Raw genomic sequence first — 57,671 nt, 5'->3', positions numbered from 1 at the left:
AGCGTTCTTACGAATTTCTTACAAAAGAAAAAGCCGCAAGACAGGGAAGACGAACGCTTCCTTCTCGCGGCTGTAGCTTCCTGCCGATTTAATTAAATACGACCGTCTTATTCTCGTGCACGAGAATGCGATCCTCGAGATGCCACTTCACGGCGCGGGCGAGCACGGTGCGCTCGATCATGCGGCCGATGCGCTTCAGGTCCTCGACGTTGTCTCGATGCGTCACGCGCTGCACGTCCTGCTCGATGATCGGACCGCCGTCGAGCTCCTCCGTTACGTAGTGCGCGGTCGCGCCGATGATCTTCACGCCCCGGCCGTGCGCTTGACGATACGGATTGCCGCCGATGAACGCCGGCAAGAACGAATGATGGATATTGATAATTCGGTTGCGGTACACGTCGATGAACTTCGGCGAGACGATCTGCATGTACCGGGCGAGCACGATCATGTCGGCGCCGTAGCGCTCGACCGCCTCGACCTGGCGGCGTTCCGCCTCCGGCTTCGTGTCCGGCGTCACCGGAATGTGCACGTACGGAATGCCGAACGGATCGACGAGCCGCTTCATGTCGGGGTGGTTGCTGACGACGACGGCGATGTCGGCGTACAGGTCGCCCGACTGCCACGACCACAGCAGCTCGAGCAGGCAATGGTCTTCCTTCGAGACGAACACGGCGACCCGCTTCTTCACGGAAGCGAGGAAGAAGCGGCAATCCATCCGGAACTTCTCCGCGATCGGCGCGAAGTCGGATTCCAACTCGCTCAGCCGGCCGGCTAGACCTTCGAGGTCGAATTCGACGCGCATGAAAAACATGCCGCCTTCCGGATCGGCGGAATATTGGTCGGACTGCACGATATTCGCGCCGTGCTCGAACAGAAACTTCGAGACGGTGGCGACGATGCCCGGACCGTCGGGGCACGCGATCAGCATGCGCCCGCGGTCGGGACTGACGACTTTCTTCGGGGTTTGCAATGGGATCATCATAACGGCGTCTTGCTCCTTCTGTTTCTATCTGCTTCTTGTCGTCCGCGCGAGGCGGCGCATCGTTACGCCAGCTTCGCGACGTCGACGCCCGCGAGCCACGCCGTCAGGCGGTGGTTGATCTGCTCTTCGGTCAAATTCGCGAACAGCTTGTCCTCGAGAACCATATCGTACAACCGGTCCATCGGCTCGCGCGGGTCGGCTTTCTTCGCCTTCGCGTCGGACTTGAGCGTGTCCCACGTGCTGACGATGAAATTCCGATGATGCACGTCCTTCTCGCCGAAGAACGCGCCGAGCTTCTCGACGTGCTCGAGGAATTCGTCGCCGAACCGCTCGCGATGGTCGCCTCGCAAGAGCGCGATCTCGGCTTCGTACATCGGCCGCTGCGTCGCGTCGTCCTTGCCGATCCAAGGCGTCTCAAGAATCATCGGCAGATGCTGCAGCTTCTCGTGGTCGACGATTCGCTTCATCGCCTCGAAGCCGATCCAGCCCGCGCCGACCGGCGCGTGGCGGTCCTTGCCGGCGCCGCGCGGATTTTTGCTGTCGTTCAAGTGAAGGACCGCGAGCTTGTTCAGCCCGACCGTCTTGTCGAACTGCTCGAGCACGCCGTCCAGATCGTTCACGATGTCGTAGCCGGCGTCGTGCACGTGGCAGGTGTCGAAGCATACCGTCAGCCGGTCGTTATCCTCGACGGCCTCCATGATGCGCGCGATCTCCTCGAACGTGCGGCCGATTTCCGTTCCCTTGCCGGCCATCGTCTCGAGCGCGATCTTCACGTCCGTCTCGGAGGTACCCTTCAGCACCTCGTTCAGTCCTTCGGCGATGCGCGCGATGCCATAGTCAAGATCCTTTTCCGTATAAGCCCCTGGGTGTAACACGATGTTTTTCACGCCGAGCGTATGCGTGCGGCGAATTTCCTCCTGCAGGAAGTCTACCGCCAGGTCGAACGTATTCCCCTTGTAGGAGCCCAGGTTGATGATGTACGGCGCATGAACGACGATTTCGTCGATGCCGTGCGCTTGCATAATGCCTCGGCCCTCTTCGATGTGTTTCTCTTCCAGCGGCTTGCGTCGCGTGTTTTGCGGCGCCCCCGTGTAAATCATGAACGTGCTGGAGCCGTAGCTGACGGCTTCGTTCGCGGCATTGACCAACTGCTTGTCCGAAAAGGACACATGCGATCCGATCTTCTTCGCCATTTATAATAAACTCCTTTCGGCTGTTACTTCCGATAGATAGACAATCTCTACTATTGTACTTGATTTCGAGCCGCTTTGGAACCGCTTGGGAGCGGCTCCCTTGCCTCGGTTCGCGGGAGATGGTACCATTTTCGATAGAGGTGAGCGTGACATGCCCCAATGGATGGCGTGGATGATCTTTTTTTGGGTGTTTATTATGGTCGGGTTTATGGCCATTGGCGGTTTTTTTATGTTTCGAAAATTTTTGAAGGTGCTGCCGAAGCAGGACGGGAAGTCGACCCTCGACTGGCAAAACCATTGGGTCGAAGCGTCGCGCCACTTGTGGACGGAAGAGAGCAAGGCGTTCCTCTCGCAGCTCGTCGACCCGGTGCCGGCGGCGTTCCGCGACATCGCGAAGCATTCGATCGCGGCGCGCATCGGCCAGCTTGCGCTCGAGCGCGGCGCGCCGGAGGTCACGAAGGAGCTGTGCGTCGAGGGGTACATCCTCGCCACGCCGCGGCGGGACTATAAATTTCTGCGCAAGTTTCTGGACGACGCGGGAATCGATTACGAGCGCTACCTCCCGATGCTGGAGGGACAAGCGGAAGCGGAAAGCCGTGCCTGAGAGGCGCGGCTTTTTTTGTTGGGTTGCGCCGGTATGCCGCCCGCCGCCTCGCTTCCCCTCTCGAATTGCACAATGGCTCAGCACTCTCCGCACAACGTCGGTTCACATACTGCACACTCGTGGTGCACTCGCCCGTCGTCCGCCGCCTCACGCCACGCTTCCTTCGCCATTTTGCACCATCACTAAGCACATTCTGCACAAGGTCGGTGCACATTTAGCACACTCGTGGTGCATTTGCCCGTCATCCGCCGCCTTCCGCCACGCTTCCTTCGCCATTTTGCACCATCACTAAGCAACATTCTGCACAAGGTCGGTGCACATACTGCACACTCGTGGTGCACTCGCCAGTCGTCCGCCGCCTTCCGCCACGCTTCCTTCGCCATTTTGCACCATCAGTAAGCACATTCTGCACAAGGTCGGTGCACATTTAGCACACTCGTGGTGCATTGCCCGCGATATGCCGCCCGCCGCCTCGCTTCCCCTCTCGAATTGCACAATGGCTCAGCATTTTCTGCACAAGGTCGGTGCACATTCAGCACACTCGTGGTGCACTCGCCCGCCGTTCGCCACCCAACCGCCTCGCTTCCACCTCCCTACTGCGTACAACGCACCCGCTTTCTTAGTAGAGGTTACTCTCTATCCGCATACTTCCTCCCTACTTGTCCGCCGACCGCCGCTGCCGATACACTCTACATGCCTGCCCCGCCGCCATCCCCGACGGACTCCGCACATTTTCCTGACTCCCCCTTGACAATGTGCCTTAAGCATGATTAACTATTTAATAGTTAGATAATTATCTAAATGTCTTACGCCAAGGGGGCCGACACCGAATGTCGCTGAACGACGCGTTCAAAGCGCTGGCCGACCCGACCCGCCGCAAGATTCTCGATTTGTTGAAGAAAGGCGACCTCGCCGCGGGCGAGATCGCCGAACACTTCGATATGACCAAGCCGAGCATCTCCAACCACTTGAATCTGTTGAAGCAGGCGGAGCTCGTCCGGGACGAACGGAGAGGCCAGCATATCGTGTATTCGCTGAATACGACGGTATTCCAAGACGTAATGAAATGGATTCTAGACCTGCAGAACGCAGGAGAAAAGGATGATCGATCATGATGATGAAACGTTGGGGAATTCCCGCGGCGGCCGCGCTGCTCGCCGTCGCCGCAAGTCTGTACTTCTACGCCGAGCTGCCGGAGAGCATGGCGATCCACTTCGGCCCGTCGGACGACCCGGACCGATATGCCAGTAAATTCGTGGGCGCATTCCTGCTGCCCGCCATCATCTTCCTCGTGGCCGCCGTCACGAACCTGAGCGGCAAGCTCGAGCGCGACGAGAGCAAGCGCAAGCGGTTCGCCGACGTCAACGACACGGTGAACGTCGTCATCACCATGCTTCTGCTCGCCGTGCATCTGTTGACGCTCGCGTTCAACCTGGGCTACGAGATCAGCCCCTCGACGTTCGCGCCGTTAGCCGTCGGCATCGTGTTCATCGCCGTCGGCAACGTGCTGCCGCGGGCGCCGCAGGGCACGCTGAAGGCGTTCCGCATGAAGGAAGAAAACTACGCGAGATACGCCCGCTTCCACGGCCGGTTCATGGTCGCCGCCGGCTTCCTGATCGTCCTCTCCGCCTTGCTGCCGGGGATGTTCGGCATGTACTTCATGTTTCTGGTCATCGCGGCGCTCGTCGTATCGGTGATCGGCGGCGCCGCTTACTTCAACCGATAACGCGACTCGAACGGCTTGCCGTCCCAGACGATGCTGGAAGCCGTGCGCCGCGAACGAATCGCTTCTTCCTCGAGCATGAGGAAGAAGTTTTTCGTCGGCAAGTACCCGAGCCCGTGCTTCTCGCTCAGCTTATCAAGGTACGGACGCATCGCGTCCTGCTTGCTCGACTGGTTGTCCCCGCCCGCGGAGGCGAACGCGTAGAGGGTGCCGGCCCGCGGCACCTTCTTCACGCGATATCCCGCTTCCACGACGCGCAGGATCCAGTCCCAATCCCAATAGTTCCGCATCTCGGGATCGAACGGACCGAGCGTATCGTGCAGATCTCTCCGGTAGAGCGAACCGGAAGCTACATATGTATTGAAGTGGCGAAGCAGCTCCGGGTCATGCTCGTAGGCGAACAAGAATCGCGCCGTCGGCAGACGCGTCCCCGCTTTCGTCGCATAGTCGAAAATTTCCACGTCCCCGTACACGAGATCCGCGTCCCGCGCCTCTTGAAGCATCGTCTCCATATGATCCGGCACGATCAAGTCGTCGTCGTCGATCGGCATGATCCACTGCCCCTTCACGTGCGGCAGCGCCGCATTCCTCGCCCAAACATGATACGAGTTCACCGGCAAGTCGATGACCTGGATCCGAAGAGACGGATACAACGCGACGACGTCGTCGATCCGCTTCCCCGCGTCGTTGACGATCAGCACCTCGAAGTCCGCGAACGTCTGACGCGATAACGCTTCCAACAGCTCCGCGACGGTATGCGGTCGATTATAGGTCGGTGAAATGACGCTGATGGTCGGCATTCGGATACGCCCCCATTTTATATTTCTTTAGGAATATAGATTCATTCTATACAATTCGATGAGGGTTGCCAACTTTTTCTAAATACGAAAAAGAACCCGAGCCAAAAGACACGGGTCCCTCCTGTCTCTTCCGTTACGCCGTAGGTCCGAGAACCTCGTACAGCTTGACCGCGACCGTCTTCCCTTTCATCATTCGATCCCCGACGTAATTGAACTCGAACCGGTCCTTCGTCAGTTCGTACGTCGCTTCGGAGACGAGAATTTGCCCTGCCGTCGTCTGCGATTCGATCCGCGCCGCCGTGTTGACGTTGTCGCCGATACAGGTGTAGTCGACGCGAAGGTAAGAGCCGATGTTGCCGACGACGACCTCCCCCGTATGCACGCCGATGCCGCAATTGACGGTGACGCCGTGGCGCGCCTGGATGCGCTCGCGCACCTCGATCATCCCCTGTTGAATGTCCCAAGCCGTCTTCACCGCATAATACGGATGGTTCTCGACGTCGAGCGGCGCATTGTAGATGAGCATCGCGGCGTCGCCGATGAACTTGTCGATCGTGCCCTTGTTTTCGAGCGCCTTGTTCGTGATCAGGTCGAACATCTCGTTCAGGAAGTCGACGACCTCCTCCGGCTTCAGCTTCTCCGACAGCGTCGTAAAGCCGCGAATGTCGAGGAACAGGATCGACAGCTCCTTGTTGATGCCGCCGAGCTTGATTTCGTGGTTCGTCGTCGCGATCTCCTTGACGAGATCCGGCGAGATGTAGCGGCCGAACTGCTTCGTGATGAAGTTTTTTTGTTTATTTTCCAAATACGACTTGACCGCGATGTTCAGAATGTACGCCAGCAGGAGCACGAGCGCCGGATAGACGACGTCGACGTACAGGCTGATTTGCTTGTAAATCAGGGATTGCGCGCCGAACAAGCCGCCTAGCGCGAGGGCGAACAAGACGACGCTGTAGGTCGTCTTGAGGCGCCACGCGGCCCACCACGTCAGCGCCAGCAGCGCCGCCATGAGCGCCAGCGTCACGTACCATTCGGACTTCGTCGTGACGGTGCCTTCGATCAGCTGATTGATGATGTTGGCGTGGGCGTAGACGAGCCTCATGTCCCGCTCGACGGTCGTGTTGCTGTGGTCGAACTCGAAGCCGACCGCGTTGATGCCGATCAGCACGATCGCGTCCTGGAACATGACCGGATCGATTTCGCCGGCGACGACGTACAGGAACGGGACGGTGATGAACTCGTCGCTCATGGCGTCGAAGTCGATGAACACCTCGCCCTTCATGCTGTCGCCTGCCATGTAGTCGTTTTCCAAATATGTATTTACGTCGTACCCGGCCATCTGCACGGCGTTAAGGCCGAGCGACGGATAGACGGTGCCGTCCGGACCTTGAATCGCGAGCGCCGTGCGGCGGATCGCTCCGTCCTCGTCGACCAGCGCGTTAATATGCGCGGTCTTGACGTGTTCGGCGAAGGGCTCGTACGGCGTGCGCACGTCGTACGCTTCCAGGTAGCCGCCCTTCTTGACCGTCACCTCTCGTCGCACGTCTTCCGTGATGCCCGTAATCGGGAAGACGACGTTGTCGTACATGGCGAGCGCTTCGGCGAAGGCGGCGTCCGCTTCCGGATCCGACGCTTCGTCGAAGCTGATATCGAAGCTGATCGAGTTCGGCTCGTAGCCGGGCTGGTTCAGCACATGGAGCAAATCCGCGTACACGCGGCGGTCCCAGGGGAATCGTCCGATCGCTTCGAGCGACTCGTCGTCGATGCCGATGACCACGATGCGCTCGTTCGGCGCGTGGGTCATGTTTTCCGTCATGTGGTAATTGAAGAGCGTGCGGTTCAGCACCTCCAATTGTCCGAATACATAAAACGTCAAAGACAACAACAACACCGCCGCGTTCGCGACCGTCAACCAAATCTTCAGCTTCCGGTTCATCCGTTTCCCCCGCCCAAGAAAGTTGTTCCTATGTACAATTTATGACGTAAACGATCATATCACAAAACCAGGCGCATCGGGGGAAAAAAGTCGCAGTCGGCGGTCGGATTCCCTCTCCTTTAGCAGGGCAAAATACCGGGGAAAGGAGCGTGTCTTCCATTGCGAAACGACTATGCGTTCGCGAGCTTGCCGGATCGCGCGGTCCGCGAGTTGAAACGACTGGAATCGAGGCTGAACGAGGAGCTCGGGGAAGAAATTACGTTGATCGCTTATGAAAAAGATCCCCCCGGCGCGGACTCCACCGCCTGCCGGGCGGATCTGAAAGGAGAGTGAATTTCGGCTTATGACGAAACAGGAGAATGCCCCGCGCGGCGACGTTCGATTCGCGCAGCCGCCGGCCAAGCTCGTCGCGGCGCGGGCGGACGACAAGGACATCGACGCCGAAAACAAAAAGCTGCAAGCGGAGCATCCGTATCCGCATTCGTGCGGGGGCTTATAAAAGTACCTTAATGCCCTTGTACACGTTCCAAATCGCCACGGCGAGCGACACGAGCGCGGCCGCGCCGAACAACAGGAACATGCCGATCAAGGCGCCCATGCCCGCCGCCTCCGCGCTCCCGCCGATCCCGAAGGCGCCGACGCCGGTGGCGATCATGCCGACGAACGCGACGATGACGGCGACGACCGGAATGCAGTGGGAGAGGAACGCCGCCTTCGCGTGATCCTTCACGTATCGATCGTCCGAGATGAAATACAGCACGGCCGGCAAAATAAAGCCCATAAAGAAAATGCTGAAATATGCCAATGCGGCTAATAGTTTACGCGTATCCATGGGACTCCTCCTCGACGTTCATTACAGCTTTATACGCTCAGGGCCGGCGAAGGATGCAACAATTTCATCGTCGGCGCGAGTAAACCTTCCGGACGCTGCGCATACTAGGTTACGACGGCGACCAAGAGAAAGGTCGTGGTGGCGTTGGACGACGTAAGGAATTCAACGAAACAAGACAGTTCGGGAGGTTCTCACTCAATATAGAGGGCGAGGGATGTGTCGGACGCTAGTTAGCGGCTTTACACGTCATCGATAACGAAGAGCGTTGTCGAATTTGCTTTCTTTGAAGATGGGACATCAACCAGCGGCGCCGTCGGAAGACCCGGGAAACCGGGTCTTTTCCATGCAAAAAAGGAAGCTTCGAGGAAGCTTCCCTTGATTGATATGTATGGTGCGGTCGAGAGGATTTGAACCTCCACGAGCTTGCGCTCACTGCCGCCTGAAGACAGCGTGTCTGCCGTTCCACCACGACCGCGTTTTTGAAGACAAGAATGATAATATCACGCCCGCGGACAAAAGTAAAGCGGTTTTGCCCAAGCCATTATTTTCCTGCAGGTTCTCCTCGGGCAAACGTCCTCGCGACGAGCAGCAGCGCGAAGCCGATCGCCGCGATCGCGGCGCACCACGCCCATGCCCGGGCGTCGTCCCCGCTCTCGACGGCGAGGTAAATCGCGGTCGGCAGCGTCAGCGTCCGCCCCGGAATGGCGCCCGCGAACATGAGCGTCGCGCCGAATTCGCCGAGCGCCCGAGCGAAGCCGAGGATGAAGCCCGCGACCAAGGCGCGCGCGGCGAGCGGCGCGGCGACGTACTGGAGCAGCTGCCACTCGCCCGCGCCGATCGAGCGCGCCGCATCGGTCAGGTCGCGGTCCACGGAGGCGAAGCCCGCTTTCGCCGTCTGGTAGACGAGCGGGAACGCGACGACGGCGGAGGCGAGCGCGGCGGCGGCGGCGGAGAAGACGATCGGCTGGCCGAAGAGCCACTCGTAGGCGGCGCCCGCCCAGCTGCGCCGGCCGAAGACGACGAGCAGGACGAAGCCGACGACGGTCGGCGGAAGCACGAGCGGCAGCAGGAAGAGCGCCTCGAGCAGCGTTCGGCCGCGAAATCGAGCGAGCTGCATGCGCCACGCCGCGAGCGTGCCGAGGACGAAGGCGAGCGCGCTCGCGACGGCGGCCGTCGCGAGCGACAGCCGCACGGGCTCGAACCACGTCAGCTCGCTCATGGGGCCCGCGCGGCCGCGCCGAAGCCGTATTCCGCGAAGACGGCCATCGCTTCGTCGCTTCTTAAGAAGTTATAGAACGCTTCCGCTTCCTCCGGGTATTCGGTCGTCGCGACGACGCCGATCGGGTACACGATCGGCGAATGCCGCTCCGGCGGCACCTCGAAGGCGACGCGCACCTTGCCGGAGGACATCGCGTCCGTCGCGTACACGAAGCCCGCGTCCGCGTTGCCGGTTTCCACCGAGGTAAGCACCTGCCGCACGTCCTTGCCGAACACAGCTTTCGCGAACGCCTTGTCCCATATGCCGACGGCCTCGAGCGCTTCCTTGGCGTAGCCTCCCGCCGGCACCGTCTCCGGCACGCCGATCGCGAGCTTCCCCCAGGCGTCGTCCGCGAGCTCTTCGAGCGCATGGAGCGCGGACGTCCGATCGGCGGGCACGACGACGACGAGCCGATTCGTCAGCAGCGTATCGTTCGACTCCGGATCGATCCACCCTTGCTCGAGCAGCTGCTCCATCGGCTTCCGTCCCGCGCCTAAGAAGAGGTCCGCCGGCAGGCCCATCTCGATCTGCTTCTGCAATCCGCCGGTAGACCCGTAATTGATCAGCACCGTCGTCTCCGGCGCCCGGTCTTTGTACATCGCCTGAAGCTCGTCGAGCGGAAGCGCGAGGCTTGCCGCCGCCGAGACGGTGAGCTCGGGCGGCGCGGCTTCGTCCGGGCTCGGCGCGCAGCCCGCGACGCTCGCTGCGGCCAGCGCCGTCGCCGCGAGCGCGGCGAGTATGCTGTTCCTCATCCGACTCCCTCCTTCCGCTCCCCTTAATTTCTGTATTCTACCATGATATACTACCATTGTTTCACAAGCGAGACGAAGGAAGGAGCGGATCTTTCATGACCGCCGCGATCGAACATATATCGTACTTCGGCGAGCCCGCCGTTAAGGTAACGACGGAGAAGCTCGAGGGCATCGTCGTCCCCGGCTGGGGGAGCAACCTGATCGGCCTGACCTGGCGCCCGACCGGCACCGCGCTGCTGCGCTCGCCGGCTTCCGCCGAAGCGTACCATGCGCGCACGACGCTGCACGGCATCCCCGTGCTGTTCCCGCCGAGCCGCATCGAGGGCGGCGCGTTCACGTTCCGCGGGCGGGAGTATCGCTTCCCCGTCGATCCCGCGAGGGGCTATCACATTCACGGCGTGCTGATGCGCACGGCCTGGAAGCTGTCCGCGGCGGAGACGTCGGACGACGGCACGGCTTGGGTCGAGACGACCGTCGTCTCCGAGGAGACGCCCGCCGTCTTCGAGGCGCTGCCGCATCGGTTCACGGTTCGGCACGGCTTCCGCTTCGCCGCCGACAGCGTCGAGCTGCGCTTTACGCTCGAGAGCCGCGACGAGGCGGCGATGCCGTGGGGGCTCGGCTACCACACGACGTTCGTGCTGCCGCTCGGGAATCCGGAGGGCGATCTATCGAAGTGCACGCTTCGGCTGCGCGCCGAAAAGACGTGGGAGCTGAACGATCGGCTGCTGCCGACGGGCGCCCTGCTGGACAACCCGCTGCGCGGCGCGTTGGCCGAGGGGCTGCCGCTCGATCGCGTCGAGTTCGACGACTGCTTCCAGGCGTCCCCGGACGCGCCGGTCGAGGCGACGCTAGAGGACCGCGGCGCGGGACTGTCCATTCGCTACGAAGCCGACAAGACGTTCACGCAATGGGTGCTCTATAACGGCAAGGGCAAGCCGGATCGCGGCTTCTTCTGCCCCGAGCCGCTGACGTGGGTGCCGAACGCGCCGAACGTCGACGCGCCCGCGGCGCTGACCGGCCTTCAGGCGCTGGAGCCCGGCGCGACGGCCGAAGCGGTGACGCGGCTGACGATCAAGGCGCTGTAGGGGCGGCATTCCGCAATGATTAGGAAACCCGCCCAATGGATGTCGGTAACTCTTTCTCCGCATCGTAGATAATTTTCTAACTTAGATAAATTTCGACGATACGCCAAAAGAGACGCCGTCCTCCCCCCGACCAAAAAAACTCGCCCTCCCCATGACTCCGAAGGTCAAAGGGAGGGCGAGCTGCGTTACTACGTTTTCGCGGCGGCGGAAGAGGCGGCGGCTTCGGCGCGGCGCTCGTTCAACAGCGCTTCGATACGCCGGCAGGCGTCCTCCGGCGTCTCCATGTTCGCCCACAGCAGATTCAATTCCTTCTGCACGAGCTCCACCTCCGACTGACGCAGCGACAAGTCGCGGAGCGACGACGCATGCGGCAGCGCTTCGAGGAAGACGTTGTAGCATTCCGGATGAATGTCCGGATCGAGCAGCCGGTTGTCCTCGGCGACCTCGCGCAGCATCGGAATCGTGCAGCCCTGCTGCTTCAGCATCGTCTGCGCCGGCTTATCGGTCAAGAAGTCGATGAAGTGCTTCGCCATCTCCGGCAGGTTCGTCTGCCGATTGATCGCGAGCCCCCCGCCGAGCAGCAGCGTGCCCTGCTTCTTCCGCGAAGGCAACGGCAGCACGTCCCAGCGAAGATCGTGACCGCGGAATTCGTTCATGAAGTAGTACGTCGTCAGAATCATCGCGACGCGCTCCTTCTTGAACAAGCTCTCCGCCAAATACGAGCTTCCGTGCGAGTAGATCGGCGACACCTTGTACTTGTACATCAAGTCGGCGCAAAACTGCAGCGCTTCGACGTTGTTCGTCTCCGACAGAACGGAAGCGGTCCCGCCTTCTTCGATGAAGCGTCCGTCGTTCTGCAGCAGGAACACCGGCCAACGGTTCGGCGACGCCGAAAAGCAGAAGCCGTACCGGTCGATGATGTCGCTGCCTTCCCGCTTCACGGTGCTTCGCTCGGCCAGCGCGAGCAGATCGGACCAATCGTCCATCGACTCGAGACGATCCGCGGCCCCGTCCGAGAGCAGCCGTTCGTTGTAACAGATGACGACCGGGGAGAAGACGAACGGCGTCGCGACGACCTCGCCGCCGACGGCGAACATGTCGAACACCTTCCGGTAGCTGTCCCGCTCGACGTCGATCCGCTCGGGCACGTAAGGCATCAAGAGATCCAGACGATCCTTCTCGATCAAATGCCGAATATGGAGCTCCGAAAGGATGAATACGTCGGGTCCGAAGCCGTATTCGATCAGATTGACGATATTGTCCACGTATTCCGTCTCCGGAAGGAGCAGCAGCTCCACCCGGACGTACGGATGCGATTCCTCGTACATGGCGATCAGCTTGCGGATAATATCGATCTCGTATGAGGTGGAAAACCAAGCGACGGTCAACGTCTCCCGCCGAATATCCTCCCCGGGAATGCGCACCCGGTTGCCCTTGCCCGCGATCTTCTCGATCAAGCCTTCGTCGACGAGCGCGGCCAGCACCTTGCGCACCGAGACGCGGCTGATTTCGTATTTCTCGCTAAGCGTATTCTCGGGCAGGATGAACTCGCCCGGACGGAGGCCGCCTGTAAGAATCTCGTTCCGCAGCTCCTGCAGCAATCGGTTATACCGATCTTCAAAGCTATTGGTTCGTTTCAACAAGTCGATCGGCTCCCGTTCCGGATTTCATTGCAAATAGACCGCATGTATACAAGTCTAAATTTGTTCGTATTGTACCACAAATTCCCACGACGGTCACCTTCCTTCCGACAGCCGGTCAGCCAAGAAGTCGTACGCCGCCTCTCGGATCGACCTCGGAAAATCATGCCCCCCGCTGCCGAACCGATACGTCAGCCGTCCCTCCTCCGCGCCGAGCAGCCGGTACAGCCGCTCGAGCTGTTCCATGGCGTCTACGGCCGGCCGCCAATGCGGGAAGATCGGGTCCGACGTGCCGTTCCAATTGAACCAAGGCGTCGGGGCGGCGAGGCCGGCGATCTCGTGAAATTCGAAAGGAACCTCGTCGTTCTCCAAATCGTCGGTTAGACGCGGCAAATGCGAAAACCAATCCCGCAGCCCCCATCGGTTCCGCTCCGGATCGCCCGCGAACGTGGCGAAGCCGCAGCTGACCGCGATCGCTCGGACCCGTTCGTCGAAGCCCGCCAGGAAAAAGGCGTTGTAGCCGCCCAAGGAGTGGCCGATCGCGCCGATGCGCGAGCCGTCCGCTTCCGGGAGCGAAGCGAGCAAATCCACGGCGTGCATATGGTCGGAGAGCATCTTGCCGACGGCCGTCCGACGCGGGAACCGCTCATAATACGGCGCGGTCCGGAACGGCTCGGCGCCCGGGTACACCCGCTCCCCCGCGGTGATCGTGTCCGGCGCCAGCACGACGAAGCCCCGCTCCGCCAGCTCCAGGCCGTAGCGCCGGTTGTCCCGTCCCGAGCGCGTCGCGACGTCGGCCTTCCCTTCGGGCGCGGTCGGGTGCAGCGCGAGAACCGCGGGCCGGGGTCGATCCGAACCGCCGCGCGGAACGAGCAGATAGGCGGGAACCTCGTCCCCGTCGCCGACGCGATAGCGAAGGTGCACGCGGACATGCGCCCCTTCGTCGACCTCCGACAGCCGCTCCCACTGCGGCGCCGCGAGCCGCTCCGGCAGCTCGCCGACGTACGCCGCCCAGACGGAACGGATCTCTTCGCGGCGGCGCGCCCATTCCTCCGGCGTCGTAACGCCTTCAAGCAGCGGCGGCACGCCGTCCTTCATGAGACTGGATAAACGATAAGGCATATCGCCTCTCCCCCTCCGGAAAATGAAAGGCGGAAAAAGGGCCCGAAGGCCCCTTTTCCCCTGTTGCAGTTTATTACGGCGCTTGATAATACGACTTCGGGTCTTTGTTCTCGATGCCGGCGTTGTATTCGGCGATGATCTGCGCGCCGCCTTGATCGAGATACTCTTGCACGAGCTTATCCCAATCGGAGAGCGGACGCTGTCCCATGACCATCTTGATTTGTTCGTTCATCACGTACGTGTCGAGCTCCGTACCCTTCGTATTTTGCGTCTCCGACTCTTGGCCGATGATCGGGTTCGCATACAGGTTAATGCGAGTATACATCTCTTCGTATTGCGCGACCAGGTCGACGAGCTGCGGCGTCTGGTACGTGTCCGCGTAGACGATGTCCGAGTCCTTCGCCGGCCACTCGACGTTGTCGACGAAGTAAGTGGACGGAGACAAGCCGTCGGACGCCCAATTGTCCTTCATCACGATCTTGCCGTCGACGACGTCGTACGCGACGCCTTCCTTGCCCTTGTACCAGTCGAACGGCTCGTTGGCGCCGTTCTGCTCGCTTGCCGGGTAGAACGTGCGGCCGAAGTCGATCATCTCGAGAATGCGCGCGATCTTATCCGGGTCGCTGGCCAGCTTCGCGGACAGCACCGTCAGATGGCCGAAGCCCTTGCCCGCGGTGAAGCCTTGCGTGCCGTCCGGCGCCGGGAACGGATCGACCGCGACGAACGTCGCGTCCGGGTGGATCGCGAGCAAGCCGTCCATATATTCCTGCGACATGCCGCGCGGCGTGCCGATGAAGATGCCGGCCTTGCCGGAGTAGAACTCGGCGTTCGTCTCCGCCCAGTTGAGCACCGCGAGGTCGCTCGTGATCGCCTTTTCCTTATACAAATCCGCGAACATCGTAACGACTTCCTTGCGCCCTTCGCCGATCAAGCCCGGGACGAAGTTGCCGGCAGCGTCCTTATGGTACCACGCTTGAGGATCCCAGTAAGGCCCCATGTTGTAGTTCGGGTTCAGCGGGTTGCCGATCGCGATGCCGTACGTGTCGTCCTTGCCGTTGCCGTCCGGATCGTTCTTCGTGAAGGCGATCGCGACTTGCTTCAGCTCTTCGTAGCTCGTCGGCACCGGAAGGCCGAGCTTGTCGAGCCAGTCCTTGCGGATGGCCGTCGTCGTCTGGAATTTCGGCGCGTACGCCGGAATCGCGTAAATTTTCCCGTTCACCCGCACCGCGTCCCAGATGAAGTCCGGCACGGCCTTCAAGGTCGGGTATTGGTCGATGTAGTCGTCAAGCGCCAGGAACGCGCCTTGCTTGGCGAATTTGTTGTACCGGCCCGTCAGGTCGCCGCTCATGAGCTGCATGAAATCCGGAATTTCGCCGGAAGCGAACGTGACGTTGACCTTCTCTTCGTAAGCGGTGTTTACGATCTGCGTGATTTTGTAATCGACGTTGAACCGTTCGTTGATCATGGCGAGGCCGGGGCCGTCGAGCGGGGCCGGATCGCCGAAGCGGAAGTCGAGCGCCGTGACGGTATGCTTCGCGCGCTCCGGCTCCGCGGGCGTCTCGGTCTTCGGCGCTTCGCTCTCCGCCGGAGCCGGCGTCTCGGCCGCGGGCGTCGGCTCCGCTCCGTCGTTGGAGCAACCTACCGCCGTAACGGCTAAAATGGCGGCGAACGATAAGGCTAATGATTTCTTCATTGCTTAGTAACCCCTCCATGAATATGTTTTTTTATCTGCACTGCCGTTGGCAGGAATGCCCTGTCGTTTCGCTTGCGTTACCCTTTGACCGAGCCGAGCATGACGCCTTTGGCGAAATGCTTCTGGAGGAACGGATACACGATCAGGATCGGCACCGTCGCCAGCAGGATCGCGGCCATCTGAATCGTCTCCGGCGGCGGCGGATTCTCGAGCAGCATGTCGCTCGTGCCGAGCGCGGCGGTCGGCTCCGCGATGACGACGATCTGACGCAGGATGACCTGGATCGTCCACTTCGCCGGGTCGTTCAAGTACAGAATGGCGTTGAAGTAGGCGTTCCAATGACCGACCGCGTAGAACAGGCTGAACGCCGCGAGCGCCGGCTTCGAGAGCGGAAGGATGATCGTCGCGAAGATGCGAAGATCGTTGGCGCCGTCGATCGTCGCCGCCTCGTTCAGCTCGTTCGGGATGTTCAGGAAAAACTGGCGGATGACGATCAAGTTGAACGGCGCGATCGCCACCGGAAGCACGAGCGCCCAGAGCGAATTGAGCAGGCCGGTTTCCTTCACGATCAGGTACGTCGGGATCATGCCGGCGCTGAACAGAATCGTGAACAATACTAAGAAAAGAAAGAATCGCTGCCCCATAATGTTCCGGGACAAGGCGTACGCCATCGTGCCGGTGAAGAACAAGTTCACGAACGTGCCCGCGACGGTGATGAACGCGGTCGTCCCGAGCGAGCGCAGGAACGGCTTCGATTCCAGGATGTACTGGTACGCGTCGAAAGACCAAGTAGAAGGCCAAAGAATGATTTCCCGCTGCAGAAAGTCGGTTAACGTCGAGAAGGATACCGAAAATATATACAGGAACGGGAACAGCATCGCGATCCCGATGGCCGCGAGCAGGATCGCGTTGAAGACGTCGAACGCTTTCTCGCCCGGGGTGCGGTGTTGCAGCAAAGCGGCTCCTCCTCTCTCCGTTGAATGTGTTGGAATCGGTTCGTTAGTAGACGCCCTCTTCGCCGAATCGCTTCGCGAGCTTGTTGGCGCCGACGACGAGGATGAGGCCGATCAAGCCCTTGAACAGCCCGACCGCCGTGGAGAAGCTGTAATCGGATTGTTGAATGCCTTTGTAGTACACGTACGTATCGAGCGTGTTGCCGACGCCCATGTTGAAGGCGTTCAGCTGCAGCCAGATTTGTTCGAAGCCGGTATCGAGCACGTCCCCGAGCCGCAAGATGAGCAAGATGACGATCGTGCTGCGGATGGCCGGGAGCGTCACGTGCCACATCTGCTTCCAGCGGCTCGCGCCGTCGATCGTCGCCGCCTCGTACAGATGCGGGTCGACCCCGGAGAGCGCGGCGAGGAAGATGATCGTGCCCCAGCCGACTTCCTTCCAGATGACCTCCGCGACGATGAACGGCCGGAACCAGCCCGGTTCGGTCAGGAAGCGGATCGGCTCCTCCGCGCCGAAGTAGATGCGGAGCACGTCGTTCACGATGCCGTCGTTGCGGAAGAAGATGAAGACGATGCCGACGACGACGACCCAGGACAAGAAGTGCGGCAGGTAGACGATCGATTGCACGATGCGCTTATACGTCTGGCTGCGCACCTCGTTAAGCAGGAGCGCCAGCACGATCGGCGCCGGGAAGGCGAAGACGATCTGCAGGAAGGAGATCGCCAGCGTGTTCCAGAGCACCTGCACGACCTCCGAGCTGCCCAGCAGCGTGCGGAAGTGCTTGAAGCCGACCCAGGGACTGTCCGCGAAGCCCAGGAACGGGCTGTAATCCTTGAAGGCGATCGTGATGCCGACCATCGGCACGTATCGATAGACGATAAAATAGAGCAATCCGGGAAGCAACAGCAGGAATAAGTACTTTTCCTTGAGCAGCCTCTTCCAAACTCTTGCGAAGGAGGAAGCCGCGGGTAAGGAGCGCGTCGGCTCGTTCGTTGTCATCGGTGGATGTTCCATACCGTCCTCCCCTCTGTGTTTTTTCTCATTATATACTTGTATTTTACATGTATTCAAGCGTTATTTTTACAATTTCCTAACATGAATGCTACATAACTCGCTGCCCGACGCGAAGTACGCTCTGCCTCCGCGGTAGGCTAGGCCGGCCGTGACCGGAACCGGGGGTTGAAGGGCCTTGAACAGCTCCAATGCGACCGGTTCGATCACGCAGACCGCCCCGGACACGGCGACGACGAACAACCCGTCGTCCGCGGCCGCGAGACCGTCCCGGACGACCTTGCCCCATGCGGACAAGTCGAGCGTACGCAGCGTCTCCCCGGTCCGCACGTCGAACGTAAACAGCAGCGCGTCGGACGTTATACCTATCACCCGATGTGAAGTATACGCTTTCAGCAACGAGATCTCTCGGGCCCCCGGAATCGGCGTCCAACGCTCGACTACGGTTCTTGTCGCCCAATCCATCGCGTACAACGCCGCTTCCTTCGCCTTGGGCTCCGCGCCGCCGGGCGTCTCGATGCTCGTGCCGCCGATCAACAGCCGTCCGCCCTCCGCTTCCGCAAGGCATAACGTGCTCTGATCCGGCACGAGCCGATCGTGAGTCAGCAGCGCGTCTTCGCCCGTTCGGAGATCGTAGACGCACAGCCCTCCGCCTACGAAGCCGTAATCCGGGAAGCCGCCATAGACGATGTGCGCCCCGTCCGAATGCGCCAGCGCGCAGCGCGGGCGGTGCACCTCCCGATGGCTGGCGACGAGTTTCGGATTGCGAGCGGACGGCTCCTCCCACTGCAGCGGCTTCGCCGTATCGATCAAGTGCAGATGCCCGCCCGCATACGCGGCCCCCGCCAAGATCGTTCCGGCGGAAGCGTACGCGCACAGGTTGCCCCCGCCGCCGAGCTCGATCGCGCGGCCGCCGTAGTTCGTCGTCTTCCCGGCGTCCGGGTCGAAGGCGAACAGCTGCAGCGGGTGATTGGACGTTCCCCAGACGCGCCCGTCCGGTCCGAGCGTCAACGGCGATACGTTCGCCCCGTCGGAACGGTAATGCAGCCGGATCGTCTTTCGTTTCCCGTTCTCCCGATTGGCGACGACGACCTCGCGTTCGGCGAGATCGACGCTCTCGACGTCCCAGGGAGCGGGCAGCGCGCCGTGCACCGTTCGAAACCCTTCGCCCGCGTAGGCGGACGGCGGCGGCGCGCCTTCGATGCGCGCGAATTCGCCGTTCGACAGCTCATGCCACAGCGGTTCGCCTTCTTCTCCTTCGCTCCAGCTTCCGAAGACGCGCCCGTCGAGCGAAGCAACGACGCGCCCCGCGCCGCGGGTACGCTCCTCCGCCGGGACGAAGCTCCTGCGTTCGCCCGTCGCCGGGCGCACCGCGACGACGTCGCGCCGCTCGGTCCCGATGCCGGCGTACACCCAGCCGTCGCGGCCGCAGGCGATGCTGCCCGCGTATTTCTGCGTCTCGTCCAGCCGCGCGACCGTCTCGATCGTTCGCTCGGCCGGGTCGTACCGCAGCAGCAAGCACCTGGGATACGTCGTCAAATAGACGCTCCCGTCCGACGCTTCCGCCAATCGGAAGCCTACGATCTCTTCCCCGCAGTCGGGCGTCAGAGCGTCCGTATATTTTCCTTCGAACGGATCGATCGCCATAAACATTCGGCCGGCGCCGATGTAGAAGGCTCCTTCCGCGCCGGCGATGCAGGCGTACGGGTATTCCTTATACTTTTCCGGAAAATAAAGCTGTCTGCTCGTCTCGCTCGCAGGGTCGACGATGACGACGTACCCTCTCGCGGCGACGACGATTCGGGCTTCGCCCTCCGGATGGATGCAGACGGCGGCGGTACGGGTTTCGTCCGCCTCCACCGGCACGCCGTGGCGAAGGAAGTCGTCATCGTTTCGAATATGCGGACGCCACCTTTCGGACCGCGGCGGCGATCGCCTCCGCGTCTTCGTCGCTGTAAAATTCGCTCACCGGAATTTGCACCGCGGTTTCTAAGATCGCCTCCGCCTCCGGACAAGAGCCTGCGTCGTAGGCGACGTCGGACAGCTCGAACGGGAAGGCGCTGTTCTTGTAGGCGCTGCGGTTCTGGAACATCGGCTGCATGTACAGCACCGACGGAATGTAGCCCGCCCGGTTCGGCACGCCTTCGGCTTCGAGCGCCCGGCAGAACTGCTCCCGGGTGCAGTCGAGCGCGGAGAGGTCCAAGCGCAGCATATAAAACCAATAGGTGCAGCGGTTGCCCGCCTCGACCCGATGCGGACGGATGCCCGGCGCGCCGGCGATGCCTTGCGTGATGCGGTCGCCGAGAACGGTCCGCCGCTCGCAGATCCGGCCGAGCTTCTTCAGCTGCGCGATGCCGACCGCCCCTTGCAGCTCCGTCATCCGGTAATTCGGCGCGAGCCCCGTAATGTCGCGCTGGACGACGGCGCCGAACCGGGAGTAGTTCTTATCCGCGAACGCGTGAGCGGTCATGTAATCCATGTCCTCTCCCGAATTGATCGTAACGATGCCGCCGTCGCCGGTCGAAATATGCTTGAAGTCGTTCGTGCTGAAGCAGCCGTAGTCGCCGATCGTACCGACGAGCTTGCCCTTATACCGCGTAAGGTACGCTTGCGCGCAATCCTCGATCACGACGAGCTTATGCCTCCGGGCGATGTCCATGATCGCGTCCATGTCGCACGGATTGCCCGCCAGATGGACGACGACGATCGCCTTCGTCCGCTTCGTGATGCGCGCTTCGATCGAAGCCGGGCTCATGTTGTACGTCTCCGGCTCGAGATCCGCGAACGCCGGAATCGCGTTCTGATACAAAATGCCGATGACGGTGCCCGCGTCGGTGATCGGGCTCGTAATGACCTCGTCGCCGACCGTGACGCCCGCGGCGCCGAGCGCCACGTGAATGGCGGCGGTGCCGGACGAGGTCGCCACGCTGTAGGTAACATCATACATGGAATTGAAGTCGGAGAGGAACGTCTTCACCTTATTGCCAAAGTGGTAAAATAAGGTATTTTGGTTCAGCGCCTCCTCCAGCTCGCGGAGCTCTTCCGCGCCGAAGCGCTTCCCCGCGCCGAACGGCGTCGTCTTCGTCTTGGCGCCTCCGAAGAGAGCCAGCTCCTCGATTCGGTTAGCCATTCGCGACCGCCTCCTCCTTATGTTCCCGCTTCGCTCGCAGCACGCGTTTCACGCAAGGCACGCCGTACCGCAGCTCCGTCGGCTCGCCGCTTCCGAACGCCGCCGTCCGCGGCACCCAGACGACCGCGTCCTGCGCGAGCGTTCCGGCCTCGGCTTCGATCGCGCCGTCCGCGCCGGCTCCGCGGATGCGCACGCTGCGCCGGCTCCGCTCCCACTCGTTGATTTGCTCGCACGTCCAGAACGCGAACCCGCGCCGCTCCGCCTCCGCCACGACCTTCGCCACCGCTTGCCGCACCGGCTCCTTATGGTGGATGTGGGTCTGGTGGAACAGGAAATGCGCCAACCCTCTCACGCCGCGAACCGTATCGAGGAACGGAACGGCTACGCTGTCGTCGGCCAGCATCGGGTGATTCAAATCTTGGGTCAGGAAGCCTACCTCGAGCACGTCGTACATTCGGTTTTCTTCGTCCGACCAGGCGATCGGGAAGTACGGATGGCATGTGCCGAACAGAAAGCCGATATTGCCCTTCTTGCTCGGGCCTCGCGTCTGATCCGCCTGAATGTCGGCCGCTTCGAGCCAGCGGAACAGCTCGCCCCAGCCTTCGAAGCGGGTGTAATGGTTTTTGTTGCTGACGATGCCTTGCCGTCCCGTCGCGCGCCGCGCCCATTCGAGCTGACGCTTGAATTCTTGGGCGCCCCAGACGCCCTTCTCTTGCTCGAGCGCATTGTAATGGAACGCCAGCTCATGCCCTTCGCGGACGGCGCGCTTATAGACCGCTTCGCCGAAGCCCGGCTCGATCATGCACCAGGTGCTCGGCACGCCGCACGCCTTCAGCACGTCGAGCGTCGTCTCCGCCGCCGCGTCCTCGTTCATGTCGCTGTCGAGCGAGATGAGCGCTACCTGCTCCACGCCGTCCGGCCAGACGTCAAGGAACGGAATCGCGAGCCCGCGCTCCGCCGCCGCGCCGAGCAGATGCCCGAGCAGCGCTTCGCGCCAGTAATCCGCGTAAGGGAAGGCGTAGTAGACGGCTCCGGTGTCCGTCGTTCTCCGGTCGAGCTCCCAATCCATCTCGCAGACGTCGTCCGCCTTCAGGATATATTCGTCCAGCGCGCCGGTGCCGTCCTTCGCCGGAACGCCGTCCTGCAGCACCGGCGCCGCCCCTTGCTGCAGCGCCACGATCGTGGACGGAATGTCGACCGCCCAGCGATGCACGCTTCCCTTCCCGACTTGGAAGGAGAGCAGCGCCGGGCCGATCGCCGGGCCGTCCGGCGTTCCGTTCCGAAGCGTCCCCTTCGCGGTAACGGCCGGCGTCGGCTCCTTCGGCGTCCACACCTCGGCTTGGAGGTACCGGATCGGCTCCGCTCGGCCGTCCAACGCCGCGTACCCCGTGCCGGTCGCCTGGGACCGCACGCAGTCCAGCCGCGCGGCCAGCTTGTTCAGCCCGCCGTAGGCGACGACCGTGCCGCCTAGCTCCGCGTACCGCCACAGCGCCTCGGCGCTCTCCTGCGTGTCCGCCGTCAGTCCCGCGACGACGACGTCCGCCTCCGACAGCCGCGCGTCGTCCGCGTCTTCAAGCATCGTATAGGAAATCCCGGCATGCCCTAACACTTCCTGGATATAAAGCTGAAACACGTTCAAGCCGTACTGCCATCGCAGCTGCGCGGCCTTCTCTTCGAAAAGCAGCGCGACCTTCGCCGTTGCCACCGTCATGATCGGATCACACCTTATGATGATTTTATTTGCGTATTGGTACATGTATTTTACATGTATTTATTGTAACGTGCCTCGACCGTTCTGCCAATAGAATGTTTCTAAAATCAGGATGAAAACTGAAAAGTACATACAAAAAGCCCGGGCGTTCCGACTGCAGGCCGGTGCCGGCTCCGCCGGGGCGAAATAGTCGGAGTTTCTCCGACTACAGGCCGGTGCCGGCTCCGCCGGAGCGGAATAGTCGGAGTTTCTCCGACTGCAGGCCGGCGCCGGCTCCGCCGGGGCGGAATAGTCGGAGTTTCTCCGACTGCAGGCCGGCGCCGGCGCCGCCGGAGCGAAATAGTCGGAGTTTCTCCGACTGCAGGCCGGTGCAGGCTCCGCCAGGGCGAAATAGTCGGAGTTTCTCCGACTGCAAGCCGGTGCCGGCGCCGCCGGGGCCGCGTCCCGCTTACTCCGCCGCTCGCCACGTCGCCCGATGCTCGCCGGCGGGCAGCTCGATCGTCGCGACGCCGTCCTCCGGGCGGAACGCGAACGGCAGCGCTTCGCCCGTGCCAAGAAGGACGCAGGACGCCGGCGCGAACGGCAGCGCGACGTCGATCGTCGCGGCTTGCGGCAGCGACGCGGCCAGCTCGGCCGCCGCCGCCTCGTACGTCGCGGCGGCGTTGGCCGGCGACGAGGCCGCGAGCAGCGTCCTCTCGCCGAGCGCAAGGCGCGTGCCGTCCGCCAGCGCGACCGCCGCCGGCCATGCGCCGTTCGCCGCGCCGCGAACGCGGCCGAGCGCGCCGTCGAGGCGGATCGTCTCCGCCGGATCGCCGCCTCCGCCGCCCGCCGCGCCGACGCGGCGCCCTGGCCCGGCGACGACGATCCGATCCGCGCCGTCGACCGCGACGAGCAGCCCGCCGTCGCGCGCCTCGACGCGCAGCTCCCGCTCGGGCGCGGCGTCGACGCCGTCCGGGCACGGCTCCAGCAGCGCGACCGCGATCGCCTCGCCCGCCGCGTCCGCGGACAGCCGGTACGTCACGTACGGCCCGTACTCCTCCGCGCCCGCGTATGCCGTGACGGCCGCGTCGGCGGGGGCGGACGTCCAGCCCGCGACGCGGACGGCCGCCCGCTCGCCGCGGAACGCGTAAGGCGCGGCGGCGTCGAGCATAGCGCCGACGGCAAGCTTCTCGCCGCCCTGCTCGATGTCCGGCGTCCCATGCAGGAGCAGCTCCGCCCGGTCGGACGGGTCGTTCAAAGCGATATCGTCGATGACGAGATAATACGACTTGTCGACATGCAGCACAGATCGCTTCCATCGGCGCAGCGAGCCCTCGTAGCTATCGGTCGCGTCCCCGCGGCCGTAATCGAAGCTCGGCGACGTCAGCCAAGCGTCCAATCGTCCGCCGCCGCGCCGCGATTGTCCTCGCCCATTGATCAGCAGCACGTTATGGCCGACCGAGCCGTCCGTGAACTCGTTCTTCGGCCCGGGGCGATAATCCTGATAGCCCGGATCGCGGATGAGCCATTCGCCGGCCACGTTCATTACGAAATGATTCTGATCCAGATGATTATGTCCTTTGGCCGACGGGCTCGACGTAAAGCCGAGCATATGGTCCTTCGCTCCCCAACCGCTGCGGAACGCGGCCCACCCGATCCGCGGGAACGCCTTCGACTCGCGCCCTCGGAAGTAATCGTCCGGCGCCGCCGGCGTCGTGCCGCGGGACAGGTTCAGCAGCAGCGGCTGCTTCGCGGGCTCGTACGTCGTCACGTACCACATGGCGGCCGCGTTCGACGCGTTCTCCGCCAGCAGCGACATGATGTACGACAAGTCCAGCTTCGGATGGCAGTCCGACAGCGTGGCGAACGTCGCCTCCCCGCCGGCCGCCTGGAAGTAGAAAAATTGCTCCGGCACGACCTCGGTCAAGAACCGATGCTCGATCAGCGACGCGTCGCCGCACGCTTTCTTCAGCGCCACGGCGGCCTGCGCGAGATGCTTCGCCGCGATATTGTTGTACATGAGACCTTCCGTCTCGTCGGAATCGACGCGTTGGTCCAAGTACGTCCTTATATAATCGTAGGTCCGCTCGATATATTTGCCGGCGGCCGGCTCCTCGTCGACGATCGCGAGCGCGGCGATCATCATCGCGACCTGCTTGGCGACGATGATGTTGTGTTGATCGTCGTTACCGAAGTCGATCGCCATGGGTCGGAGACCCTTTTCCAAAATCGCCGTTCGAACGACGCTCCGCTCCTCTTCGGACAGCGTCCCGTACACAGCGTCGTAGGCGGAGGCGACCCCGATCGTGAAATGCGCGTTGCTGAGGTTCCCCTCCGCGCCGCGCCGCGGGAACTCGTACCAGCGCTCGTACGCCGCGAGATCGAGCAGCATCGAGCGCACTTTAGCCGCATAGCGGTCGTCCTCCGTTACCCCGTATAAGGTCGAGAGCGTCACGAGCCGCTCCTCGATCCGCCGCGAGTACATCGTCCAGAACGGATAGTCGACATAACCGGCCGGATTCGGCAGCGGCGCAGGCTGGCGCAGCGGATACGAGACGTCGATCACGTCCGGCGCGTTCAGGTACGTCACCCGGAAGCCCGTCTCCCGCAAATACGCCTCGCCCTCCTCCCGCAGCTCCCGCCAGATGCGCGCGACGTCCACGCCCGGCGGCGCCGTCTCGGGCGCGGCGACCCGCGCCTTCAGGCGAAGGCGCTCCTCCTCCGTGAACAGGACGCGCGGATGCGGCGCCGTCTCTCGTCCGCTCCGGGCAGCGCCGGCGACGACTTCGATCTCGAGCCGTTCCTCGCACGTCGTTCCGTCTTCGGCCGCCGCAACGACCGTCACCGTCGCCCGACCGACGGCCGCGCCGACGAGCTCGTCGCCTTCGACGCGGAGCACCGTCGGATCGGCGCTCGTCGCCGAGACGGTCGCCGCCGCTCCCTCTATGTAGACGCCCGGCTGCCGGCAAGCGCGCACCCGCAGCTTCGCCCGTTCGCCCGGCTCTAAGTATCGTACCGTCAACACTTCGATTCCCGTCATCATCGCCGCTTCTCGCTGCATGGATGCCGCGCCTCCTAACGACTTGTAAAATACATGTATTTAACTTGTATGTATTGTTCCACAGTACCACCGTCACCGGCGAGGTGTCAACATAAAAAAAGGAAGCCGCCCGCCTTCGCGAACGACTTCCCGATCATTACTGCCCCGGCGCGCTCGGCACGTTCGGATCGGCTTGCTCCGATGCGTTGGAGACGACGAGGTTCACCTCGTTCGATTCGACCGTGACGCCGCCGAGCGTCACTCGGACGCTTACCCGCTGATTGCCGGGCTGCAGCGCCGTAACCGTGCCGTCCGCTTCGACGCGCGCGTGGTTCGGCTTGCTGAACGCGTATTCGATCGTCGCGCCGCTCAGGTTTCGCGTGGCGCGTCCCTTTTCCAACAACCCTATGATCGAAAACGGCATCCGCTCGCCGACCCGCACGAACGTCTCTTCCGTCTCGAGCTTCGCGCCCGAGAGGCCGACCAGCAGCTCCGGAATCGTATACCGGTACAGGTTCGTTCCGCTCGGCGTATATAAGTAGAAGTTGCCGAAATCGTCCTGCGCCAGCTTCCGCGCCTGGGTCGCCAGCGCCGTCACTTCCATCGTCGCCGCGTCGACTTTAAAGAACTTCCCGTCCACCGTTCCGTACACGTTCCCGTCGGTTCCGGTTTCGAACGCGCCGTCGATCCACCGGCCGGATGCGGCCGGGAACGCGTCGTGGCTGTATACGACTTGTTGGGTCGCCGGATCGAAAATGAACAACGTCCCGTTCGCGAGTCCCCAGACGTTGCCGTCCGGTCCCGCGTGCAGCGCGGTAATCGACGTCTTGCCCGGCACCGGGACGATCTCGAACGTCTTCCGCTTCGTCGCCGGGTCGAACGCGAACAGCACCGCCTCGGACGCCGTCGGCGTTCCGCCTTGGCCTCCGTGAATCGATGTGCCGCCGTACAGCATGCCGTCTTGGTAGACGAGCGACAGGATGCTCTGGTCCGGCACAAGGTCGAAGTACACGTCCGGCTCGCCGCCTCCGTCGACGTCGTAGACGGCTAGGGCGCCGCCGAGGAGGCCGTTTTCCGGGACCGTACCGACGTACAGCTCGCCCCGCTCCTCGGATCCGGCCATGCCGAACGGACGGTCCTGGAACGTGTACCCCGGGATGTTCGGGCGCGCGTTCAAGTCGAAGGCGAGCCTCGGATTGAGCAAGTCCGGATTATCGCGGTTCCACGGCTTCGCTAGATCGTATTCGTAGATTTTCGCGTCGGGGTAGGCGCCGATGTACAGCTTGCCGCCGACGGACGCCATCGCTTCGCCTTGCCCGATCCCGTTGAAATATTTGCTCGCGCCGCTGCCCGGATCGTACATGCCCAGGTTGCCGGCCAAGTAGCCGGAGGTGTAGATGTTGCCGTCCGGACCTTTCACGATGCTATGAATGTCCACCGGCTCGGCGGGCAGCATGACGTCGGTCACCTTCACGTTGCCGGTCTCGAGGTTGTACTTGAACATCTTGCCGCCGTTGCCGGACAAGCCGACCAGGCTGTAGCCCGGGAAGCCCGGTTCGTCGAGCTGGACGTATCCGTAGCCGATCGCGGCGCCGTCGATGCTGACGCCGAGCGAACGGAACGCGTCGGTCGACAGGTCGTACTCGAACAACGCTCCGGCCGCGCCCGCGAAATACAGCTTGTCGTCGATCGGCGACTTCGGCGATACGCCGCGAGAGTAGTTAATCACTTCGTCGACCCGTTCGCCGGAATCGCCGTTCGTCATGACGATTTGCTCGCCCGTGGCGGCGTCGAGCACGAACATTTCGTACGCGTCGTTCGCTTCCTTCTTTACGAACAGCTTGCCGTCGACGAGATCCAGGTCGTACACCGACGTGATGTCGGCGTATTTCGCCGGGAGGAGGTCTCGCTTCGTTTTCGTGGCGATATCGTATTCCACCAGACGCGCTTGGTTGCCGACGCCGGCGTAAATCTTATGATTTTCCTCGTCGTACACCGTGACGCGCACCCACCGCTCGCCGCTGTCCCGGTACGACATCGTGCCGAAGTCCGTAAACGCGTTCGTCGCCGGATCGTACTCGTAGACGCTGCCGGACGGGTAGTTGCCGCCGTACATTTTGCCGTCCGGACCCGCATCCATCGGATACAGCACCGAATCCTTCGTCGGCAGCGGATGCCCCAGGTTCTTCATCTCGCCCGTCGCCGGGAAGTATCGGTACAGCAAGCCGAGGTTGAAGGCGCCGAGGTACACCGTTCCGTCGCCCGACACCTTCACCGACCATGCCCCGGACGTATCCGGCAGCTGCTCGCTGTAGACGACCTCTTCCGTGTCGATGTCGATCGCCGTAAAGACGGACGGCGCCCCTTGGACGACCGTATAGATCACGTCTCGGCCGTCGCCGAACTTGCCGATATCGCCGCGCATGACGGTCGCCTTGCGAATTTGGACGCCGAGATCGACGCCGACGTTCACGATCGAGTTTTCCGGAATCGGCTCCTCTTCCACAATGTGAAGTCCCTTGGTCAACGCGACGTCGTCGATGTAATACTTATACGTCGTCCGATTGCTGCCCGCGAACATGACGGCGGCGTACGCGGCGTCCTGCGGCACGTCCGCGCGCACGTAATTCGTGAACCACGTCATGGACGGCTCGGAGAGAATGCTCCAGTTCTGCTTGCCGAGATACGCGCCGTTCGCGTCGAAGTAGCGCACGTACATCCCGGTCGAGCCGTATTCGATGAACGTCTTGGCCGCGGCCGTATACGTCGCGCCCGGCTCCACCGGAATGAGATTCCCGATGACGTTGAGGTATTTCCCAGGTTCGTTCTCGATGACGAGGCTGCGGGCGCCGCTCGCGAATCGCTCGGTCGACACGCCGAACGTATCGCCGTCGGTCGCCGCGAACTTCCGCCAGCCCGGCACCGCCGCTCCGCCTTCGGCCGCTTCCGCTTCGAAGCCGCCGTTCTCCACGGCCTTCAGGATGCTGACGTCGTCGAGGTAGAACTGGTAGCCGCGGCGGTTGCCGGAGATGACCGACACCTTCGCCTTCTTGCCGCCGGGCTGCACCGTGAATTGTCCGGAAGCCAGCACCCACTCGCCAACGGGAGACAACGTCGCGACGTACAGGTGGAAGTCCTTCCCGTCCGCGGCTTTCACGAGTCGACCCGCTTCGTCGTATACGTACACATAGAAGCCTTGGAACGCCCCCTGCTGCAGGAAAACGTTCGAGGTCAGCGAATACGTCGCGCCCTCCTCGACATCGATCAGATCGCTCTCAAGGTTAATGCCGCTCCCCGTATTCGCTACGTTGCTGACGTACAAGCTGTTGCCGCCTTCGAACGCTTGCGCCTGGCTGACCGCCGCGGATCCGGACTTCACCGTCCAGCCGGGGATGGCGCCGGTCGCCGTCGGCGGCGCCTCGAAGCCCGCGTTGGCGAGGAACCGGTTCGCCGGCGCCTCCGACGTCCACGTCAGTTCGTCGAAGTAGTACGTACCGGCGTTGCCCTTGGACGAGTACAGCAGCGCCGCCCCCGTCGTCGCGCCCGCCGGCACCTGCGCCGTCAAGGCGACGCGCTGCCACGCCGCGCCCGGCGTCGGCACCCGCTCGTTCAAGTTCGCGAGCAGCGCGCCCGTCGCGCTGAAGAAGCGCAGGTACAGCTCGGCGGTCCCGCCGCCCTCGCCGCTGACGAGCGCCGATACCGTCACCTTGTGGCCCGGCGTAACCGCGACGGCGTCGCTGATGACGCCGACCGCCTCCAGGCTCGTCGGATCGGCGAGCTTCATGCTTTGCGCGCCGGCGGCATACGCGTCCTGCGTCACCGTGACGGAGCCCGCCCCGCCCATGCCGAAAATTTGCGTCCAACCGGGCGCCGCCCCGTTCTCCGCGGCCGGCTCCTCGAAGCCGGGGTTCGCCAACGCCGCGGCTGTGCTTGCCGCGACGGCGCTCGCCGCGACCGCAGCCCCGCTCTCGCCTGCTTCCTCCGCCGCCGCCAAGCCTCCTCCCGCAGCGAATCCGAAGCCGGAGAAGACAAGCGATAAGCAAAGCGAAATAACGCCATAACGATGAAGTGCGGATCGAATCGACCGAATCATGGTTTTCCTCCTCGATTTAGATAGTCCTTGGTTGGCCCTTCCTGCTCCCCTTGCCGACGCGCCTCCTTCCCGCAAACCGATTTCCTTGCCTATGGCAAATTGTAGCACAATTTGGACTTGTGTAAATACAGGAAAAATACATGTATTCGAAAATGTAAATCAACCCGCCTGACTCCATTCCTTCGCTGCCTTCACCGCTTTTGCCGCTTTCGCTCCCTTTACATTGCTGCCGCCCCTTCCGCCCCGCCGACCACCCGTCCCCCCAATTTTGAAATTGTCCTTCACTCAGGAGATCGGAATGGCCGGGATCCCTTACCTGCTCTGGCGGAAGCCGGGTTTGGTCTTCCTGAGTTAAAGAAAAAAAGAAAAGGGGAAGGAGCCGCCCCGACGCCGGTTCGTCCCTCATCCGGCGGCGTCAACCGGCGCGGATGCTTTGAACATATTACATAGGGAACACGAAATTTCCCTATTTTCTCCGGGACGGCCTGTTTCGGCCGAATAGGGAACAGCTAAATTCCCTTTCCTGTTCTCTATTCGACCGAGCCTGACCGTCGTTGCGGAAGAGTTTTCCTTCCCAGCCCACACAAAGAAGGCGCAAGCGTGACGCCTGCGCCTTCCATCATCGTACCTTCAGTCCTCGACGATCACCGGGATCCGCTCGATGCGCGGGTCGGTGAAGATGTCGTATTCGTCGCGGCTCGTGCTGGAAAACTCCGACACGATCGCCCCGTCCGCCCCCGCCTGGAACCAATGCTTCGTCCCCGGAGGAATCGTATACTGCCGCCCCGGCAGCAGCTCCACCTCGTGAAACACGGTGTAATACGCCTCGCTGCCCTCGGGCAGGCGCGCCTGCACCCGCTCCGTCGGTTCGCCCTCGACGTATAGCAGCACCTTGCCCGACCGGCAGCGGAACGTCTCGGTCTTGCCCGGATCGTCCCCGACCGGCGGATGCAGATGCTCCGGACACGTCTGGTACGGGAACAGCACCAGCTCCTTCGCGCAATACCGGTCGTTATTCACGTACGTCACGAGCTCGAGCCCTTCTTTCTCCAAATCGCCGAGCCCGAACGTCGCCACCTCGATGCCCGCGACTTCCTCCGGCGTCATAACGATACCCGCCCGAGCGAACAGCTCCGCCGTTCTCGCCTGCGCCGCGCGCACTTCGCTGCGCTTGATCACGCCCATGCCTATACCCCTTCTCCCTCGGAAAATGTACCGCCCCCCGCGTCCCCCGGCCCCCGCCAGACGCTCGCGCCGGCCGCCGCCGTCCGGCGGAAACCGGCCGGCTTCGGCGGCCGCTGCGCCCAGCCGGCGGCGATGCGCCGCCGCACCGCGGCCCACGGCGGCACGCCGCTCACGGCGTCCGGCCGCTCCACGTTGCAGGCGCCCGTCCCGACCGCGCCGAGCAGCGCCTCCTCCGGCGCCAGACCGAGCATCCAGCCGGTCAGCAGGCCGGCGATCGTGCAGTCGCCCGCGCCGGTCGTCCCCGCGACGCGAACATCGAAGCACGGCGCGTACAGCTCACGCGACGTCCAAGCCGCCGCGTCGCGCGGCGCGTACCGGCCGGCGGACGCCAACCGCTCCGCGGAATCGCAGGTCTTCATATATAAACCGTATTCCCCAAGCTTCAACGCGACGACCGCGGCGCCCATGCCGAGCAGCTCGTCGGCGAGATCTAGCAGCAGCGCCTCGGTCGCGTACGGCAGCAGGTCCGTCGTTCCGCCGGAAGCGGCCAACGCGTCGAACTCCTCGCGCCGCAGCATAAACAAAATTTCCTCGAAGCTCGGCAGGAACAAGTCCACGCTCGGCAGCGCCCGCGACAAGATCGCCCGCCAATCGGCGCGTCCCGCTTCGGCGTCCGGGTCGGGCCGCGCGAGGTCGAGGCTGACCGTCGCCCCCGCCGCCTTCGCCTTCGCGAGCAGCGCCGCGAGCTCCGCCCCGCCGTCCGTCCACATACGGCGCATGAGCGGCGGGTAGCCGAAGTGGAACAGCCCCGCCTCCCGAAGCAGCTCCTCCCGCACGTCCGCGGCTTCGAACGTATCGTTCGCCCCCGTGCAGTGCAGGAAGATGCGGTCGATGCCCGGCGGGCTGATCACGATCGTATACGAGCTCGCCTCGCCGGCGGCGACGATCATCCCGTCGGCCAGCTCCGCGCCGTGGCCGCGCACGATGTCGACGATCGTCTCCCCGAACCGGTCGTCCCCGACCTTGCCCATGAGCCGCGCCGGGACGCCGAGCCGATGCAGCGCGAGGCCCGTATTCGAGACGGCGCCTCCGGTCGACAGCATCGCCGGGCCGATGTCGACCAGCTTGCCGGGGACGAGAATGGCGTCCACGCCGGCCTGCCGATCGTACAGCGTCGGAATGACGTCGAGGCATATATGCCCGCAGACGACCGCGGGATACGGCAAAACCAGACGTTCGGCCACAACCACCTTACTCCCCCCAGTTCAACGGAATCGTCCAACCCGTCCGTTGCGACTCGAGCGCCGCCGTAAATACGCGGTGGCTGCCGGCCGCCTCTTCCGGCGTCGCGCAGCGGAACGGCTGCGTCATCCGGTCCGGCCCGTTCGCGACCTCGTCGCAGAACGCCGCCCACATCTGCAGAATCGAATCCGAGAAGCCGAATTCGAAGATGCCGCCGGTAATCGTCCCGTACGCCGACTTGTACGGCGCGTCCGCGACGTGCCACGCCTGCGAGGCTCCTGGCGTGTAGGGCAGCGACGCGACCTGCTTCGGGTACTTCGTCGTAAACTCCGCCGACAGCTCCGTCCCTTGAATGCGCAGAAACCAAGTGTTCGCGTGCCCCGGCGCGATCCGCTTCGTCGACAGCACCATCGGGAATACCTGATCCGCCGTCTCCACGTCGCACGCGAGAATCGCGTTGTCCCACGTCTCGCACGGCGCCATACCGCCCTTGCCGTCCGGACGCTCGGGCACGATCTTCGAAAGCAGCGCGCGGACGCTCTTCGGCTTCCAGCCGTACCGGAGCGGCAGATGCAGCACATGCATGCCGAGATCGCCCATGCAGCCGTATTCGCCGTTCGTCGCGATGCGCCGTTTCCAATTGATCGGCTTATTCGGATCCAGATCGCTCGAATGCCAAAATCCGGCCTCCACCTCGATTATACGCCCGAACCGTCCTTCGCGCACCCACTCGGTGAGCTGCATCGCCCCCGGGAAAAACGGGAACTCCGACGAGCATCGCACGATGACCTCAGGACGCTCCGACAACGCTTCCATAATCGCCGCGTTCGCGGCCGCGTCGATGCCGAACGGCTTCTCCCCGAGCAGATGCTTCCCGGCTCGGATGATGTCGATGTACAGCTGCGCGTGCAGGTTGTGCGGCACCGCGCAATACACCGCGTCGACGTTCGGGTCGGCCAGCAGCTCCCGGTAATCCGTATACGACCGTTCCACGCTCGGTACGGCCTGCTCGAACCAAGCCGTCGCCGCCGGGTTCGCGTCGCACACGGCCGTAATCCGCGGCTCGAAGTCGACGTCCGCGAGGTGACACCAACGCGACGCCGCGCTCGCGAATTCCTTGCCCATCAAGCCGCAGCCGATGACGCCGAAGCGGATGATCTTTTTCGAACCTTCGCCTGCCATTACGCTTCACCCCCGAGAATCGCCAACGCGTCGGCTGCCGAGGCGCCTTCGTGCACGATGCGCATCAGCGCCTTCGTCATCCGGGCCGGATACGGATGCTGAATGACGTTCCGGCCGTAGACGATGCCCGAGGCGCCTTGCTCCATCAGCTTCACCGTCCGGTTCACGATCTCTTCGTCGGTCGCGCGTCCGCCCCCGCGCACGAGCACCGGCACACCGCCGGCGACCTCGACGACGCGATGATACTCGTCCACGTCGTCGCACGGGTCGGCTTTAATGACGTCCGCGCCGAGCTCGACCGCTTGACGGACGAGCGGCATAATTTTCGAAATATCCCCGTCCACCATGTATCCGCCCTTCGCCTCGTTCGGCAGCATGACGAGCGGCTCGACCATCAGCACCATGCCGTACTTCTCGCAGTCCGTCTTCAGCTTCATGACGTTCTTGACGCACTGATAATGCAGCTCCGGTTGATTTGGCAGCAGCAGCAGGTTCACGCACACCGCCACCGCGTCGAGGCGCACCGCGTGCTCGACCGCGCCGTCGATGATTTCGCTGAACAAGAATCGCGGCAGCGTCGATCCGTAGATGTTCGCCGCATCCGTTCGCAGCACGAGCTCCGGCTTCCGCTTGCCCGGGACGTCCTGCAGATGCTTCGCCTGCCCGACGCTCAGCTGGATGCAATCGGGACCCGCGTCGACGATCGTCCGAATCGCCGACTCCATGTTTTCGATCGAAGACAGGAACGAAACTTCATTGAAGAAGCCGTGATCGACCGCGACGTCGAAGCACTTGCCGGCCGGACTGAACATGCGGTTCATTCTCGCTTTGGGCGACATAGGGGAAAAACTCCTTTTTCGGAAAATGTAATATTAAAACAACATAATGTTCGTTTCTAACATTTATCCTAAGTCAGCCGCCGCCGTTTGTCTATAGAAAACATAAAAAAAGAACCCTGCTGCCAGGGTCCCGTTCATTATTATGTATGGTGCGGTCGGAGGGATTTGAACCCTCACGCCCAGTGGGCACTACCCCCTCAAGATAGCGTGTCTGCCGTTCCACCACGACCGCGCGTTGCAGCTGTCTCGCCGCCCTTCGAGGGAAAGCGGCGACAGAAATTAATATACCGGATCGACGGCCAAAAGTAAAGTCGGAAGGATTGGCAAATTTTCGCCGTTACGCCTCGGACCTGCGGACAGTTTTTCGAGGCGTCTTACGGGAATGCCGCCGGATCCGGCTCAACCGGCCGCCGCCGCGGCCGTATCGTTCGCCCGGAGCAGAACGACGATACCGATCATAATGATCGCCGTGCCGAACGCTTGACCTAACGACATTTTTTCCTTAAACAAAGCGACGGCCACGGCCAAGTTTAAGAGGTATGTGATCGATTGCAACGGAATAATCACGGACATCTTGTAATTGGATAGCAAATAGAAGAAGAGTACCATCGAGCAAAAGTATCCCAACCCACCTAACAGCACCTTCCAAGACATGAACGTCCCGGCGATCGAAGCGATCGACGAGAGATCCAAGGGATGCTTGGAAAATTGCCACTTCCAAAGCAAGTTGCCGACCGTGCTTAGCAAGGAGGATACAAGCACCAAGTAAACGATCTTCATTACGTGAATCGCGCCTTCTTTCCCAGCGTTCGGAATACGGTCGATTATACCACCGATACGCTTTTTCTGGAAACGAACTCCGTCTTTACGAAGCACGAGTCGCACGACTTGCCGTGCGCCGCGCACAATACCCCTTCCGTCTCCCAGCAGTTCTTATCCGTTCGCCCGAAAGCCGGGCAGGTGCGGCAGATCGTCTCCGGCACGCAGCACATCTCGCTGCAGGCGCCGAGCGCCTTCTTGGAATCGATCTGATTTCTGCGCTTGTCTTGATACCAGTCGATAAAGACGTTCACCATCTCGGCGTCAAGCTGCTGGCCGCTGGCGGAGCGAAGCGTTTGGAGCGATTGATTGAACGACATCGGATCCCGATAATTCCGACCGTTGATCTTAGCGAGGAAAGTCTGAACGACGGCGATGATGCGTGCGCCAGCCGGTATTTCCGCCCCTTTCAGCCCTGCGGGATACCCGTTCCCGTCCATTCGTTCGTGATGATGGCGAATATACGAAGCCGCCCGCTCGTTGCCGGTCGCGAACGACACGATCAAGGCGCTGACCTCGGCATGAAGCTTCATCAGCTCGAATTCGGCGTCCGTGTACTGGCCTTCCTTCTGGAACAAGTCGCTGGACAACGCGATCGTCCCGATGTGGGCAAGGTACGCGGCGATCGCCACGTCCCGGATTTCTCCCGTGGACAACCCCATCTCTCTCGCGATTACGATGCTGTACCGACTGAGCAGCTCGGAATATCCGATCGTGTTCGGACTCAAGTCGTCAAGCAATCGCGCCAGCGCTTGCAGCAGGGGGACGTAAGCGCCCGTGCCGCGAAGATAGGCCGCCTGTTCGGCGGCGAACCTGGAATAATTTTCGATCAAGGTTTCGAAATACAGGCTTATCCAACGTCTCTCTTTCTCGCCCTTGTTCCACAAGACGAAATAATGAGACCCTGTCGATACGAGCAGCACCTGATTCATGCCTTCCTCCTGGAAATACGAAGGCATCGGCTCCCGAACGTAATGCACGGCTTCCTGCTCGGACAAGGCCCTATATGCGAACAACGTCTCCGCATCCGTCTCCAGTCGATCCGCAAGATCCTTCGACGGCCCGGCCTTCCCGATCAGCCGATATTCGCCGCCCGCCGCATGCACTAAGCAGCCGCCGGAAAACTTGAGCGTGTTCACGCAGAACGGCAAGATGGTTTCAAGCGCCATGTCGACTTCCAAAGCGATCTTGCTGATGTTCACGATCGCGTTCTTCGACGCCATCGCGATATTCGATTGTTCCTTGACTTGCTCCGCCTCGATCATCTCTTCCACCATCGGTCGGACGAAGTCCATCCATCGCTTCAACCTTCGCTTCTCGCGTCGGGAGACGCGGCGGATCGGACCGATTCGGATCATCCCCTTGCCGCTGATCGGGAGAACGAGCAGAGGAACCTCCCCCTCCTTCATGACCTCGATCTTGCTCGTCAGGAATAAATTCGACGCCGTCATGGCCGGCTGATAAGCATCTCCCGGCGAGGAGATCAATGCGCTCTGCGTCGATGCGCCGGGGCCGCTCCCGGACCGAAACCGGGTCGCCCGCAGCATGAACTTATCGAACCGCTCGTCGCGGATATAGAACGCATACGTTAATGCGCTGAACTGATTGCCGAGTTCTTCCAACACGACCGTCATCTTCTGATCGAAGTTCGGCTGCGACCGAATTTTATCGAGTTGCCTCTGCACGCTTGACAGCTTCCTCATATCGACGCGAAGCTTCCGGATATAAAGCAGCACGAGCGCGCATAGCAAGACGATGCCGCCCGCGATTGTAACCGCGTAATCGATCGCGATCTCGAATGATATCCCTTGGATCGACAAGAGCCTCATGCGCCGCTCCCCCCTTACTCAAGATGAGCTTCTACCCAAACAGAATAATCGTCATGTCTCGACAAATACGTCATGCCATGGCTTCTTGCGGCTTTCCGGTCGTTCTGCGTTCCTGGACGGCCGCTCACGGCGAACAGTTCGAGACCGTTCTTCCGCAGCGATTGCAGCATCGTCAACTGGCGTTTGCCCCATGGATCGCTCGTCCATTCCGCCCTCCAGTCCTCCCACAGAAATGCGTTAACGAATCGGGAAGCGTTCCCGATGAGTTCGAACCCGCGATTTTGCATCGTCCATAAGGTCGTATGCCTGCCGCGCACCTCGGACAGCCACGCCAAGTACGCATGCATCATCTCGGCCCGATCCACAGGCGACTCTACCCGTTCCTCGATGTCTCCGACGGTGTCCAGGAACGCTCCGTCCATGCCCTTGGCAACGATTCGTTCTTCGAGCTCGTCGAACAGGACGCTCTGATAATGCTTCTCGCGAATATCCATCAGATAAGCGTCCCATTGCGGCAGACGCAGCTTCTCCCTCGCCGGCCGGTAATAGTCGGCGCTCCGCAGCGCGTCCCCGCGAGGGACGTTCCAAGCGGCCCACTCCATGACTGAAAGATAGCCGATCACTTTCGTGCCCGCTTGCTTCAGCCTGTAGACTCGATCCGCGGTCCAATGGAGCGGTTCGACGACGACAAGGTCGAAACGCGATAACGCCTCCATCTTTTCATCGTCCATATGTCCGTAATAAATCATGAACTTGTGCTCGGTGCCCGCAGGCGTCCCGCGCCAACGATCGAACCACCCGGGCGTCACGGCGCGTAATCCCCGTTGTAGCTCACTAAGGACACGTCCTTAACGCCTTCCTGCCCCGACAAGTCGTTGACGATCGTCGTCTGGGAGCCCCGAATTTTCACTTCCGCGACGACTTCGATATGATCCCGGCGAATCGTCTTGGACTTCAGTACGTGCTTGATGCCGTCCAGCGTTTTATCGACCGTCTCCGTCGCCTGCTCCGTATGATGTACGATAAGCAGGTAGGCGGAATCCTTGAACTTAATCCGCGTCAGCAGCAGCACAGTGACGGCCAGTACGACCGACCCCCCGACGCCGACCGCGTACACGCCTGCGCCGTTCGCGATCCCCGCGGAGATCGCCCAGAACATAAAGACGATATCCATCGGATCCTTGATCGCCGTACGGAACCGCACGATGCTCAAGGCGCCGACCATGCCCAGGGACAGGATAATGTTAGTGCTGATCGTCATGATAATCAAGCTCGTAATCATCGTCATCAGCACCAACGTTACGTTGAAGCTGTGATGATAGACGACCCCACGGAACGATTTCTTGTACACGAAATAAATAAATAGCCCCACGACCAACGACACCGCCAGCCCGACCCCCACGTTCATGAGAGACACCGGCGTAAACTGCCCCACATTTAAAAACGATTCCTTCACGATATCCTGGAAATTAATCGTATTCGTCATCGCGCCCGCCCTTTCCCATCCCATATCCTTGTGGACTCCGACCTTCTATCGAAGCGCCGGTTTTACGGCTTCTCTGCACAACACGTATTTGGAAATCGCCTCTCGCTGATGCGTTCGCATGCGCAGCGCCTCCGCAATATAGCCCGGCAGAAAATCGTTATACTTGACCTCCATGATCAGCCGCGGCGGCGCGAGCACCGTCGCCGTCGCCGCCTCCCGGTCGAAGATGTCGTACGTGTCGACGACGGCCGACAACGATTTATCGAACGTGACGCGAACTTCCCCGGGCTCCGCCGTATACGCTTCTCTCGTATAGTCCACGATGATGTCCGGCTTCAACCGATGTACCTGTCGAGCCGTATTCCACTGCTGCATCACCGGTTCCTTCCGATTGGCCGTAGCATCCGAATCGCCCGCCAAGATCGATCGGTATTCCTGCATCGACAATGAAGCGGATTCCTTCGATACCAACTCGCCGAATCGGCTTTTCCGCTCCAGCTTAATCATTTTGTCGCTATGATTATAAATGCGGATCCGATACTTCTTCCGTTGAATGAGGCCGAAATTTTTCTCGAGCAACGCCGTTTCTTGTTGATCGCTGAAATACAAGCTGCGAATATGATATCCCTCCGAACTTGCGGCGTTCCGGTCCAACGACATGAACGCTGCAAGCCGGCTGCGCAACGCATAATACTCGGATATGTGAATATAGTATTTGAGCTCGTGTCTCAGCTTCTTAAATTCGTGCTGCACGCCGAATCCTCCCCGTTACTCGACGGTGAACGCGTTCACGCCGAAGATGTATGCCCCGTCTTCGCCCCTTACGGAGCCATAGGAAACTTGAGTATGGCCCGCGGCGTCCTTCACCGTAACCCGAACGTAATAGGTTCCGGGAGCGGGAGGATCGATCTCATACGTCGAATCCGACAGATCGCGGACGGATACGATCGGATTCGACAGGAGCGGTTCCGCCCCGATTTCGAAATCGTAAGCGACCGCGTCCCCTTGCGCGTCGTAGGACGGATCCCATACGAATCGAAGCTTGCCGTCATTCGCCGCGGGAGACGATACGAACACCGGCATCGGCTTTTCGAGCAGCTCGTAAAATTGCTGTTTGTAAAAGCTCGGCATCCCGGCTATCCTCTTAAATTCCTCGTCGAACTGTCCGATTTCCTTCGGGAACGCCGCCGCATCCGCCCCTTGCGTCACGATCGGTCCGACCGCATCATAATACCCGTTCAAGAGCTCCCTCGTGCGTTCCTCGGTAACGATTCCCCCTAGCGCTTCGACCTTCGCCTTTAATCCTTCCAACAGCTCTGGTGTTTGAATGACCCTCTGATGCAGCTTCACGCCCCACCAGTTCGACAATCCCGCCTTCCAAGGATCCATCGGCTGCTTACTGCCGCCGAACCACTCGAAGTTACGGAACGTCCGATCGTAATCCCATGGGATGAAATACCACCGCTGCGAGTTCGAGGGACTGTAAATGAAATAGTTGAAGGTGAACGTATCGAGATTTCCGAACAGAAGGTTTACCGCCATCCAGGTGAAATAATTGTCGCGGTCGAAATATCTGTCGAAGACGCGAACGAAATCGGTCGTCGGATCGTTGACCGCCTCCAGCATCGAGATCAGCTTCCGATGATCTTGGCTTCCCTCCACCTCCAACACGGTTTCGAACGCGGCCTCGTCGTACGTCGGATCGGTGACGAGCTTCAGCTGCTCCTCGTACCGGAAGAAGCCGAACCCGACCGCTTTATATAGTTGCCCGTAGGGGTCAAGTTTTCTTGACGCTAAGAACGCTTCGTTCACTTCTTCTACATGGGTGTATAACCCGTAGTCTTCGAAGTCTCCGCCCTGGACTCCGTCGCTCTCATCCTTCACGTGCAGCTGCACGAATTGAGTCCGCAAGCTGATCAAATCCGGAATCATGGCGAAATAATCGTAGCTCAGCTTATTGCGCACGCGCGTCAGATCGCGGTAATGCTTGTTCAAATTCAACGTATCTTGCCCCGGCCACCGCTCGGAATCGTCATCCAACCGAATTTTATAAGATTTCTGTACGTCGTTCAGCGCCATGTTGCCGCGCAGCTCGAGCGTGGCGTTCGACACGATCGGTGGCTTGGAGGCTTCCTCTTCCGAAGGACCTTCGCTCGTTCCTTCCCGGATGATGATATCGAAGAGCGGATCCTTCGACAAGATGTCGCCCCGTCCCATCGCGTTCGTCTCGTCGAACGTGTAACCGTATCGTTCGCCCTTGCTCTTGTCTTGCGGAAGGACCGTTACGTACAAGTGAACGACCTCGTTCGATAAGGGGTACTCCGACTCAGGCTGGAGCACCGAACTCGGCGCGTCGTCGTACACGAGCGTGACGGAACAACCGGGAAGCGCGAGCGCGACCGCCAGGACGGCGAGTCGCAGCCAACCGTTCGAATGTGTTCGATGTTTCACTTCCTCGCACTCCCCCCTGAGCGTTCTGCCGCCTCCGTATAGACGAAGCATTGCTTGCATGACTTTCCATGCGAAGCGCATGCCTGGTTTTCGTATGTCCAACACGGCTTCTCCCGTTGTCCGTACACGGGACAAACTTCGCATAAAGACGATGGTGTACAGTGCATCTCCCAGCAGACGCCGAGCGGCTTCATCGTTTCTCCCGCGTCGGCGCGCTTACGCGAAAACCAGTTGACGAAGGTGCCGACGACTTCCGGATCCAACATCGTGCCCGCGGCGGCTTCGAGCCTGCCCAACGCTACGCCGAAGGCGAGAGGCTCGCGTTGCTTCCGGCCGTGCACCGCGGCCAGGAACGTCTGAACGACGGCAATGACGCGAGCGCCGATCGGAATCGAGGAGCCCGTCAACCCGGAAGGGTACCCTCGTCCATCCACCCGTTCATGGTGATACCGGATCGCTTCCGCGATGCGCCCTCTTTCGCCGAGCGTCAACTCCGCCATGGTCGCGCCGAGTTCCGCGTGAGTTTTCATTCGTTCGTACTCGTCTTCCGTGAACCGGCCGTCCTTCGTCATGAGACCGGTCTCGAGCGCCGCTTCCCCGATATTGGCGATCCAAGCCGCCGTCGCGATCTCCTGCACCTCTTCGTCCGGCAGACCCAGATCCCGGGCGACGACGGTCGCATATCGGCTCATCTGTTCCGCATATCCCGTCTTCCACGGGCTCATCGCATCGAACAAGGAAGCGAACCGCTTCAACAACAAGACGCGTTCCGAGCGCGTCGCGCGGTTGCCGGCCGCCGCAAGGAACGCTTCCGCCTGCAGGCAAGCCGTCCGCAAGGAATCCGCGATCCGTCGATCGTCCATGACGCAGTGTGCGGGGACCGACCGGAATGCGCGCTCCCCTACCCCCGACGGCGTCCGGTAACGGCAGACGAAAACCGCATGACCTCCGTCTTGGCGAAGGGATACGGCCGTCTCGCCTTGCGGCTCGTCGTCCGCCGCGGAAACAAACTCCGCGTCCTTCAACTCCATAACATCCATCGCGACGCGGAACGCTAGGTCCACGACGGATTCGGGCTCCGCTATGAGCAGGAGCAGCCTTCTCCAGGACGCATCGGATTTTCGGGCAGCCTCCCCGCTGCGCACCGACGCTTCGACTTGCAGCAGCCAGGACACGACGGGGGAAAACCATCCGACCGTCTCCGCGACCGTCGTCTCCAGGCGCTTCGAGCGCTTCCTAGCCGGCCCGGCTCTCAAGATGCCGTCTCCGCCTTGAAGCGAGATGTGCAGCAAGGAGACTCCTTTTTCCGCGATCCATCCCGCGCCTTCTATCCTTCCGGCATCGATAGGGAGCGACAGAGGAGGCAAATACGGCTGTTCGGGGTATGGGGTAAGTCCGCTGTATGACGGCGCCGCCCGGCCGATGTTGGGCTTACTGTGTCTCAGCGCTCTCAACGTATATTGCTTCTTCTCCGGTTGCAGCAGATAGAAGGCGTACATCGACGCTTCCACCGCATGCGAGAACGCCTCTAGCAGAACGTCCAAGTTGTTCTCCATGCCTGCGAGCGGTTGGATTCGCTCCAAAGCCCGTCTCGCGGAAATCCATTGAGCTTCCAGTCGCGCTTTCTTCCGCCTCTCCGCGACGTATAAGCCCGACATCGCAAGCACCGCCGCCGCCAGGAGCATGACGACGATCGACAGCGTCACGGACGACATCATGCTCCCCCCTTTTCCATAAAGTCGCCGTTATTCCTCTTCCTTCTCGCGTGCCTGCTCCGAGATCGAGATATGCTGCGCCAGTTGCTTCACCTTCTCGTTCAAGGCCGAGATTTGGGTCGATTGATGCAGCACCAAGAGCAGTAGGATCAGGTTGGAAAACAGAAACAGCAGGGAGGGCGGATACTGAATGCCGACCCGCAAGGCGACCCAATCCAACCATCCGGGATTGGCGGAAACGAGTAAGATCGATCCGGCCCCGAAGAACCAGACGATCGAGTTCCGCTCGTTAATTTTCCGCTTCAATAGTAAATTCAAAACGATAAAGGAGAAAACGAGCCCGGAGAAAAACACGAACAGCTTGGCGACTAGGCTCATACGGCCCTCCTGCTTCTCGTCAATTTGTCGTTCAATAAGACGATCAACACACTCAACATCACCTTCAGCATGTACATGATCGGCTTCAGCCCGCTGTGCATGCTGACGCCCATTTCCCGAGGGCGCATCCGCACCGGAATTTCTTTAATCTGGAATTGCTGCAGCAACGTCCGGATCAAAATATCGGCATCCGGGAAGTCGGACGGAAATTCCTGCTGCTTGGCGTATTGTGAGAAGAGAGCATGAGAGATCCCCTTGAACCCGGAGGTCGGGTCGGAGATTTTCTTCCCGGTCGTTCGGTAAATCAAGCCGCGGAAGAACGCGATCGCGATGGTCTTCATCGCGCCCATCTTCATTCCGTTCCCGCGATCCAGAAACCGGGAGCCGATGACGATATCGGCGTCGTCCCGCCGGACGGCTTCGATCATCCCCGGCAAGTCGGAGGCGTCATGCTGTCCGTCCGCGTCGAACTGCAAGCAGTAAGCGTAACCCCAGCGCTGCGCGTACCGGAAGCCGGTTTGCAATGCCGCGCCGTACCCCAAGTTGCACGGGTGGGAGAGGACCGTAATCGGGAACGCCGACGCGACTTCTTTCGTCCGGTCCGTCGAGCCGTCGTTCACGACGAGAATATCGGCATCCAACCGCATCGCCAGCAGTTCCTGCAAGACGCCTGCGATATTCAATTCCTCGTTATAAGCAGGGATAAGTATTAAGATCGACTTGGGATTCACGGCGACGATTCCTCCAGGTACGCATGTTCTCATTGCATTAAATTTTCCAGCAGCTTGCTAAATTCCGGCTTCGCCCATATTAACTCGTCGTTGGCTTCTTGATCGGTGCCTCGGAAGATGTAATGCACCTTGATCACATCGTCTTCATAGAAGGTCTTCAAGTCCCCGTTATATTCCTGGTATAACGCCAGCCATTGCCGAAGCTCGCGGTACTCCTGTTCCTTGCGTTCGTATTCCGGGGCGAGCGCATTGTAGATGCTTAGCCGAGGATCGTGACGATACACTTGCTTTTCCTCGATGATATAAATGTGGTATGCGATGTTGCCGTCGGGCATCGTCTCTTCGGTCCGGGTCAGCGGAAACTTCCTTGGATCGAAATCCTTGATCAGCGTGCCGATGTAATCGTGTACGCCGGTTCCGTATGTCAGCGAATACCCTTCGCTTTGCGAGTACACGACCCAGGTCATCGGCAGATGTTGCTTCGCTATCGAGACGTATTGCGCCGCCGAGCTGTCCCACATCATCTTATACGGGATAATCGGCTTCAGCCCGTTGGCGAAGCCGAGGCCGGCGACGAGCGACGCGCATAAGACGACTTGAACGGTTGCCGCGATGCGGCCCTCGTCCGACAATACCGCCTTCCAAACGGCATGCCATACGACGCCGAACGCCAGACAGGTCGCGACGGTCCAGACGCTCTCGCTTCGAGTGGCCAGGACGACGCTCTGGCTGACCGGTCCGCCGTAAGCGTATAGCAAGAAGCAGGTGAACCCGAACAACGTCGCGAACCGATAAACCATCCGTTCGCCACGCGGCGCCGCCAAGCTCCATAGAGCGAGGGCAGCGATACAAGCGAGGCCGACGTAATCCCAACCGTTCAGAGACGGGGGATCGATCTTCGCCGTCTCCGCCAAGAAGCTCGAGGACGAGCCGTGGAACGACTTACCGATGAGCAAGCCATATGCGAGCGGGATGATCGACACCATGACGCAAGCGATGCCGGCGACCGCGCCCGTCCAAAACCGTCTCCTCCCTTCCTCCCCGGCCGCCAGCCCAAGAAGCATCAAGATCCCGAGTCCTAAGCCGCCATAAGCGAACGCGATCGTGTGGGACAAGCCCATGACGGCGCAGCCCGCGGCGCCCGCCCAGAGCGCGTGTCTCGAACCGTTCTCGAAATATCGGAAGAAAAAATACAACGTCGGCAACAGGAATAAGAGCGCAAATTCCTGCGGGATCGTCGCCGCTTGCCGTTCCCAATCGCCTCCGTGCAGCGCGGTGCCGGCCAGTCCGTACACAACCGCTCCCGCAAGCGCTGCCCACCGGCCGCCGGTTAGGCGCGATACGGAGAAGTACAAGCCGAATACGACCAGCAACGTGTTGAGACCGCCCGTATACTTCAGCACGTAAATCGCATTGATCGCGGCGAATTTTTGCAGATAAGACATCATAATAAACATGCCTTGCGGGTAGACGCCGTCATGGAACAACTCGCGCATGCTAATGTATTTCGACCAAGCGAGGATGACGGCTCCGTCCGACATCGAAGGCGCGGCGCTCGTGAATGCATCGTACAGCCGTACGAAGCCAGACATGCCGAACACCGCGATCGCGAGCACGGCCGCCGCCGCAGCCGCGAAAGACGTCTTCGGTAGCTGAAGACGCTTGTCCGTAAATACGCGTCTGCCCCGTATATATTTCCATCCGAGTTTCGTACGGAACGCGATTTCGAGGAAGTCGTAGAACTTCGCGCCTAGTTCCGTCATCGCGTCGCCGCGTTTCCTTTGATGCTTCGGCAGCACGTACGATCGGAGGATCAGGAACGCAATCACGGCGAGAATCGACAGCACCTCGAACAGCTTGGTCACAACTAACACATATGCAATTACGATGTAGAGGAACGTCATTCGCATGGCATTCGAAACGATTCGTTCCAGCTTGTCCGAGGAGGACGGCGAGAAAATGAATTTCGGCACGAGAATCAGAAGCAGCCAGAAGGCGAATACGTAGTGTCCGATATGGAAAATCTGATTCAGGATGCTTCCATACATTTCGCCCTCCCCCTTCTATTCTCGCTAATTCGCCGCGTATAAGTAATAATCCAGCTTCTTGAGAACCCGAAGCATCTGAATCGTCGTTAGCGTCGCGAAGATGATGGAACCGACCAACAGCCCGAATATGGCATAATGGTAATCGAACCATCGGCTGAGCAGGAAGCCGACTACCATGTTCGCGACGACCGCCGGGATGATCGATCGATTGACCAAATCCGCTTGGGACAGGGAAAACAGAATGACCGCGTTCATCAGCGCGACAGCCAGGATCACGTAAGACGCCACGGATACGATGAAGACGAATTCCGTCACGGTATCTTCCCGAATTAACGGCTTGCCTGCAAACTCGATATATTTATCGTTGGCCATGAACAAGCCCTTCCAGACGATCGCGCCGCTCGCGACGGACGCCGTTCCGATGACGGCTATCATCTTGTAATACACTTTGCGGAAATGCCGGTTCATCGACTCCGTCTCGGATCCCCAGTAGCGCTTCTGCGCATCCTCCATATCCAGCATCAGCTTATGCACGATGACCTCGCTGACGCCGAGCGGAATCATAAGCGCCAGAAGCGCAAAGTCCAATCCCAGCTCGTATTCGCCCCGAAACCAGATAAAATAGGGCATATACCACTCATGCGCCGACCATGCGTTGATCCGATCGACGAACAAGAAGAAAAAATATAGAAAGCCATAGACGAAATACGGCATGACCGAGTAGATGGTAATGGACATTCGCGGCAATTGCGGCGCGATCCCTTTCTCCTCTTTCCGCTCCGCCAATCGAAAGTAGTGCACCGCTAAGACCATGCCGACGACGGATACGAAAAAGATCGAAATCAACTGGGAGAAGATGATATCCAACGGCGTATAACTCATCAATATATAGACGAGAATAATACCTAAAATGATTAATCCGGTGAACGTCAATTCTCTTCGTAAAATGTACATGACCGTCACGGAGAGCCAAATCGACGTGAGAAAGAAAAAATACAAGACGATATAGATGAACATGTTCGAAGGGAAGATGTTGAAAATCAAGTTAAATCCGTAAATCAAGACACAGGTAATCAAACAAGTGATATAACCGAGTCGGATAAACTTGAAGGTAACCTTCCGCCCCATGTTGTAATACCCTTGAAATAAGTAAAAGAAGCCCCTTCGAGCGATCGCCTGCGTGTACCCGCCTACTACGATAAAGCTAAGAATCGTACCGATCGCGATGCACGTCGCCAGTTCGACGCTGAGAAACTCATATGACCATAACGAGAACTTCAGCGTCAGCATCGATAACACCGAGATCGCCATCGGCAAAGCGAAGATCACGCCCCGCAGGAAGCTCTTGGACAGCTCGACGATCATGTACGTCAAATCCCGCTTCGGAGGGGGCTCGAACGGGGTGACGACGACGCGTTGTTGGATCTGCTCCCAGATCGCGTCCGCCAGTTCGAAAACGTCGTGCATCCCGAATTTTTCGCCGACCCGTCCGTCATTCCAGCCCATCGACTCCAATAAAGCGGCGATCTCGTAACGATCCTCCGGAAACATGTTACGCTTCTGCACTTCTCCAACGAGGCGATCGAACAGCTCGGCGCGCGATTCGAACTCGACGATCATACTTCCCCGCCCTCGATCGGAACGATCATATGGATAATGAGATCCGGCAGCTTCCCTTCCTTATCCGCTTCCTGTACGATGGCCGGTGTAATCCGTTGATTTTTGTTAACGATCACCCGTCCGTCATAGCCGTGCAGCGTCTCGCCGGCCAGCTTGCCGACGATGTAGCGATTTCGGATCGACAAAATTTCTTCCGTCAGCGCCGGACTTTCCCGACCTTGCTCCTCCCCGGTCGACGCCCCTCTCGGAGGCGCGGCGACGACACGATCCGGGGGAGTCGAAGACCGAGAAGAGGCTTCCGACTTGCGGGAAGGCGCTTCGACGGGCGAGGAAGGCAAGTCGAAGAAGTCGGATTTCCGCTCGAAACCGCCACCGTCGATATTCTCCTCGAGACCGCCGTCGGCCTCGACGGCGGTGTCGCCGAAGTCGTCAAGATATTCGTTAATATCGCCCCAGAAGGCCGATGGCTTCGAAGGCGACCGAGGCGCCCTGCGCATCTCGTTCTTGCGGGCGGAAGATCGCTTCGACGACGGCGCAACCGGCGAGGACGCCCCCCAGGACGACGCGGCGGCCAGCTCCATGTCCTCCCGATAGTCTTCACGGCTCGCGCGGGCGTTCTCCGTCTCCCGCTTCTCCGCGACGCCCTCCGCTTCGCGGCGTTCGAGTTCGAGCGCTTCGACCGCAGGCTCCGTCTTCGTCTGCGCTTCGCGACGATCTTCTTCCTTGGCCGCGGACTTACGTCGATCCGCCTCCGCCTCCTTCTCGCCCGCCTCCAAACCTTCCCCGTCCGTCTTCCGTTCCTCTACGATTTTGCGAAGCTTGAATTGAATCACCTTCGCGTGTCTATGGAGCGATTCCAATTCCTCCTCATGTATTTCCGTAGGAGTAGGCGCCTCATCCGTATTTTCTTCGAATACCGGAGCTCGATCGGCCTCCCGCTCCTCCAGAACCTTGGAGGCCGCAACCTCATAGAACGAGACTCCCGCCGTTTCCTCGACAGGCTGCTCGGCGCCTTGATCTTCGATCAAATCGAGCCCGCGATCCAATCGCTCGACTTTGCCGACGAGCTCGGTCAGCTCCTCGAGCAGCGATCGGAACGTCTCCTCGTAACGGCGGCTTTGCGCTTCGATACGCTCCATGCGCTTCCAATGCCGTTCTTCCTCCGCCTTCATCCGATCTCCGATCGACTTCGCCTCGGCTTCGCCCAGCGCGCGAAGCGCCTTCTTGCTCGCCGCAAGCCGGTCTTGCGCCGTTTGGTATAGCGCGTCCGTCCGGCGGCGATCCGCGAGTTCCGCCTCGAGGGCCTCCGCTTCCCGCTTCAGCGCGGCGTTCGATTTCTCTTGGGCCTCCACCTGATTACGCAGCTCCAAGAGGGACTGTTGCTGGTATTGCTTAAGCTTTCTTATATACTCAGCTGTCTTCCCGGGGTGTAGGCCGAACAGCTTGCGCTTCGTCTCCCGCTTCCATTCGCTCATGCCTCTCCCCACCCCCTCCCGACTGCGCTTTCTCCTCAAGCCACCCGCCCAGCTCCGATTTGATCCGGGACAAGGCGGACTCCTGTTTTTCCGCGACGACCGCTTCGTCCGACTTCATACGCGCCATCGAATCGTCGTACATCCTTTTCGCTTCCAGCACTTCTTCCGTTGCCGCGTAATGTTCTTCTAGCAGCTGCTTCGCCATCTCTACGCTTCGATCCGGTGCTTCCAGCTCCCGCCGCAGACGAGCGACCGCCTTCTCCCATTCCGCATGTTCCAGCCTCAATCGATCGAGCTCGCTTCGGAGCGCAGAGCACGCCGCTTCATGGTCGGCGTTCAACCGTGCCGTTGCGCGCTCTACCGAATCCGGATCGTATCCCCATAAGGATCTCTTCGTTACCTTGATCACGGCATCCCCTCCTCCCGCATGTCGCGGCTCGTTCGACCTTCTTACGCCGTCCTGCCTTCGCCTGCCACCAATTCCATGTAAGCCTCATACTTATATAGCTCTTGGAATGCACGGTCGTGATCTCCGATCCGATTGAACGCCTGCGCGATCTCTGCCAGCAAGACCGGCGCCAGCACGGAATCCGGCTGTACCCATAACGCCTTCTGGAATAACGCGATCGCCCTCTGGTCGAAACCGTGCGCCGCCAACGCGTAGCCCTTCTCCATGTAAGCTTTCTGCTCGGCAACCACAGACTTCTGCGAAGCATGCCGCTCTGCGCTTTCGCTCGCCGCAGCCGCCGGAAGCCGTTCTTCCGCTCGCGCCGCCAGTTTGACATAGCTTTTGAAGTGAAGTTCGAGCACCCGATCCAACGTAAACAAGCTCAGCGCCCGTTGGCGGGCTTCCCGCCCCAGCTCTGCGGCAAGTTCCCGATTGCGCAACAGTTTCTCGATACCGTCCGCCATAGCGCTAGGGTCCCGGGGCTGCACGAGCACGCCCGTATCCGCGAGCGCTTCCTTCACGCCCCCGACGTCCGTCGCGACGACCGGCTTGCCCGTCATCATCCCTTCGACGACGGAGTACGGGAACGCTTCGGAAATACTCGACAAGGCGATGACGTCGCCGCTCTGGTACGCCGCCGAAGTATTGCTCGTATGACCGGCGAAGATAAAGCTGTTGCCGAGCTGCAATTCTTCCTTCAGCGCCAGGCATTGATCGTAATATTGAGGGACCGATACCGAGCCGTATACGACAAACTTCGCCTCCGGCATCCGCTCCTTCAGCAGCGCCGCGGCATGCATGAAGGTCATGATATCCTTGATCGGATCGATCCGCGCGACCATGACCACGGTCGGCACGGATTGCGGAGCGCCGGGCGCTTCAGCGAACACCCGCTGATCCACGCCGTTATAAATGACGTTCACTTGGGACGGCGGAACGCCGAAGCGCGTTTCCCATCTCATGTTGTACTGGCAAACCGGCGACACTTGATCCGCGAACGCGTAGTTCAACGTCGTTACGGATTGGACCAACCGAATCAAGAAAGTGCTCAAGAACGAAGAGTATCCGTTCCTCGACAACGACAAATACTGCTCCCGTAAATACACGCCATGTTCGGTCAGCAAGTACGGCGTATTGTTGGCGAGCTTCGACAGCACGCAAGGAATGCCGCAAAACGCCGCAGCGGAAGAGTGCGTCACATGCGCCTCCGGCAACGGCGTGTTCAAAATATTTAAGAAGCGATAGATCCAACCCAGGCTTTGACTCAAGCCAAAGATGTCCGGTTGCCCCAATCGGTTATCCTTGTCGCCGGCTGCCTTGAGAATGATCTCCTTGTATACGTTCCAAGTTTGTTCCGACTTGAACGTCGCCTTGTATTCGTAATATTTGAAGTACTCATGCAGTTGCAACAACAATCTTCCGAAGTTCTCGGGATTTTTGCTTTGGGCCAGGATCTCAAGGATCAACTCCCTGAACAATGGGATGAACTTTCTCCCGATATCTTCCGGCAGCGTACTTTTCTTCAGCCTATATATATGAGAAAACGGCGTCTCCAAATGCTCCGCCGGTTCTTCCGTCCCCCACAGCGGCATCCTGATCAGAGCGTCCTGATTCAATAACTCGAACTTCTGCGTGACGAACGGGTTCATGAGAACGCTGAAGATGATGTAGTCCACGGACCGCATCTTTTGAATTAGGATGTCGCACCAAGTGCTTACGCCGCCTTGATGGAACGGATATGTCCCCTCGGTGGCCAGTAATACTTTTATTTTGTCACTCATTCTTAACCACCACAATCTCATTATAGGCAAGCCAATTGTGAAGAGTAAAGCAAAAACAGGTCTTTAGAACTAGTTTTAAGTATGAATGAATGTAGAAATTATGAATTCTGTGTCGGATTGTGTCGAAAGCGAATTCACCCTTAAATAACTATAGGTCTAATTATACAATACTCTACTATACAATTTCTGAACATGAGAAGATTCATGGAAAATGCGACGGCTCCGGTAAACGACAAATACAAAAAGCCCTTACCGATGTAATCGGTAAGGGCCTTCTGCGATATGCGGTCGGAGGGATTTGAACCCTCACGCCCAGTGGGCACTACCCCCTCAAGATAGCGTGTCTGCCGTTCCACCACGACCGCGCAAAGTAACATATATAATGAGGAAAAAAGTGAGCCATGAAGGACTCGAACCTTCGACACCCTGATTAAAAGTCAGGTGCTCTACCGACTGAGCTAATGGCTCATGCAATGGTGACCCGTAGGGGATTCGAACCCCTGTTACCTCCGTGAAAGGGAGGTGTCTTAACCCCTTGACCAACGGGCCTTGTTTTTGTGACAACAAAAATGATTATAGCAGGTGCTTGTCCGTTGCGCAAGCCCCTTTTTTCAATTTCTTTTCCCTCGACGTGAAAGCATAATAAAAGACCGCCCCGAAGGACGGCCGTTCGTCGTCGTTGGATGGCGGAGAGAGAGGGATTCGAACCCTCGCACCGTTTACACAGTCTAACCCCTTAGCAGAGGGTCCCCTTGAGCCACTTGGGTATCTCTCCAAATAAAAATGGCTCCCCGAACAGGACTCGAACCTGTGACAACTCGATTAACAGTCGAGTGCTCTACCAACTGAGCTATCAGGGAACGTTACATGCATTAATTTATCACGGGCCCCTGCTCTTCGTCAAGTTGCAGCTGTTGTAAACGCCCCCTGCATTTGCCACACCGATATCGTCGCGGGTCCGTCTTCCGCTTCCGAGGATACTGCATGGCGCAATCGACGCATCGCAGCACGTAGCGAATCGGCAGCCGGCGCATCGCTCCCGGCACCGCTTGGCAAAACCGGGAGCCGCCCACCTTCGCGAGCAGCCGCTTGAAATCCGCGTCCGCGTGCTTGTATCCCCGCCGCTGCAGATGCAAATGATAATGGCACAGCTCGTGTTTAATGATCTTCTCGGTTTCCTCCGGCCCGTACGTGTCGTATTGTTTGCGGTTGATTTCGATGTTATGCGTCCGCAGCAAATACCGGCCGCCCGTCGTCCGTAGCCGCGAGTTGAATGTCGCCTTGTGCCGGAACGGCCAGCCGAAGGCGTCGATCGACACCTTTTCCACCCATGCCTGCAATTGTTCGTCCGTCATGTCTCCGCCTCGCTTCTCGATCCGTCCCTTGAATTGTACCGAATGAGTAAGCTACACTGTCAAGTAGAACAATTGGGAATGCCCACTCATTCGGCGTTCACGGAGGGAGAATTCCAGGTGTCCAAGCCTACTATGCGTTACCACGTGCTGCTTTACGGGGATCGGCTCGAATTCGTCGAAATGCCCGCGTCCCACGCGTACCAGCTTACCGCGCTGCACCAGCGGCTGCACAAGGAGATCGGCAAGCTGACGGCGGAGAACGTGCCGAACCTGCCCCAAGCGATCGCGGAGTGCGACGCGTTGGAGATCGTGAGCAAGGATTACGTCGCGCTAAGCGGCTTGGAGTATATGAACCAGCTCGAGCAGGCGTTCGCCTCGGTGCAGGAGAAGAGCTATCCGCTCGTCTCGCTGCTGACGGAAATTCGCGCCCTGCAGGCGCAGCTGGAGCAGTGGTACGAAGAGGAATACGAATAAAGTTCGCGTCGGACCTGCACGCCCCCACATTCGCCTACGTATAATGGATACAAACCAGGAGAAAGGGGCTGGCGATGTTGCCGCAGTGGCTTCTGAATCAGATGATGCGCGCATACCGGAAAAAAGACCGGCGGCAAATTCGGCTGCTGAACGATTGTTGGTTCTTCTACCGCACGAAAGAAGAAGAGACACATAGATAAGCGAACGGCCGGCGCCTCTTGGCGTCGGCTTTGTGTTTGCGGGCAGCATGTCCAATACTCCTTTGCCACCCTGAGTACTTCGCTCCCCCTAATCAAACCGGCTCTCGTTATCCGCTTTCCAATCCGGGGCCAATAAAGCCTTCACTTCCTCTAAAATGATCGTTTCGTCCTTCAGGCCAAACCAGTACAGTTTAAGCGCGTTGCGTAAGGCATACAGTCGGTTGAGCGGGAACATCAGCTCCGAATGCAGGCGATACGTCGAAGCGATCTCATGATGGAGATCAAAGCGTGAAGGCCGACGATTTACGCATTCATCCCGCGCCGAATCGAAGGGAACCTTGAGTGCAGGCAAGCTGAGAGATGTATGGCGAACAAAGTCCTGCGCTTCCGGAGACGAAAGGAAATGTACGAATTGTAGCGCGGCTTCCTTCTCATTAGAAGCCCGGTTGATCGCCCACCCGGTCGTGAGCAGTAACGTTTGGTCGGATTTGCCCTGCGGAAGAGGGGCGATTTCGAAAGCAATATTATCCTTAATCAGATCATTCAGCGAAAAATAAGTCGCTAAAAGCATCGATGCCCGACCTTCCCGGAAGATTTGCATCACTTCCTCCTCCGTTTCGGAGGCAAATACGGGTATGCCGTTGCTTTTGAACAACAGGTCTCTCGAAAAACGAAAACTGTCCATCAACAAGGGCAAATCCACTTCATAGCCGCCATCGTTCTTTTGGGTAAATTGAATCCCGTTTTGCAATAAAAACACAAGCCAACGATTGATTGACAACAGATGATAAAAAAATCCGATGCGCCTTCCGCCTCCCGACAGCTTTCCTGCCGCGAATCTCAAGTCATCCCATGTCCATCCGCTGACAGGCTCATTCACACCCACCTCGCGGAAATGCTCCGGATTATAGCACAACACGACAGGCGAGTATAAAAAAGGCAGTGCGTATTGCACGCCATCCGCTTGAAAAGCTCCGTTCAGCTTATCGTATCCCCCTTCTATCGGCTGAACGGGCTCCAGCCGATCCAGACGACCGGATTCCAGCATGTCGCGAAAATCGAAATGGTTCATTAAGACGATGTCCGCCTGCCCATAATCCAGATAAGGGGTCATCCCGTCTGCAAAGGATGGGAACACGCCCGTGCGAACGAGCTGAATTCGGATAGTGGGGTATCGTGTATGAAATAAAGCCAAAAGCCGTTCGAATTCAACATCCCGGATGAGCGAGTCCCGATAAGCGACCTTAACGATCGTATTCGAAGCGACACGATTGCCGACGCGAGGCTGTTTAACGATCAGCCCTTCCTGCACCAATTGATCCAGTCCGTGACGAATCGACCGGTTGCTAAGATCGAATTGCCGGGATAACGTTTCCTCGGACGGCAAAAAGTCGCCCGGGCGGTACACCCCGCTCGCGATATCCTCTTTAAGCGCTTCGACGAATTGCTTTACCTTTGCCTGGAACGTTCTTTGATCCGTTTTCTTTGCCATCCTGCCAAAACCTCTTGTAATATCCATAATCTGTGTCTAGCTACTATTATATCGGTCCTCTAATGCAAATCCAACACGGACACATAGGAAGGAAGCGTTCGATTGCCCCCGGGGGAAAAAACACGGCGCTGCAATAGCCGCCGTGTTTATAAGCTACTTTTCTTATTTTTGATGTCCGGGGGGAACGCCGCAGCCTTCCTTCGGCCCTTTGCAAGCATTTACGGTTATTGTATAAACCGTTGTATCCTGGCTTCGGGGAGCCGCAACTTCGATCACCGCGGTCGTTTCCCCGGCTTTGACATTGATTTCCCAAGGCGTTCCCGACGGATGCGCGACGCCGTTAATCGTCAGGGCTGCATTCTCATCCTCCGTTACGGGAATGAATGCAACCTTCTTTACCGAAGGCCAGACGTTCAATTGATAATCGGAAACGGAGGGATCGAATTCCGGATGGAACTGTCCGGTATCGGCAGAAAGCGCCGCCAAGAGCGAGCTTCCCGCAGGGATGACATCGACTGACAGATGCTCCGCGGAAACGTTACCTGCGTAATCGACGGCTCTCACCGTGTAACGGCCCGGTGCGGCGGCACCGGCCGGAATACGGAAGCTAACGGCACCATTTGCGCCATCGCGCTGCATACTGCCGATTAGCGTCACCTCGTTGTCGCCTTGGAAAATCTGGAATTGCTTCATATCCGCATTGGCCGGCCATTTCAATACAAAGCTCTCGTCTTGCATCCATTCATATTGAAGAGAAGCTTCCGAACCGAACGAAGGGGCAATATCGTCGTACATATACAAATCGATTGAATTTTTCGTAGTAAATATACGCCCATATTCATCCTGGGCAAAGTAATTGCCGACTGCAAGCGTTTTATGCTCCCAGGTCGTCGGATCGAATCTGAAAATATGGTTCGCCGCTTCGCCGTACAGGTAGCCGTCATAAAAACTCAAATATCCGCCGGCCAACACGATGTCATTCCATACGAACGGATAAAGCGTTTTCGTCCGGACAATCTCTCGCGTGGCAGGGTCGAATTGGAACAGCACGCCATTCGTCAAGCCCCACAGCATTCCGTTCCCATCGAAGGCAAGCGCCGTAATCGCCCGTTCTCCCGGCACCGGATTCATTTCGAATACCTTCTGCTTCGTGGCCACACCGAAGATGAACAGCGTGCCGTCCTGCTCGACAGGCTCCGCGGCAATGCCGCCCCAAACCGTCGTTCCGCCATACAGCAGCCCGTCCTTGTAAGCAAGCGTCATCGGGCTTTCATTATCCACGATCGGATAGAAGGTCTCGGACGTCTTTGCGGCCGGATCATACAACGTCAACGCGCCGCCCAGCTTGCCTATGATCGGCACTGTTCCGACGGCAAGCTTATCGCCGGCTTCGGCGAAGGCGAACGGCCGGTCCTGAAGCTTGGAACTCATCTCGATATCCAATTCGCTCGGATTGTTCGGCATGCTCCAAGGCAAATTAGGATCATATTCAAAAATTTTCGCATTCGGATAAACGCCGTAATACATGTTTTCGCCGAATGTTCCCATACCCTCGACTTGGGACATACCGGGCAGCGTTTCCAACTGGAACGTATCAATATTAAATCTTGCCATCGACTGCGGTGACAAATATCCGCCGACATAAATGTTACCGTCCGGGCCGGCGGAGACGGAACGGAGCGTGTTCGCAGACCCGAGCGGGTCGCCGTCGATCCATATTCCTTTCTCTGTTTGAGGATTGTAAGCCATAATTCTGCCTCTTGAGGTGACCGTTACGAGACTTTCTCCCGGCATATCGGGCAAGTTCAACTGAAACCAGCCGAACCCGCGGCTTGCAAAATTCCCCGCCTCGAAGCTTGTCGGCGTCGCTTCCCGTGTCGTCACGTTGAACGCAATCAACTTTGTATTTTGTATCAGATAAACATTCCCGTCCGGGCCTACGGGAGAGACGTCCAATCCAATGGTGTTCGGAAGTTCTCCGACCCATTGCCCGACGGCGGTGTCGTAAACGAGCGTGACGTTGTTGAGCGGGCTGCTGGCATCCTGATACGTCATTCGCGCGAACAGCAAGCCGGCCGTAAAGGTTAAATCATACACCTCTTTGTGCTGGCGGAACGCTTCCGGCAGCGGAATCGCCTCTTTCGCGCCTGTTTCGGGATCAAGCTTGAACAATTGGGCTTGGTTGGCGCCCGTTCCTGCGTAAACTTTGCCATCGCCGTAGGCTATGCTTCTAACGTATTGTTCTCCTTCCGCCATAGTTCCAAAGTCGGTGTAAGCGTTCGTGGACGGGTCAAACCGGAACACTTTGCCGTTCGGATACGTACCGCCGTAAATACGCCCTTGATCGTCGGAAACGACCCGATAGAGATGCGTTTCGGAAGCAATCGCCTTTCCCAGGTTGTCCACTGTATTGGCGCTTGGACGATAGCGGTAGAGGATGCCGTTCCGTTGCGTAGCGACGTACAGGTCGCCGTTCGGAGCTACGGTGCTGCCCCAGGAGTAGCCGGCCTGACCGAGCTCGAATGAAGCGACCCGTTCACCCGTTTCCGCCCGGAGCACAGAAAGTACAGCCGGCGCGCCATTAGCCGTCGTATAAATGTAGTTTTCTCCCGTTGGTCCTTGCCCGAAAGCCGCATGCGGGATCGTTATCGAATGGATCGGCGTTCCGAGCCGAACCAACTTGTCGGTAGGGGACGGCTCCTCCTCATTGAGGCTGAGCACGACATTATCGAAAAAAGCTTTCGCCGTAGTGCTCACTCCGGAGTAGAGAAGCACGGACACATATTCCGTACCAGCCGGAGCGGTTAGGCTCGCTGTCAACGGACGCCATTCATTGACGACGGATTCCCCCATAGATTTGTGCCCGATCCGTGTTCTATTGGCATCTCCTTTATGAAATTGTAAATATATCATGGAGGTGCCTTCCAGAACATACGTGTTCGTCGTTACCGAATAAGACTTTCCGGCTTGAGCCGGCAAATAAACGCTTTGCATGCCGTAATTTCGACTATCCAGGTCCTCCACATAGAGACTCTTTTCGCCTATAAAGCTCCTGTCTTCGGTAACGGTAAATCCGCTTTTTCCGTACGTTTGCTTCCAGCCCGGAATATTCCCCTCCGCGCCATGAGGCTCCTCAAAGCTGGGATTCACCAGTTCAAGATCCACCCATTCCGCAGACGCTTTTTCCGGTCCTAACGACCCGCCGGGCACGAGACCCAGCATCATCGCGAAACAGACGGTCAGAACCACTGCCTTCGCGAATAACCGATTTTGCCTGAAAAGAGGTTGTCTTCGATGTTCCAATTGAACCAATCTCCTTTCTGTGATGTATATGTAGTTTAAATACAGTGTGAATATAGATCTTCTATTCGAGTTATGTCAAT

Annotated in this window: 46 protein-coding genes and 7 tRNA genes; 8 read left to right on the top strand and 45 right to left on the bottom strand. The window is 59.7% G+C overall.

Going from position 1 to position 57,671, the window contains the following annotated elements; genetic code table 11:
• Positions 1-88 precede the first annotated feature (88 nt).
• On the bottom strand, positions 89-979 hold the full coding sequence (gene purU, locus FE782_RS11970; protein ID WP_138194428.1) for a formyltetrahydrofolate deformylase: 891 nt from the start codon (positions 977-979) through the stop codon (positions 89-91).
• A gap of 65 nt (positions 980-1,044) precedes the next feature.
• Entirely contained in the window at positions 1,045-2,175 is a 1,131-nt protein-coding gene (locus tag FE782_RS11965) for a deoxyribonuclease IV (RefSeq protein WP_138194316.1), read from the bottom strand.
• Positions 2,176-2,326: 151 nt separating this feature from the next.
• Between FE782_RS11965 and FE782_RS11960 the strand changes: the two genes are divergently transcribed.
• The 3 genes from FE782_RS11960 to FE782_RS11950 all read left to right on the top strand — a co-directional run bounded on the left by FE782_RS11960 (position 2,327) and on the right by FE782_RS11950 (position 4,505).
• On the top strand, positions 2,327-2,779 hold the full coding sequence (locus FE782_RS11960) for a DUF2621 family protein (RefSeq protein WP_138194315.1): 453 nt from the start codon (positions 2,327-2,329) through the stop codon (positions 2,777-2,779).
• An 836-nt stretch (positions 2,780-3,615) separates the two neighbouring features.
• The gene (locus tag FE782_RS11955; protein WP_138194427.1) at positions 3,616-3,894 is read left to right on the top strand and encodes an autorepressor SdpR family transcription factor; all 279 of its coding nucleotides are present in this window, start codon (positions 3,616-3,618) and stop codon (positions 3,892-3,894) included.
• Positions 3,891-4,505: a DUF1648 domain-containing protein gene (locus FE782_RS11950; RefSeq protein ID WP_138194314.1), complete on the top strand. Its 615-nt coding sequence runs from the start codon at positions 3,891-3,893 to the stop codon at positions 4,503-4,505. Before FE782_RS11955 ends, FE782_RS11950 begins: the two co-directional genes overlap by 4 nt.
• Here FE782_RS11950 and FE782_RS11945 read toward each other — a convergent pair.
• Entirely contained in the window at positions 4,490-5,302 is an 813-nt protein-coding gene (locus tag FE782_RS11945) for a glycosyltransferase family 2 protein (protein WP_138194313.1), read from the bottom strand. The genes FE782_RS11950 and FE782_RS11945 overlap by 16 nt on opposite strands.
• A 133-nt stretch (positions 5,303-5,435) precedes the next feature.
• Complete coding sequence (locus FE782_RS11940) at positions 5,436-7,238, bottom strand: adenylate/guanylate cyclase domain-containing protein (RefSeq protein WP_138194312.1); 1,803 nt, start codon at positions 7,236-7,238, stop codon at positions 5,436-5,438.
• Positions 7,239-7,397: 159 nt separating this feature from the next.
• Between FE782_RS11940 and FE782_RS32595 the strand changes: the two genes are divergently transcribed.
• Entirely contained in the window at positions 7,398-7,571 is a 174-nt protein-coding gene (locus tag FE782_RS32595; RefSeq protein ID WP_202914519.1) for a hypothetical protein, read from the top strand.
• 10 nt (positions 7,572-7,581) lie between these two features.
• Positions 7,582-7,737 (top strand): hypothetical protein, encoded by a 156-nt coding sequence (locus FE782_RS32275; protein WP_158299360.1) that lies wholly within the window; start codon positions 7,582-7,584, stop codon positions 7,735-7,737.
• Here the strand turns inward: FE782_RS32275 and FE782_RS11935 are convergent.
• From FE782_RS11935 to modA, 4 genes are all read right to left on the bottom strand, one after another.
• Entirely contained in the window at positions 7,732-8,070 is a 339-nt protein-coding gene (locus FE782_RS11935; RefSeq protein WP_138194311.1) for a magnetosome magnetite crystal formation protein family, read from the bottom strand. The two genes, FE782_RS32275 and FE782_RS11935, sit on opposite strands and share 6 nt — an antisense overlap.
• Before the next feature lie 389 nt (positions 8,071-8,459).
• A tRNA-Leu gene (locus tag FE782_RS11930) sits at positions 8,460-8,545 on the bottom strand.
• A 66-nt stretch (positions 8,546-8,611) separates the two neighbouring features.
• Entirely contained in the window at positions 8,612-9,289 is a 678-nt protein-coding gene (gene modB / locus FE782_RS11925; RefSeq protein WP_138194310.1) for a molybdate ABC transporter permease subunit, read from the bottom strand.
• Complete coding sequence (modA, locus tag FE782_RS11920; protein WP_138194309.1) at positions 9,286-10,080, bottom strand: molybdate ABC transporter substrate-binding protein; 795 nt, start codon at positions 10,078-10,080, stop codon at positions 9,286-9,288. Before modA ends, modB begins: the two co-directional genes overlap by 4 nt.
• A gap of 95 nt (positions 10,081-10,175) precedes the next feature.
• Between modA and FE782_RS11915 the strand changes: the two genes are divergently transcribed.
• Positions 10,176-11,165, top strand: a complete 990-nt coding sequence (locus FE782_RS11915) for an aldose 1-epimerase (protein ID WP_138194308.1) — start codon at positions 10,176-10,178, stop codon at positions 11,163-11,165.
• Positions 11,166-11,353: 188 nt separating this feature from the next.
• On the opposite strand, the gene FE782_RS11910 is transcribed toward FE782_RS11915, so the two are convergent.
• From FE782_RS11910 to FE782_RS11740, 35 genes are all read right to left on the bottom strand, one after another.
• The gene (locus FE782_RS11910) at positions 11,354-12,805 is read right to left on the bottom strand and encodes an extracellular solute-binding protein (protein ID WP_238392446.1); all 1,452 of its coding nucleotides are present in this window, start codon (positions 12,803-12,805) and stop codon (positions 11,354-11,356) included.
• A 96-nt stretch (positions 12,806-12,901) separates the two neighbouring features.
• Positions 12,902-13,927 (bottom strand): alpha/beta hydrolase family protein, encoded by a 1,026-nt coding sequence (locus tag FE782_RS11905; protein WP_238392445.1) that lies wholly within the window; start codon positions 13,925-13,927, stop codon positions 12,902-12,904.
• A 73-nt stretch (positions 13,928-14,000) separates the two neighbouring features.
• Positions 14,001-15,620: an extracellular solute-binding protein gene (locus FE782_RS11900; protein ID WP_138194306.1), complete on the bottom strand. Its 1,620-nt coding sequence runs from the start codon at positions 15,618-15,620 to the stop codon at positions 14,001-14,003.
• Between the two features lie 77 nt (positions 15,621-15,697).
• A complete protein-coding gene (locus tag FE782_RS11895; RefSeq protein WP_238392457.1) occupies positions 15,698-16,573 on the bottom strand; it encodes a carbohydrate ABC transporter permease in 876 nt (291 codons plus the stop codon).
• Between the two features lie 46 nt (positions 16,574-16,619).
• Positions 16,620-17,588, bottom strand: a complete 969-nt coding sequence (locus FE782_RS11890) for an ABC transporter permease (protein WP_138194305.1) — start codon at positions 17,586-17,588, stop codon at positions 16,620-16,622.
• A 66-nt stretch (positions 17,589-17,654) separates the two neighbouring features.
• A complete protein-coding gene (locus tag FE782_RS11885; protein ID WP_138194304.1) occupies positions 17,655-19,445 on the bottom strand; it encodes a ligand-binding sensor domain-containing protein in 1,791 nt (596 codons plus the stop codon).
• 25 nt (positions 19,446-19,470) lie between these two features.
• Positions 19,471-20,715: a DegT/DnrJ/EryC1/StrS family aminotransferase gene (locus tag FE782_RS11880; protein ID WP_238392444.1), complete on the bottom strand. Its 1,245-nt coding sequence runs from the start codon at positions 20,713-20,715 to the stop codon at positions 19,471-19,473.
• A complete protein-coding gene (locus FE782_RS11875) occupies positions 20,708-22,426 on the bottom strand; it encodes a polysaccharide deacetylase family protein (RefSeq protein ID WP_138194303.1) in 1,719 nt (572 codons plus the stop codon). Before FE782_RS11875 ends, FE782_RS11880 begins: the two co-directional genes overlap by 8 nt.
• 448 nt (positions 22,427-22,874) lie before the next feature.
• Positions 22,875-25,466, bottom strand: coding sequence for a heparinase II/III domain-containing protein (locus FE782_RS11870; protein ID WP_138194302.1), 2,592 nt, complete (start codon positions 25,464-25,466; stop codon positions 22,875-22,877).
• A 136-nt stretch (positions 25,467-25,602) separates the two neighbouring features.
• Complete coding sequence (locus FE782_RS11865; RefSeq protein ID WP_138194301.1) at positions 25,603-29,538, bottom strand: carbohydrate binding domain-containing protein; 3,936 nt, start codon at positions 29,536-29,538, stop codon at positions 25,603-25,605.
• Positions 29,539-30,168: 630 nt separating this feature from the next.
• Positions 30,169-30,723: a D-lyxose/D-mannose family sugar isomerase gene (locus tag FE782_RS11860; RefSeq protein WP_138194300.1), complete on the bottom strand. Its 555-nt coding sequence runs from the start codon at positions 30,721-30,723 to the stop codon at positions 30,169-30,171.
• Between the two features lie 2 nt (positions 30,724-30,725).
• Positions 30,726-31,967 (bottom strand): carbohydrate kinase family protein, encoded by a 1,242-nt coding sequence (locus tag FE782_RS11855; RefSeq protein ID WP_238392443.1) that lies wholly within the window; start codon positions 31,965-31,967, stop codon positions 30,726-30,728.
• A gap of 7 nt (positions 31,968-31,974) precedes the next feature.
• A complete protein-coding gene (locus FE782_RS11850; protein ID WP_138194299.1) occupies positions 31,975-33,147 on the bottom strand; it encodes a Gfo/Idh/MocA family protein in 1,173 nt (390 codons plus the stop codon).
• On the bottom strand, positions 33,147-33,986 hold the full coding sequence (locus FE782_RS11845; RefSeq protein ID WP_138194298.1) for a class I fructose-bisphosphate aldolase: 840 nt from the start codon (positions 33,984-33,986) through the stop codon (positions 33,147-33,149). The genes FE782_RS11850 and FE782_RS11845 overlap by 1 nt, the downstream gene beginning before the upstream one ends.
• Before the next feature lie 147 nt (positions 33,987-34,133).
• Positions 34,134-34,218: transfer RNA gene (locus FE782_RS11840), tRNA-Leu, on the bottom strand.
• 167 nt (positions 34,219-34,385) lie between these two features.
• A complete protein-coding gene (locus FE782_RS11835) occupies positions 34,386-34,766 on the bottom strand; it encodes an EamA family transporter (RefSeq protein ID WP_138194297.1) in 381 nt (126 codons plus the stop codon).
• Between the two features lie 44 nt (positions 34,767-34,810).
• Positions 34,811-36,634 carry an HD-GYP domain-containing protein gene (locus FE782_RS11830; RefSeq protein WP_138194296.1) on the bottom strand — a complete coding sequence of 608 codons (1,824 nt, stop codon included), beginning with the start codon at positions 36,632-36,634 and terminating at the stop codon, positions 34,811-34,813.
• Positions 36,635-36,648: 14 nt separating this feature from the next.
• Entirely contained in the window at positions 36,649-37,443 is a 795-nt protein-coding gene (locus tag FE782_RS11825) for an endo alpha-1,4 polygalactosaminidase (RefSeq protein WP_138194295.1), read from the bottom strand.
• Positions 37,440-38,144 carry a DUF4956 domain-containing protein gene (locus FE782_RS11820; protein WP_238392442.1) on the bottom strand — a complete coding sequence of 235 codons (705 nt, stop codon included), beginning with the start codon at positions 38,142-38,144 and terminating at the stop codon, positions 37,440-37,442. The genes FE782_RS11825 and FE782_RS11820 overlap by 4 nt, the downstream gene beginning before the upstream one ends.
• Before the next feature lie 21 nt (positions 38,145-38,165).
• Complete coding sequence (locus FE782_RS11815; protein ID WP_138194294.1) at positions 38,166-38,873, bottom strand: polyphosphate polymerase domain-containing protein; 708 nt, start codon at positions 38,871-38,873, stop codon at positions 38,166-38,168.
• A 15-nt stretch (positions 38,874-38,888) separates the two neighbouring features.
• Positions 38,889-40,571 carry a CotH kinase family protein gene (locus FE782_RS11810; protein ID WP_158299359.1) on the bottom strand — a complete coding sequence of 561 codons (1,683 nt, stop codon included), beginning with the start codon at positions 40,569-40,571 and terminating at the stop codon, positions 38,889-38,891.
• A complete protein-coding gene (locus FE782_RS11805; RefSeq protein WP_158299358.1) occupies positions 40,568-42,286 on the bottom strand; it encodes an HD-GYP domain-containing protein in 1,719 nt (572 codons plus the stop codon). Before FE782_RS11805 ends, FE782_RS11810 begins: the two co-directional genes overlap by 4 nt.
• A 30-nt stretch (positions 42,287-42,316) precedes the next feature.
• Complete coding sequence (locus tag FE782_RS11800) at positions 42,317-42,664, bottom strand: DUF2304 domain-containing protein (RefSeq protein WP_138194291.1); 348 nt, start codon at positions 42,662-42,664, stop codon at positions 42,317-42,319.
• Positions 42,661-43,395, bottom strand: coding sequence for a glycosyltransferase family 2 protein (locus FE782_RS11795; protein ID WP_158299357.1), 735 nt, complete (start codon positions 43,393-43,395; stop codon positions 42,661-42,663). Before FE782_RS11795 ends, FE782_RS11800 begins: the two co-directional genes overlap by 4 nt.
• Before the next feature lie 29 nt (positions 43,396-43,424).
• Entirely contained in the window at positions 43,425-45,443 is a 2,019-nt protein-coding gene (locus tag FE782_RS11790) for a putative glycosyltransferase family protein (RefSeq protein WP_138194289.1), read from the bottom strand.
• Between the two features lie 24 nt (positions 45,444-45,467).
• Entirely contained in the window at positions 45,468-47,063 is a 1,596-nt protein-coding gene (locus tag FE782_RS11785; protein ID WP_138194288.1) for a hypothetical protein, read from the bottom strand.
• Positions 47,060-48,538 (bottom strand): hypothetical protein, encoded by a 1,479-nt coding sequence (locus tag FE782_RS11780; RefSeq protein ID WP_138194287.1) that lies wholly within the window; start codon positions 48,536-48,538, stop codon positions 47,060-47,062. Before FE782_RS11780 ends, FE782_RS11785 begins: the two co-directional genes overlap by 4 nt.
• Positions 48,474-48,947, bottom strand: a complete 474-nt coding sequence (locus FE782_RS11775; RefSeq protein ID WP_138194286.1) for a hypothetical protein — start codon at positions 48,945-48,947, stop codon at positions 48,474-48,476. The genes FE782_RS11780 and FE782_RS11775 overlap by 65 nt, the downstream gene beginning before the upstream one ends.
• Positions 48,948-48,988: 41 nt before the next feature.
• Positions 48,989-50,767, bottom strand: coding sequence for a GT4 family glycosyltransferase PelF (gene pelF / locus FE782_RS11770; RefSeq protein WP_158299356.1), 1,779 nt, complete (start codon positions 50,765-50,767; stop codon positions 48,989-48,991).
• A 283-nt stretch (positions 50,768-51,050) separates the two neighbouring features.
• Positions 51,051-51,132: transfer RNA gene (locus tag FE782_RS11765), tRNA-Leu, on the bottom strand.
• A 30-nt stretch (positions 51,133-51,162) separates the two neighbouring features.
• A tRNA-Lys gene (locus FE782_RS11760) sits at positions 51,163-51,235 on the bottom strand.
• 6 nt (positions 51,236-51,241) lie between these two features.
• A tRNA-Glu gene (locus FE782_RS11755) sits at positions 51,242-51,316 on the bottom strand.
• 135 nt (positions 51,317-51,451) lie between these two features.
• Positions 51,452-51,542 (bottom strand) — tRNA-Ser (locus tag FE782_RS11750).
• Between the two features lie 9 nt (positions 51,543-51,551).
• Positions 51,552-51,627: transfer RNA gene (locus tag FE782_RS11745), tRNA-Asn, on the bottom strand.
• Between the two features lie 12 nt (positions 51,628-51,639).
• The gene (locus tag FE782_RS11740; RefSeq protein WP_138194284.1) at positions 51,640-52,122 is read right to left on the bottom strand and encodes a SprT family protein; all 483 of its coding nucleotides are present in this window, start codon (positions 52,120-52,122) and stop codon (positions 51,640-51,642) included.
• A gap of 132 nt (positions 52,123-52,254) precedes the next feature.
• On the opposite strand from FE782_RS11740, the gene FE782_RS11735 reads away from it, so the two are divergent.
• On the top strand, positions 52,255-52,596 hold the full coding sequence (locus FE782_RS11735) for a hydrolase/acyltransferase (RefSeq protein WP_138194421.1): 342 nt from the start codon (positions 52,255-52,257) through the stop codon (positions 52,594-52,596).
• Positions 52,597-52,673: 77 nt separating this feature from the next.
• On the top strand, positions 52,674-52,796 hold the full coding sequence (gene cmpA / locus FE782_RS11730; RefSeq protein WP_138194420.1) for a cortex morphogenetic protein CmpA: 123 nt from the start codon (positions 52,674-52,676) through the stop codon (positions 52,794-52,796).
• An 88-nt stretch (positions 52,797-52,884) separates the two neighbouring features.
• Here the strand turns inward: cmpA and FE782_RS11725 are convergent, their stop codons facing one another.
• Together FE782_RS11725 and FE782_RS11720 are read right to left on the bottom strand one after the other, a co-directional pair.
• Positions 52,885-54,288, bottom strand: coding sequence for an extracellular solute-binding protein (locus FE782_RS11725; protein ID WP_158299355.1), 1,404 nt, complete (start codon positions 54,286-54,288; stop codon positions 52,885-52,887).
• A gap of 162 nt (positions 54,289-54,450) precedes the next feature.
• Complete coding sequence (locus tag FE782_RS11720) at positions 54,451-57,591, bottom strand: cadherin-like beta sandwich domain-containing protein (RefSeq protein ID WP_138194282.1); 3,141 nt, start codon at positions 57,589-57,591, stop codon at positions 54,451-54,453.
• Positions 57,592-57,671: the final 80 nt, after the last annotated feature.

Origin of the sequence: Paenibacillus antri, assembly GCF_005765165.1 — a bacterium.
Classification (GTDB): domain Bacteria; phylum Bacillota; class Bacilli; order Paenibacillales; family YIM-B00363; genus Paenibacillus_AE; species Paenibacillus_AE antri.
Note: the sequence above shows the minus strand (reverse complement) of the source record. Positions and strands in the feature narration are given on the sequence as shown.

Excerpts from the sequence above, each read along its gene's own strand:
- FE782_RS11870 (WP_138194302.1), bottom strand. The coding sequence starts at position 25,466 with ATGCAGCGAGAAGCGGCGATGATGACGGGAATCGAAGTGTTGACGGTA.
- FE782_RS11865 (WP_138194301.1), bottom strand. The coding sequence starts at position 29,538 with ATGATTCGGTCGATTCGATCCGCACTTCATCGTTATGGCGTTATTTCG.
- FE782_RS11880 (WP_238392444.1), bottom strand. The coding sequence starts at position 20,715 with ATGGCTAACCGAATCGAGGAGCTGGCTCTCTTCGGAGGCGCCAAGACG.
- FE782_RS11940 (WP_138194312.1), bottom strand. The coding sequence starts at position 7,238 with ATGAACCGGAAGCTGAAGATTTGGTTGACGGTCGCGAACGCGGCGGTG.
- FE782_RS11950 (WP_138194314.1), top strand. The coding sequence starts at position 3,891 with ATGATGATGAAACGTTGGGGAATTCCCGCGGCGGCCGCGCTGCTCGCC.
- FE782_RS11875 (WP_138194303.1), bottom strand. The coding sequence starts at position 22,426 with ATGACGGTGGCAACGGCGAAGGTCGCGCTGCTTTTCGAAGAGAAGGCC.
- pelF (WP_158299356.1), bottom strand. The coding sequence starts at position 50,767 with ATGAGTGACAAAATAAAAGTATTACTGGCCACCGAGGGGACATATCCG.
- FE782_RS32275 (WP_158299360.1), top strand. The coding sequence starts at position 7,582 with ATGACGAAACAGGAGAATGCCCCGCGCGGCGACGTTCGATTCGCGCAG.
- FE782_RS11860 (WP_138194300.1), bottom strand. The coding sequence starts at position 30,723 with ATGGGCGTGATCAAGCGCAGCGAAGTGCGCGCGGCGCAGGCGAGAACG.
- FE782_RS11805 (WP_158299358.1), bottom strand. The coding sequence starts at position 42,286 with ATGTCGTCCGTGACGCTGTCGATCGTCGTCATGCTCCTGGCGGCGGCG.
- modA (WP_138194309.1), bottom strand. The coding sequence starts at position 10,080 with ATGAGGAACAGCATACTCGCCGCGCTCGCGGCGACGGCGCTGGCCGCA.
- FE782_RS11945 (WP_138194313.1), bottom strand. The coding sequence starts at position 5,302 with ATGCCGACCATCAGCGTCATTTCACCGACCTATAATCGACCGCATACC.
- modB (WP_138194310.1), bottom strand. The coding sequence starts at position 9,289 with ATGAGCGAGCTGACGTGGTTCGAGCCCGTGCGGCTGTCGCTCGCGACG.
- FE782_RS11830 (WP_138194296.1), bottom strand. The coding sequence starts at position 36,634 with ATGAGGCTCTTGTCGATCCAAGGGATATCATTCGAGATCGCGATCGAT.
- FE782_RS11735 (WP_138194421.1), top strand. The coding sequence starts at position 52,255 with ATGCGTTACCACGTGCTGCTTTACGGGGATCGGCTCGAATTCGTCGAA.
- FE782_RS11890 (WP_138194305.1), bottom strand. The coding sequence starts at position 17,588 with ATGGAACATCCACCGATGACAACGAACGAGCCGACGCGCTCCTTACCC.
- FE782_RS11780 (WP_138194287.1), bottom strand. The coding sequence starts at position 48,538 with ATGAGCGAATGGAAGCGGGAGACGAAGCGCAAGCTGTTCGGCCTACAC.
- FE782_RS11785 (WP_138194288.1), bottom strand. The coding sequence starts at position 47,063 with ATGATCGTCGAGTTCGAATCGCGCGCCGAGCTGTTCGATCGCCTCGTT.
- FE782_RS11835 (WP_138194297.1), bottom strand. The coding sequence starts at position 34,766 with ATGAAGATCGTTTACTTGGTGCTTGTATCCTCCTTGCTAAGCACGGTC.
- FE782_RS11850 (WP_138194299.1), bottom strand. The coding sequence starts at position 33,147 with ATGGCAGGCGAAGGTTCGAAAAAGATCATCCGCTTCGGCGTCATCGGC.
- purU (WP_138194428.1), bottom strand. The coding sequence starts at position 979 with ATGATCCCATTGCAAACCCCGAAGAAAGTCGTCAGTCCCGACCGCGGG.
- FE782_RS11725 (WP_158299355.1), bottom strand. The coding sequence starts at position 54,288 with ATGGCAAAGAAAACGGATCAAAGAACGTTCCAGGCAAAGGTAAAGCAA.
- FE782_RS11960 (WP_138194315.1), top strand. The coding sequence starts at position 2,327 with ATGCCCCAATGGATGGCGTGGATGATCTTTTTTTGGGTGTTTATTATG.
- FE782_RS11800 (WP_138194291.1), bottom strand. The coding sequence starts at position 42,664 with ATGAGCCTAGTCGCCAAGCTGTTCGTGTTTTTCTCCGGGCTCGTTTTC.
- FE782_RS11905 (WP_238392445.1), bottom strand. The coding sequence starts at position 13,927 with ATGCCTTATCGTTTATCCAGTCTCATGAAGGACGGCGTGCCGCCGCTG.
- FE782_RS11900 (WP_138194306.1), bottom strand. The coding sequence starts at position 15,620 with ATGAAGAAATCATTAGCCTTATCGTTCGCCGCCATTTTAGCCGTTACG.
- FE782_RS11820 (WP_238392442.1), bottom strand. The coding sequence starts at position 38,144 with ATGGGATGGGAAAGGGCGGGCGCGATGACGAATACGATTAATTTCCAG.
- FE782_RS11845 (WP_138194298.1), bottom strand. The coding sequence starts at position 33,986 with ATGTCGCCCAAAGCGAGAATGAACCGCATGTTCAGTCCGGCCGGCAAG.
- FE782_RS11935 (WP_138194311.1), bottom strand. The coding sequence starts at position 8,070 with ATGGATACGCGTAAACTATTAGCCGCATTGGCATATTTCAGCATTTTC.
- FE782_RS11740 (WP_138194284.1), bottom strand. The coding sequence starts at position 52,122 with ATGACGGACGAACAATTGCAGGCATGGGTGGAAAAGGTGTCGATCGAC.
- FE782_RS11965 (WP_138194316.1), bottom strand. The coding sequence starts at position 2,175 with ATGGCGAAGAAGATCGGATCGCATGTGTCCTTTTCGGACAAGCAGTTG.
- FE782_RS11790 (WP_138194289.1), bottom strand. The coding sequence starts at position 45,443 with ATGTATGGAAGCATCCTGAATCAGATTTTCCATATCGGACACTACGTA.
- FE782_RS11915 (WP_138194308.1), top strand. The coding sequence starts at position 10,176 with ATGACCGCCGCGATCGAACATATATCGTACTTCGGCGAGCCCGCCGTT.